The organism is Aeromonas sp. R7-2, from assembly GCF_040908105.1.
In the GTDB taxonomy this organism is placed as follows: domain Bacteria; phylum Pseudomonadota; class Gammaproteobacteria; order Enterobacterales; family Aeromonadaceae; genus Aeromonas; species Aeromonas caviae.
The window spans coordinates 1-55251 of sequence record NZ_JBFODC010000037.1 but is presented as its reverse complement, the minus strand read 5'-3'; the positions used below and the strand labels follow the sequence as shown (position 1 = coordinate 55251).

Here is a 55251-nt window from a genome sequence, read left to right as displayed (position 1 = left end):
TCAGTTGCAGGTAGCGCGCGAGGGCCTGCTGGTACGCATCGATGATGGCTGGGGGGAGATAGCCCCCCTGCCAGGATTTTCCACAGAGACCCTGGCCGACGCCCAGGCCGAGGCCCTCGACTGTCTGGCGCAGCTGGCGCGGGGACAGACCCCGACACCACAGCTGCCCTCGGTGCAGTTCGGGCTCGACTGCGCCCGTCGTAGCTGGCCCGAGCAGGGTGCCCCCCTGCCCGAGCCCTATCCGCTGATCCAGGGCTCCCCCCAGGAGCTGCTCAAGAACTGGAAGCAGTGGCTGCACGAGACCCCCCTCAAGGCCAAGCTGAAGGTAGCCCGCTACCCCATGCGCGACGAGCTGGCGCTGATCCGGCTGCTGCTCGATCGGCGCCCCAATCTCAAACTGGTCCTGGACGCCAACCAGGGCTGGACCCGCGAGGAGGCCTGGGCCTTCTGCGGCCACCTGGATCCGAATCGCATCGAATACCTCGAAGATCTGTGCGCCGACTTCGAGGACATCGCCTTCGTCGCCAGCCGCACCGGCATGCCGGTGGCGCTGGACGAACTGCTGGCCCAGGGCAAGCCCTGGGAGCCCATCCCGCAACTACGCGCCCTGGTGCTCAAGCCGACCCTGCTCGGCGCCCTGGCCAACAGCGAAGCCCTGGTGGCCCGCGCTCGCGAACTGAAGCTCAAGGTGATCGTCTCCTCCTGTTTCGAGTCCGGTCTCGGCCTCGGCCAGCTCGCCCGTCTCGCGGGGGAGTGGGCGCCGGATCAGGCCCCTGGCCTCGATACCCGCCGCTGGCTGGCCAGGGATCTGCTGGACAAGCAGGGGCAACCCGATCCGGGCAGGATGGACCCCCTGTTTCACCGTGACTGACCCATGGTGACCCGTCAGATCCCACGGCAGGAAACCTGCCCGGTACGACGCTGGGCGACACTGGCCCCTCATCGCATTGCCATCCACAGCGGGGAGCCTCTTAGCTACCAGCGCCTCGACCTGCGCCTCAACAGCCTGTGCAATCAGCTCGCCCGGGCCGGGCTGGAACGGGGAGATCATCTCGCCGCCGTGGTGCGCGGCGCCCTGGAGGATGTGTTGCTGGCCTGGGCCTGCGTGCGCAGCGGCATCGTCTTCTGCCCCCTCAATCCCGCCTTTCCGGCAACCAGACACAGCATACTGGCGAGCCAGCTCGAGGCCCGGGCATTCTGGTCGGCAGGCGAGATCCCGGCGGGCGACTGGCAAGCCCTCAGCCTCGACTTCACGGGCGAGCTGGCCGCAGATGGGGAGTCCCCGCTGGTACCCGACCAGCCGAACAACATGATCCTCACCTCGGGATCCAGCGGTACCCCCAAGGCGGTGGTCCACCGCCTCGCCAACCACCTGGCCTCGGCCCGGGGTTCCGCCACCCTGATCCCCCTGGACGAAGCCTGCGGCTGGCTGCTCTCCCTGCCACTGTTTCACGTCGGCGGTTACGCCATCCTGTTCCGGGTCTTCCTGGCGGGAGCCGCCCTGGTGCTGGACGATCGCACCCGGCCCCTCAAGGCGCGGCTCGAGGATCAGCCCATCACCCACCTCTCGCTGGTGCCGACCCAGCTCTGGCGCCTGCTGGCACAGGGGTTCGACCCATCCCGCACCCGGGTGCGAGAGCTGCTGCTCGGGGGCGCCGCCATCCCGGCGCCCCTGGTCAACCGGCTGACCGCCCTGGGGCTGGAGCCCAAGGTGAGCTATGGCCTCTCCGAGATGGGCAGCCAGGTCTGCACCGGGCAACCCTGCGCCGCCGGCGTGGTGGGTCGCCCGCTGCCGGGGCGGGAGGTCTGCATCCGCCAGGGGGAGATCTGCGTGCGCGGTGAGACCCTGTTTGCCGGCTACTTCAGGGAGGGCGAGCTGGTGCGCCCCCTCGATGAAGAGGGCTGGTTCCACACCCGGGACAAGGGCCGCCTCACTCCGGGGGGCGATCTGGTGGTGGAGGGGCGGCTCGACAACCTCTTCATCTCGGGAGGGGAGAACATCCAGCCCGAGACCATAGAACAGCGGCTGGTGGATCACCCCGCCGTGGCCCAGGCCCTGGTGGTGCCGGTGCCAAGCGACGAGTGGGGGCATAGGCCCGCCGCCTTCATCGACTGGCACGGCGAACCAGTCCCCCCTGCCGAGCTGGCCGCCTGGATCAGGCTGTCGTTACCTGGCTTTATGGTGCCGGACCAGTGGCATCCCTGGCCGGATCTCGGCGGCAATCTGAAACCCTCCCGCACCCTGCTCGCCCGCAGCTTGCGACAAGAGGAGTGACGCCTCCCCCATATGGGGCGGAGTCCTTGCTATCAACACGGCCCCCTTTGGGGCTGTTTTTATGTTGTTTGCTCCCGAATGCATCATTTCGCTGCGCCATCTGGCCAATTGATATTCCTTTGGAGCCCAATAACCTCTCTGGTCCCCACGCCTCTCCATCCACCAAAGGGATCATGATGAAGCACCTCTCTCCCCGGCTGCTGCTCCTGGCAGCCCCAGGCCTGCTCGCCACTTCGGCGCTGGCCAACTACTCCCCCTCCGACTGGCAACAGTATCAACTCAAAGGCGAATCCAGCCGTCAGCTGGGGGATCGTCTCACCGAAGTGACCTTTGAACTGAGCGCCCGCAGCGGCGACGCCCCTTATCAGCAGTTGAGGGTGTATCGCCGCTTCGACTGGCGCGATGCCAACCTGGCTGCGCTGGCAGAGCAGCAGTGCGGCGAGCCGAAGCTCAAGATCGAGCAGGGCTGGCAGATCCGCTACCTCAGCTGTGAAGAGGTGGTACCGGCCGGCAAGGCCGTCCCGGCCAGCAGCTATGACTATGGCTACGGCATGAAGCAGGGCCGCTGGGAGCCGCTGGCGGGCACCCCGACCGCGCCGCGTCAGGATCGTCTGCCGTTGGCTGAGCGGGTCATCCTGGGTCACAGCGAGCAGGAGCTGGATCGCTGTGAGCTCAACGCCGAAGGTCGCTGCGCCGAGCAGGCATGGCAGTACCAGCCGCAAAACTGGCAGCAATTGAAGGTGCTGGAAGAGACCCCCAATGAACGGGATGGTCGCCTCGAGCAGATCTTCTTCCGCCTGCAGCCCATCGCGGGCAGCCAGGCCGCCAAGCAGGTGAGCGAGCTGCACGTCTGGCGCCAGTACACCTGGTTGCTGGACGAGATCAAGGCCCAACAGGAGTGCGATGAACCCCAGACGCGTCAGGAAGGGGACAAGACCATCAGCTACCGGGTGTGCCGTCAAACCCTGCCCGCTGGCAGCGAAGTGCAGGTGGTCTTGAAGGACACCGGCTATCAATACCCGGTGGGGGGCAGCGAATGGCAGACCCTGCCGGAAACAACCGAGTGGCAGGAGAGCCGGGTGCTCAACCGCCCCATCGTGCTGGCCAGCAAGGAAGAGCAGCTCGACTGTCGCCGTGCCGACGGCCGCGCCTGCTCCGAGCCGGATCTGCCTGGCACCGAGCTGCTGGACGCCGACGCAGCCAAGATAGTGCAGGATGCCAGTGGCCAGCCCGCACCGGTCTGGCAGGAGAACTATGGTCACGATGACACCAAGCTGCTGGCCGTGTCCCGCGGCATCCAGAGCCTGCTGGCGGCCAATCAGCCGGCTCATCCGGCCATGAAGCTGCTGCTGGAATACGTGCGTGCCCACAACTACCACAACTACGGCAAGCACAAGGAAGACGGCCCGGCTGCTGCCGAGGCGCTGGCCGAGGCATTGACGGCACTCGGTGCCCATCCGCTGCTCTTCCCGGAGCAGGCCAGCGACGAAGTAGGCGCCGTCATGGGAGCCTGGAGCATCGCTCTGCACGGTCAGTTCAAGAGCCCGGCAGTGCAGAGCCGCTTTGGCACCCTGCTCGGCGAGTTCAACCAGATGCTGGCCTACAGCACCCGTCATGCCAGCGAGATCAATGGTCAGCACGCCTGGGCGACCGGTCTGTTCGATCTGCTCAACTTCCTCGACTTCGCCAGCGACTACAGCGACCCCTTCGCCAACGACTTCCGCCAGCAGGATGGCGAGCTGCGCAAGCAGCTGCACGCCCTCGGCATGAGCGAACTCGCGTTGTGGCAAGGAAGGGATGGTGCCGATCTGTTCCTGCTCAACAACGTGCTGGATGCCTACACCCGTCTCTACCGGGTCGCCCGCTATACCCGCCCGGACGAGCTCGACGGCTACCGCAAGCTGCTGGATGACTCCGTCATCGCACTGGTTCGCCACCACGACCTGATCCCCGGTGGCCAGCAGAGTCAGGACCTGCTGGAAGACATGTCGCTGACCCTCTCCACCTACTACCTGACCTACACGGACCGCACCAGCGAAGCCTGCATCAGCGGTGACTTCGCCGGGCTCTGCACCCCTGTCCGGGTGGAGGACGTGCTGCCGTTCGAGCATACCTGCTCGCCGACCCTGCGCCTGCGGGCCCAGGATCTGACCATGGCTCAGGCCGAGGGGATCTGCCGTGAACTGGGTGCCGAAGAGCAGCAGTTCCACCAGCAGATGGAGACCGGCTGGCAGCCGGTGGCGGATGATCACAACGAGGCGCTGGAACTGGTGGTCTTCAACTCCTCCGCCGACTGGAAACGCTACGGCAGTGCCCTGTTCGGCGGCGTCTCCACCGACAACGGCGGCATCTACCTCGAAGGGGATCCGGCGCGCCCCGGCAACCAGGCCCGCTTCTTCGCCTACGAGGCGGAGTGGAAGCGCCCAGCGTTCCAGGTGTGGAACCTGCGCCACGAGTACGTGCACTACCTGGACGGCCGCTTCAACCAGTACGGCAGCTTCGGCCACTACCCGCTCAACCGCACCACCTGGTGGTCGGAAGGGCTGGCGGAGTTCATCGCCCACGGCCAGTGCTTCGCCCGCGGTCTGGACAACGTCGCCGGCCGTCCGGCCAGCGATCGTCCGGCCCTGGCCGACATCCTGCATCTGGATTACGACAAGGGCGGCGAGATGGTCTACTCCTGGTCCTACACGGTACACCGCTTCCTGAACGAGACCGGTCGCGGCGCCAGCTGGCTGGCCATGGCCCAGGCCCTGCGCAACCCGGATCAGCAGCAGGCCATGAGTGCCTTCGAAGCCGAGCTGGACCAGCTGATTGCCAATGACAGCGAGGCCTACCAGCAGTGGCTCGGCCGCGAGCTGCTGCCCTGGTGGGAAGCCAACAAGGACTCCGACGAGTGCAAGGCCAACGACTCCTCCCACTGAGGACGAGACGACTATGACAAGGGGCGGCCATGGCCGCCCCTTGTTTATGGCGCCGTTTGATAAGCCCGGGATCCTGGCGCGCGCTGCGACAACCTCTGCCCGAGTGAGCCCCTGCGCCGCCATCAAACCTGACGCGCCACAACAACTTGTAATAGAATGGCCCCCTGTCTTCTCTTACTTCAGACCCGAACCGCACCGCGCATGAAGAAGTTTGCCAAGATCCTGCTCGCCTGCCTCTGCCTGTTGCTGGCCTCCATCGCCGCCCTGCTTGGCTACAGCGAGTGGACCGTCTCGGACGCCCGTCACTACACCTACGACGACGTCAACGCGGTGCCCTACAACCGGGTCGCCCTGGTGCTCGGCACCTCCAAATACCTGATTGGCGGCAGCCCGAACCACTACTTCAAATACCGGATCAAGGCCGCCGCCGAGCTCTACAACAACGGCAAGGTGGACTACATCCTGGTCTCCGGCGACAACGCCACCGTGCAGTACAACGAACCGCGCCAGATGCGGCGGGCCCTGATCCAGGCCGGCATTCCGGCCAGCGCCATCTACAGCGACTACGCAGGGTTTCGGACCCTGGATTCCATCGTGCGTGCCAAGGAGGTGTTCGGTCAGGCCCACTTCACCGTGGTCTCCCAGGCCTTTCACAACGAGCGCGCCATCTTCATCGCCCGCCATTTCGGCATCGAGGCGGTCGGCTTCAACGCCGTGGATCCCAGCGCCTATCAGGGCATCAAGACCCGGGTGCGCGAGGTGTTCGCCCGCCTGATGGGGCTGCTGGACCTCTACGTGCTGGACAAGGGGCCCAAGTTCCTCGGCGAGCCCATCGTCATCGGCGGCCCGGTCCCCTGCCAGGCGTTGAGCACCATAGGGGCGAGCCAGCCCTGCCTGCCCATTGCACCGCCCCCTCATCAGCCGAAGGCCAAGCAGGCAACGGCCGTGAGCGCGGCAACCGCCACCAGTGCAGCGGCTGCAACCAGCGGTGCACCAGCCACCAGCGCAGCCGTGCCGAGCGAAGCAACACCCGTGGATAATCCGGCTGCCAGCAGCGCGCCGACCCCTCAATAGCAGAGACCCGCCAACAGGCGGGTCTCTTTCATTGGGCTCGGTATTTCCGGCGATCAGGCCAGCGCTGCCACATAACGCCGTGCCACCTCATCCCAGTCGATCACGTTGTAAAACGCGGCTATGTAGTCGGGACGCTTGTTCTGGTACTTGAGGTAGTAGGCGTGCTCCCACACATCCAGCCCGAGTATCGGGGTGAGCCCCTCCATCAGGGGGCTGTCCTGGTTCGCGCTGCTCACCACCTGCAACTTGCCGCGCCCATCGACCACCAGCCAGGCCCAGCCGCTGCCAAAACGGCTCAGCGCCGCCTGGGTAAAGGCCTGCTTGAAGGCCTCCAGCCCACCCAGATCCCGCTCCATCGCCGCGGCCAGCTCGCCGTCCGGCTCGCCGCCGCCCTGTGGACTCATCACCTGCCAGAACAGGCTGTGGTTGGCGTGGCCGCCGCCATGATTGCGCACCGCCCCCTGCACCTGGGCCGGCAGGCTGTCGATACGGGCAAGCAATGCCTCCAGCGGCAGGGCAGCCAGCTCCGGCAGATCGGCCAGGGCGGCATTGAGGTTGGTGACATAGGTCTGATGGTGACGGCTGTGATGGATCTCCATGGTCTTTGCATCGATATGGGGTTCCAGCGCGTCATAAGCGTAAGGAAGGGCTGGCAGGGTATGGCTCATGTTCATTGTCTCTCCTGTTGGGCTCAATGCAGTTGATGGGCAGAGCCGGCCTGACACAGACATTGACCCAGGCTGCGCTGGATGCCGTCGTGATGACCGTGTTTGCCCAGAAAGGCGAGCAGCTCGGTACGGGTGCTGCGGGCGTGGCGAACAGCCGCCTCCCGCAGGGCAGCGGAACTGGTGGGGGACTGGCTGGTGGCCAGCAGGCAATCATGGATGTGACACAGCAGGTCGGCGGCCCGATCCGGCAGGGTCATGGCCACCAGCAGATCCGCCAGGTTGTGATGGGCCACCACCAGGGCCGCCACCGCTTCGTCGGCATCGTGCCAGTCGGCAAACTGCTGGCGGGCAAGCCACAGCGCCTGCTGATAGCAGTCGAGCGCCCTGGCGTACTCCCCCGCATCGAAATGACGGTTGCCACTCAGGGTCTGCGCCTTCCAGTGCGCCATGCTGCTGTCCGCTCCGGTGGTACCGACCCACCCCTTCACCCAGGTTCCCGTCATGACTCGACCACTCAAATGATAATAATTATTATTTAACTTATTTAATGGGCAGACACAAGGAATAGTTGGTGCCGCCTTTTTTGCCCATATGGGTAGGGTTTTTCTGCAATCCCCGGTTTAGTGATCCCATCCACAGATACATCTGAGTTCAGCCACCATGCTGCCGGTACTGGCATGAGGCCAGTGGCTGCCCCGGTGACGACCCCCGGTGACGACCAGAATGCAGCCGGTTTTTTCGCAAGGACGGTGAAGATGAAAAGATGGCTATTGATGCTGTTGTGCGCCCTGCCCATGCTGGGTCAGGGGGCCGGTTATACCCAGACCCGCTACCCCATAGTGCTGGTGCACGGTCTGTTCGGTTTCGACAAGCTGCTCGGGGTCGATTACTTCTACGGCATCCCCCAGGCCCTGACCCGGGATGGCGCCAAGGTTTACGTGGCCCAGGTCTCCGCCACCCAGAGCTCGGAGCTGCGCGGTGAACAGCTGCTCAAGCAGGTGCAGCAGGTGCTCGCCATCACGGGGGCGGAGAAGGTGAACCTCATCGGCCACTCTCACGGTGGCCCCACCATTCGCTACGTCGCTTCGGTCGCCCCCGAGCTGGTCGCTTCCGCCACCAGCGTGGGCGGGGTCAACCATGGCTCTGAGATTGCCGACCTGGTGCGGGCCAAGGTGACGCCGGGCTCGGCGGCCGAAGGTCTGGCGGTGGCCGCCGCCTCGGCCCTGTCCGGGGTCATCTCGCTGCTCTCCGGGGGCAGCCAGCTGCCGCAGGATCCCCTCGCCGCCCTCGACGCCCTCACCAGCACCGGCGCCCAGCGCTTCAACCAGCGCTATCCGGAAGGGCTGCCGAGCCAGCATTGCGGCGAAGGGCCCATGCAGGCCGCCAACGGGGTCTACTACTTTTCCTGGAGCGGACGCGGCACCATGACCAACATCCTAGATCCGGTGGATCCGGCGCTGGCGCTGACCGGCAGCTTCTTCAAGGAGCCCAGTGACGGCCTGGTCGGGGTGTGCAGCAGCCACCTCGGCAAGGTGATCGGTACCCACTACCGCATGAACCATCTGGACGAGGTGAACCAGTCGTTCGGCATTCGCCACCTGTTCGAGACCGACCCGGTCAACCTCTATCGCCAGCACGCCAACCGCCTGCAGAGGCTGGGACTATGAACAGGGCATGGCTGATGGCTGCTCCGCTGGCGGCGGCCCTGCTGCTGGGGGGCTGGCAGTATTGGCCCTCCGCTGACGCAACCGCCCCTTCGCCACAACATGCCGGGCCCGCTTCCCCTCTGGTCAGGCAGGCCGCACCGCCGTCGGATAAGTCCTCGCTGCAGGCCCGCCATGAAGCCTTTCTCGCGACCGAGGGCAGCCTGACGGTGCCGACGGATCCGGGCCTGGCCAGCTTGCAGAAGCTGTTCGACGAGCGCGAACAGTTGCGCAGGCAGCGCTTCACCCCGGTCGAGCAGGAGCAACTGTTTGCCGAGGACAGGCTGATGGAGCAGTGGACCCTGCGCCGCAAGGCGCTGGCGGAGGCCAGCGATGCCGACAAGTCGCTGCTGGCGAGCGAGTTGGAGCTCTGGCTGGCGGAGCAGCCCCAGTGGTTTCGGGAGGCGGAGGCCAACAGCCGCCTGCTCGGCGATCTGCAGGCTCTGGAGCAACTCCCCGCAGCCGGGCGTGACGCCGCACTGCGCGAACAGTTGGGACCGGAGGCGGCAGACCGGTTGCACCAGCTGGCAGAGAGCCAGCAGGGGTTCGCGCAGCAGCTGGCCGGCTATCTGGCCGAGATCAGGCCCCTGCCCGCCGAAGTCCGGGCCAGCCAGCAGCCGGAGATCCTGGCACGCTGGTTCGAGCCCGGACAGTGGCGACGGGTGGAGGCCCTCACCCGGCTCACCCTGGGCGAGCAGTAACCGGCATGAAAAAGGGGCCCGCAAGTGGGCCCCCATTCTTTGACGCTGCCGCCCTTACTGCGGCTTGTTGGCACCCGGCAGCGGCTGCCAGGTGAGGCGAGTCACCCGGTTGCCCTGCACCTCGCAGGTGAGGCAGAGATCCTGCCACCCCTTCTCCTGGCGCAGGGAGACCTCTCCCTTGATGCCCTCTGCACTCCTCTTGAGTTTGGCCGGCTCGAAGGTCACCTTGTCACCTCCGGCGAGCGCCATCAGCTTGCCATTGCAGAGCCACTGGGCGAGCTCGGCCCCCTTGAGCTTGACGCCCCCCTTGTCAGCCTTCTCCTCGGCGGTGCTCGGTGCAAACAACCCGCCCAGCTCGGCCGCCCGTCTGGCCAGCCAGGCTTCCCGCTGCTGCATGCTCATCTTGCTGACAAACTCCGCAGGCTGCCCCTTGTCGTCCAGCCATTGGGTCAGCTTGCCACTGTCATCGAAGGCGAACTGGGCGGCGGGCTCCTTCACCCCGAACAGCTTGCCGCCCTTGAAGTAGTAACGGCTCTCCCCTTCCTGTTTGCCCTGCTCGTTCAGGATGGGCACGGCGATGATGACGGGCGTGCCGTCGACCCAGGCCTTGATGTCAACGCCATCGTGGCTGAACAGGCGGGTATCGAGGGCGCTGTCGGCCCCCTTCTCCATCAGGGTGAACTGCTCGGCCAGGGAGGCGGCAAATGAAGGCAGGGAGCAGAGTCCCAGTCCCAAGCCGAGGCTCAGGGCGATCGCGGTTGTGCGCATAAGTGTCCTGTGGTGGGCCCGAAGGCCGGATTAACTCTCTACCAGCCAGACCCTCAGTCCCTCCCGGTGAGCCTCGCTCAAAGGGATGGACTGCCGGGTCCGGTAGTCAAAATGGATCAGGGTCGTCTCGGCGGTCACCGCCAGCTCGCCGCCCTGCCAGGCTTCCTGCCAGAGCGTGAAGGAGCTGGTACCGATACGCCGCACGCCGGTCTTGATCGACACCATCTGGCCATAGAACAGCTCCCGTTTGAATTGCACCGTGTAGCCCGCGATGATCAGATGCCAGTCATGCACATCCAGCTCGGGCGAGAAGAGGCGAAACAGGGGATCACGGGCCGATTCAAACCAGACCGCCGGCACCGTGTTGTTGATGTGGCCGAGGGCATCCGTCTCTTGAAAACGGGGTTGGATCTGCATTTCCAGCATGGATGTCGACTCCTTGTCGTAGGACCGCGCACAGGCTAGCGCGCCAACCCGTCCGACTCAAGCGTCCCTGCCTGGGGGTGAGAGCCACCGCCGGTTTCCGGCTCCTGCGCCACCTGCTCGGGCTTTAACCAGGCGCTGCGAAAATCGAACCAGCCGAGGGCCGTCATGCGCACGCCGTGCACGCCGACCCGGCTCTCCAGCTCCAGCCAGTGGTGAAACAGCGGTACAAACCAGCTCTGGCGCTGCACCTCGGCCAGCAGGGCGCGGGGGCCGGGCTCTTCACCATGGGCGCGCCACTGCGTCAATCCCTGCCACAGGGCCTGCTGGCCGCCCCACACCCGGCGCAGCAAGGGGGTACCCTGAAGCCAGGCGTAAGGGGCGAAGGCGTGTTCATGCTCCAGGTTGAGGGTGCCGAACCAGAGATCCACATCTTCATCCTCCCCGCTCACCCAGCGCCCGTAGCCCAGGGTACGCACCTCGAGCTGGACCCCCTGCTCTGCCAGCAGGCTGCTCATGGCGCTGGCGCACTCGTTGAACTCCAGATGCTGGTTGAAGCAGGCCAGTACCAGCCGAGCTGGCAGGTTGACCGGGCCGGGCTCGGGAAAAGGCAGACTCTCGCGCCAGTGGGGCAGGAGGCCCAATGCGCTGGTCCAGCCCCGCTGCAGCTCGGGGGCCACCCGGGCCATCAGGGCGATGGGGTTGAGCAGCCGGGTCAGCCACTGGCGCAGGGCCGGGTCCTGCAGGGGGACCGATCTGTCGTCCTGCAGCAGGAAGTAGCAACCGGATTCCAGTTCTGACTCCCCGCGCATGGAGCCAAGCTCCGGGGTGTCGCTGCCAAGCCTCACGTGGCTCTCCAGCCGTTCCGCCAGCTCCGGCAGCATCCAGATGTCGATCTCGTCGAGCAGGGCCCGCATCCCGAAGTAGTCGTCGAATGCTTCGAGGCACAGGTGCAGGGGATCGTTGGCACTCACCCGATAGGGGCCGGTGCCCACCGGCTGCAGGGCGAAATTCGCCTCCCCCTTGAGCTCCCGCGGCAGGATGGCCGCCACCGGCTCGGCCAGCAGGTGCGGCAGCAGAGGATCCGGGCTGTCGAGATGGATGTCCAGGGTGCGCGGCCAGCGGCTCTCCAACCGTGCCAGATGGGCGAACAGCGGGCGATCCCGCAAGGCCTGCAGGCTCTCCATCACATCCTCCACCACCAGTTCGCGGCCATGGTGAAAGCGCACCACGGGGCGCAGATAGAAGCGCCAGTGACAGGGGGCCAGACACTCCCAGTGGTGGGCGAGATCCCCCTCTATTTCCCCATTTTCCTCGTTTCGCCGGGTCAGACCGTTGAAGATCTGGCGGCTCAGGTGAATTTCGGAGCGACGCAAGGGCGCGGTGGGCAACAGACCCGGCAGGGGCCGGTAGTAGGGCACCCGCAGGATCTGGCGCCCCTCCTGGGTGGCCTGGCCGAGCTGCTCGATGAGCAGCGGGGTGAGCAGATCCAGGCGATCTTCGGCCAGCCGTACCGCCTGCGCCAGCTGGCCTTGGCTCAGCAGATCCCGCAATCGGCGCCGGGTCAGGCTCTCCTGGTTGTCCAGCAGGGTGAGGCGGGAGCGCCGCCCCCGCCCTGCCTCCGCCGTCCAGCACAGCCAGCCCTGCCCTTCCATCCGGCGCAGCAGCAGGCGGGCATTGCGGGGGGTGCAGCAGAGCAGGTCCGCCACCTCGGCGAGGCTGATTTCCCGCTCGTCGCAGCCAAGCTGCTGGGCGAGCCGTTGAAATTGCTGATAAAGGCGGCTAGTAGGCATAAAAGAGGAAATCCATTGGCTGAAAGTCATCAGTTTTTACTTCCGCATTTTAGCTCAATACTGCTGGCGAACGTGAGAACCACAGCACAGGAGCACCATCATGAGCCATGCCACCCCCCTCAAACCGAACCGGATCCAGCAAACCCTCCGTCGCTACTTCCTGAGGATCCTGCCCCGCCCTCTGACGCTGGTCGAAGATCCCATGGTGCAGCTCAACCGCCTGATGCAGTGGGATATGCACCAGATAGACGACAAGGAGTATCGCCGCCGTCTCTGAGGTTGCCGTCACCGACGCCATCCGGTCACCCCCATCCCCCGGCATTGCTTTGCCGGAATGGGTGGTTTACATCGGCGCCAGGACTGCTAGATTGGACGTCTATCCATCCATAATGGTGACATCCAACAAGGAGTGTGTGATGAAAGATGCGACCCTGGCCCTGCACCACGGCTTTGCCAACGACCCCACCACCAAGGCCGTTGCCGTGCCCATCTACCAGACGGTGGCCTACGAGTTCGAGAGCGCCCAGCACGGGGCGGACTTGTTCAATCTGGCGGTGCCGGGGAACATCTACACCCGCATAATGAACCCCACCAACGATGTGCTGGAGCAGCGGATGGCCGCCCTTGAAGGGGGGATCGCCGCCCTGGTGGTCTCGGCAGGTTCCGCCGCCATCACCTACGCCATCCAGGCGCTGACCGCCGCCGGTGACAACATCGTCTCCACCCCCCAACTCTATGGCGGCACCTACACCCTGTTCGCCCACATGCTGCCGAGCTTCGGGGTCGAGGTACGCTTCGCCAAGGATGACAGCGCCGAGGCCATCGCCGCCCTCATCGACGACAAGACCAAGGCGGTCTATTGCGAGAGCATCGGCAACCCGGCGGGCAACATCGTCGATATCGCCGCCCTGGCCAAGGCCGCCCACGCCCGCGGCGTGCCGCTCATCGTCGACAACACGGTCGCCACTCCGGTCTTGTGCAAACCCATCGAGCACGGCGCCGACATCGTGGTTCACAGCCTGACCAAATATGTCGGCGGCCACGGCAACTCCCTGGGGGGCGTCATCGTCGACTCGGGCAAGTTCCCCTGGGCGGATCACGCCGAGCGCTTCCCCCAGCTGACCCAACCCGAGCCTTCTTATCACGGGGTGGTCTACACCGAGGCCTTCGGCCCGGCGGCCTTCATCGGACGGGTGCGCACCGTGCCGCTGCGCAACACCGGGGCGGCGCTAGCGCCGATGAACGCCTTCCTGCTGCTGCAAGGGCTGGAAACCCTGAGCCTGCGCATGGAGCGCCACGTGGACAACGCTCTGCGGGTGGCCCACCACCTCAAGCACCACCCCAAGGTGGCCTGGGTCAGCTACGCCGGTCTGCCGGGTCACCCCCACTACCCGCTGGCGGAGAAGTACATGGCCGGTCGCCCCTCGGCCATCCTCTCCTTCGGTCTGAAGGAGGGCTACGAGGCGGGCGTGCGCTTCTACGATGCCCTCAAGATCTTCAAGCGGCTGGTCAACATCGGCGACGCCAAGTCCCTGGCCTGCCATCCCGCCTCCACCACCCATCGCCAGTTGAGCGAAGAGGAGCAGGCCAAGGCTGGAGTGAAACCTGAGATGATCCGGCTGTCGGTGGGGATCGAAGCCATCGAGGACATACTGGCGGATCTGGATCAGGCGCTGGAGGCCTGAGTCAATCGACGAAGGAGCGGGCACCACGCCCGCTCTTTTTCATCCATAAGTGAACCTGCTGCCGGGGCGCTGCGTATCACCGCCTTCCGTCACTGCGTCGAGGTTTCCATGATAGTCCTGCACCACCTGAACAAATCCCGCTCCCAGCGCATCATCTGGCTGCTTGAAGAGCTGGGCCTGCCCTACCAGATCAAGGCCTACCAGCGCGATGCCGCCACCTTCCTGGCGCCGCCCGAGCTCAAGGCCGTCCACCCCCTCGGCAAGTCGCCGGTCATCGAGTTTGACGGCCGGGTGCTGGCGGAATCCGGTGCCATCACCGAATACCTGATCGCCCGCCACGCTCCGGAACGGCTGGCACCGGCCACCGACAGCCCGGAGTATCCCGAATACCTGCAGTGGCTCCACTTCGCCGAGAGCTCCGGCATTCTGCCGCTGCTGCTCGACATGTTCGTGCGCAAGGATGGCAGCCCGATGCGCTTCCTGCCGGACTACGCCAAAGCCGAGTGCGCCAAGGTGCTGGGTTATCTCGATGAGGTGCTGGCAAACCGCCGTTACCTGGTGGCCGATCGCCTCACCGGCGCCGACATCCTGAACTCCTTCCTGGTGGATCTGCTGGCCCAGAGCGGCCAGCTGGCCCAGTTCCCGCACCTGCAGGCCTACTGGCAGCGACTCAACACCTATCCGGCTCGCCAGAAGGCGGCAGCGCTGGAGCGCGAGCTGGACCGCAGCGCCGGATAAACGGCGGTGCTCCGGCGACACCCTGCAAAACGCCCCGATGATCGGGGCGTTTTCTTTTCCGGTTGGCGGCCAGATGCTCAGAGTGCGAGAGACAGGATCCACGCCACTCTGATTGCGAGGCGCGAGTCCCCTGACTTAAAGCGCGTGGGAAAGGATCCTGGCTACCTTGTCGGGATCAATGTCCTGCTGCTCCCCGAGGGCGGTCAGCCCGAAACGCTTGAGGTTGGAGCAGATACCGGGGATGCAGCTCTCGTTCAGCCCGTAGTCGGCAAGCCGGGTACCCACCCCCATCTGCTGGAAGAACTGCTCGGTGCGGATGATGGCCTCCTCGATGCGCAGCGCCTTGTCCTCGCGGCTGGAGTGCCATACCCGCTCGGCGAACTGGGCCAGCTTCTCCTGCTTCTGGGCCGATTGCTCCCGCAGCAGGGAGGGCAGCACCACCGCCAGACTCTGGGCATGATCCAGCCCGTGCAGGGCGGTGAGCTGGTGACCGATGGCGTGGGTGGACCAGTCCTGGGGCACGCCGCGACCGATGAGGCCGTTGAGCGCCAGGCTGGCCGCCCACATCAGGTTGGCGCGCACCTGGTAGTTGGTGGGCTCCGCCAGCGCGCGCGGACCGTTGTCCACCAGCACCTGCAGCAGCCCTTCCGCCAGCCGGTCCTGCACCTCGCCCCCCACCGGGAAGGTGAGGTACTGCTCGAGGATGTGGACGAAGGCATCCACCACCCCGTTGCCCACCTGGCGCGGCGGAAGGCTGTAGGTGGTGGCGGGATCCAGCACCGCAAACACCGGTTGCACCAGCGGATTGTAGAAGGAGAGCTTGGCCTCCCCCCGGCTCACCACGGCGGCGGGGTTGCTCTCCGAACCGGTGGCCGGCAGGGTCAGCACACAGCCGAGCGGCAGCGCCCCCTTGATGGAGGCCTTGTCCCGCAGGATCTCCCAGGGGTCATCCCCCTCGAAGCAGGCCGCCGCCGCCACGAACTTGGTGCCATCCACCACGGAACCACCACCCACCGCCAGCAGGAAGTCGATGCGCTCGCGCTTGACCAGAGCCACCGCCTCCATCAGCTGATCGTACTGGGGGTTGGCGCCGATGCCGGGAAACTCCAGCCACTCCCGGCCCGCCAGCGCCTGGGTCAACTGCTCATAGACCCCGTTCTGCTTGATGCTGCCCCCCCCGTAGAGCACCAGCAGACGGCTGCCGGCCGGGATCAGCTCGGGCAGCCTGGCGATCTGGCCTTCACCAAAGCAGATGCGGGTGGGATTGGCATATTGGAAGTTGTACACGGCAGAGCCCTCGGTTGATTGCATGCCGGGGAATTGTGCGCCTGCCGTGCCATCAGGTCAAAAACGGGAGCCTGTCGTCAAAAATACGATGCCAGCCTGCCGATGCCGGGCGCTCCTGCCCGGCTTTGCTATGGTGATAGCGGGAAGACGAGTTCGTCGCCCCCTCAAGCCCCTCCCGGGGTCCCTTTCCCACTCACAGGGTCTCTATCATGAAACTGAAGCACGCCTGGATTGCGGGTGCCCTCACCCTCTGTGCCCCTCCCCCGCTCTATGCCGCCGAGGTCACCACCCATGTGGCCGTGGCCCCCGGACAAGCCAGCCTGGCCGAAGAACTGACGGCCAGGGCAACCGTCACCGCCATCGACCTGGCCACCCGCAAGGTCAGCCTGAAAAATGCCGAAGGGCAGACCCTGGATCTGATCGCCGGGGAGGAGGTGACCAACCTTCCCCAGCTCAAGGTGGGAGATGTCGTGGCCTTGAGATATCTGCAACTGCTGGACCTGACCCTGCTCAAGGGCACCGCCGGGGTGAGAAAACGGGTGGTGGAAGTAGAAGGGGGCAAGGCGGCCGCCGGGGAGAAACCCGCAGCCGGCGCCGGCATGCAGGTAACCATCTATGCCGATGTCATCGACGTGGACAAGGCGCACCAGACCATCCGGGTCAAGGGGGTTGACCATACCCTGACCCTCAAGGTGCAGGATCCGGCCCAGTTCGCCCTCATCGCCAAGGGGGACCAGATCAAGGCCGTGCAGACCACCGCCATCGCCATCGGGATCGCCCCCCAGAGTCCCTGAGCCCTGACCACGGCCTGCCAGCCCCGTGGCAAGGGGGCAACCCCTTGCCTTTAACGCCCAAGGATTGCCGTTTGAATCACATCATGCCTGGGAGGCGGATTTGCCGGTGAGGCGATCCATGGCCTCCTTGAGCATGGCATCGCGCTGCGCGGCCAGGTCCTTGCTCTGCGTTTCGCGCTCCTCGGCAGAGAGCGTCTTGTCATCCGCTATCCCCTTGAGCTGACGCTCGAGATCGTCAAATTTTTTGCGATCAAAGCCCAGGGCCTTGTCCACCATCTGCTGCACCCGCGCATCCTTGACGCCACCGGTCAGGACTGTGTTCTTGCCGTTCCTGGCCAGATGCTCGTAGGTCAGCGCCTGCTGCGCCTTGCCGGTCAGCACCTGACTGGAGAGGCTGACCTGCTGAGACCAGCCGCTCTGCTTGTCGTCGCTGTCGCTGAGGGTCGCCAGGGCACGGTTCTGGGACGCGCTCTGGGCGAGTTGATGACCATAGGGTTTGATATCCATGAAGGCTCCACGCTCACTGCCGGCCTCGCCGGCTCCGGGGACGGGTTCCCCGCCATGGGCCGGAGACAGCAAATTGCAGGCCAACTTGAGTACCCCCCTCTTCCGATGGTTCAGCACGGGGTCACAGCACGCCTCCTTCTGCACTCCATGACGAGTGCGACCAGATCCATCAAAAAAGGCGCCCGAAGGCGCCTCTTGTGGACAGAAGTCGGCTCGTCATGACATCAGCGACGGCTGATGTGGAGCGGACCGAAGGTCTGGGCCACCGGCATGATCTCGATGCTGTTGATGTTGACGTGGGCGGGCTGCTCGCTGATCCAGAGTACGGTATTGGCGATGTCTTCCGGCAGGATGGCCTGCACCCCCTGATAGACGGTGGCCGCCTTGGCGTCGTCGCCGTGGAAGCGCACGTTGGAGAACTCGGTGCCGCCACACAGGCCGGGCTCCACGTTGGTGACACGCACCGCCGTGCCCGCCAGATCCGCACGCAGGTTGAGGCTGAACTGCTTCACGAACGCCTTGGTCGCGCCGTAGACGTTGCCGCCCGGATAAGGGTAGGTCCCTGCGATGGAGCCGATGTTGATGACGTGGCCGCGGTTGCGCGCCACCATGCCCGGCAACAGCAACCGGGTGATCAGAGCCAGGCCGCTGATGTTGGTGGCAATCATCTGCTCCCAGTCTTCCAGATCCGCCTTGTGGGCAGGCTCCAGCCCCAGTGCCAGGCCGGCGTTGTTGACCAGCAGGTCCACCTGTTGCCATTCGGTCGGCAGCGCCTCGATGGCGGCGCGGGTGGCAGCCTTGTCCTGGACATCGAACACCAGGGGCAGGAACTGCTCGCCCAGCTCCTCGGTCAGGGCGGCCAGCCGTTCGCCGCGACGCCCGGTGCCGATCACCCGGTGGCCTGCGCTCACCAGCAGGCGGCTGATGGCCTCGCCAAAGCCGGACGAGGCGCCCGTTACCATTGCAATCATGTGAACCTCCATTGTTATTTGTCTTCTTGAAAAATCAGCACGTTATATGTCGCGTTTGCCCAGCTTTCGCCATGCGAACACCGCCAGATGCAGCAGGAAGAGACCCGAGCCCCCCAGCGCAAACAGCAGGCCGGTCAGGGCGTTGACCGAGGTATCGGCGCCGCACCACCACCAGACCAACCAGCCGACGACCCCGATGAGAAAGGTCTGGGCGGCACAGACCGGGCAGCGCCCGAGCTTGGCCCTGATGGCCGTAGCCAGGCAATCCTCGCAACTCATGATGGCTCCTGCCGCTCATCCCCCAGCGCCAGCACCAGGCGGTGGGCATGCTGGCCGGGCCCGTAATAATCGGGCAGCCGTACCCCGGGGCGAAACCCCAGCCCCTGATAGAGGGTCCTGGCTTCTGGGTTGGCGTCGGCGACCTCGAGGCGAATCGCCCCCCAGCCGGCCTCGCGCCCTTCCCGGATCACCTGCTCCAGCAGGCGGCGTGCCCACCCCTGACGGCGGACGGTCCAGCGGATGGCGAGGGTCTGGATGATGAGACGATCCCAGCCTTTGTGCTCCAGCACGCTCAAATAGCCCATCACCTGCGCCTTCTCGTCTTGCAGCAGCAGGGTGCGCCCCTTGGCCTGATTGAGCAGATAGTGCCAGCGGCTGCGGCCGAAGGCGACCTCGGGGGGAAAACAGTAGCGTTCCAGCTTCACGATGGCGCCCAAATCATCGGCTCGGGCGGCGCGCACGGTCAACACGGGGAGTCCTTGTTCGGTTATTTATCCTCAGCACCAGAAATGCGACTTGTATCACAAGTTACCAAGGCAGAATATTAGGCACTGTAACCTCTTGTTTCCCCTCGCGCCATTGTCGTGCTTGTCGGTGCATCGAAGCCCACTGGGGATCCTGCCGTTTCTGGCAGTCCTTTCTGTGGAGCCTGAAAAAATGAGTACCTATGTCATCGTCGAGGAGCCGGGCGACTGGCCCTGCCATGCCGACTATCTGCTGACCGCCCGCACCTACCTGCAACACGGTCTGCCCACCACAGGGGGGCGTCCGCGCATCATCAACCTCTGCCGCAGCCTGGAACACCTGGGGGCCGGTTATTACTGCTCCCTGCTGGCCCAGGCCCGCGGCCACCACTGCCTGCCGGGATTGCAGGCCATCAGCAGGCTGCAACCCCAGCAGCCTCCCGCCAAGCTGTGGCGCAAATTGCAGGGCTGGCTGGCCCAGCAGAGCGAAGACAGGATCCGGGTGCGCGCCATCTTCGGCCAGTGCGAACAGAGCGAGCTGGCGGGGCTCGCCCGCTATTACTACGGCCTGAGCCAGTTGCCGCTGCAGGAGCTGACCCTCAAGCGCGGTCGCCACGGCTGGTCGGTGCGCCAGCAGGAGAGCCTGTCACCGCTGGCGCTGAGCCCGAGCGAGAAGGCGCTGATGGTGCAGCACGCCCAGGCGCTGGTGGGCACGGGGGACGAGGAGCAGACGGCGCCACGCTACCAGCTCGCCATCCTGGTCGACCCCAACGACGGCCGCGCCAGCAGCGATGCCCTGGCGCTGGAGCGTTTCATCAAGGCGGCCGCTGCCCAGGGGATCCAGGCCGAGATCCTGCCTCCCTCGGCCATCGAGCGGTTGCCGGAGTTCGACACCCTCTGGCTGCGCGCCGAGACCGCGGTCGGTCACTACACCTTCGAGTTTGCCCGCCGTGCCGAGCAGCTCAAGATGCCGGTCATCGACAGCTCCCGTGCCATCCTCGCCTGCAGCAACAAGCTCTATCTCTACGAGCTGATGGTGCGCAGCGGCGTGCCCATGCCCCCCACCACCGTCGTGACCCGCCGCGGCCGCCAGCATGTGGACGAACTGGTGCAGCGCCTCGGTCTGCCGCTGATGGTGAAGATCCCCGACGGCGCCCAGGGGCGCGACCTCGCCATGGCCAGCGATGACATCCAGCTCGCCCGCCTGCTGGACGAGGGGCTGGCCCGCTCCGCCCTGCTGCTGGTCCAGAGCCGGATCCCTGCCGAGTTCGACTGGCGCATCGGCTTTCTCGACGGCTCGCCGCTGTTCGCCTGCCGCCGCTACCGACCCGAACCCGGCAACCGCATCCGTCGCCGCAAACACCCCCTCGACATGAGCCGCATCGAGGCGCTGCCCCTCAGTGAAGTGCCGGAGCGGGTGCTGCAAACCGCCCGCCGCGCCGTGCACCAGCTCGGCAACGGCCTGTTCGGGGTGGATCTGCGCCAGCAGGGTCAGGGCTGCGTGTTGCTGGAAATCATCGACAACCCCTGGATACGTGGCGATATTGAAGACAGGGAGGCAAAGGACCTCTACGAGCGCCTCGCCCGGGCCTTCCGCCAGCGGCTGGAGAACCGGGGGCAGAGCGCGACAGGATAACAAGCATCGCGAGCAGAGGTGGATATGATGACAATGCAGTGGTGGGACATCGCGCCCCTTGGCTGGGAGAACATCCTGGTCTGTCTGGTGTGTGGCACCCTGGTGGGGCTGGAGCGGCAGCTTCGCGGCAAGCCGGTGGGGATCCGCACCTCTTCCCTCATCGTGCTCGGCACCTACTGTTTTCTCGCCATCGGCGCCGCCGTCAGTCCTCAGGGCGCCGATCAGGCGCGGGTGCTGGGTCAGCTCATCACCGGGGTCGGCTTTCTCGGGGCCGGGGTCATGATGACCCGGGATGGTCAGGTGCTGGGGGTGACCTCCGCCGCCGCCATCTGGATGCTGGCCGCCCTCGGCGCCCTCATCGGCATGGACATGCTGCATCAGGCGCTGCTGCTCACCGTCGTCACCCTCTCCATCCTGGTGGGGGTGGACTACCTGGAAGCCAGCTTCAAGAGCCTGCGCCGCGGGGTGCACAATCGGCTGGAACACTGGCGCCACGGGGCCGAGCCCTCGGTCTCTTCCCGCCGGGACGATCTGGGCAGCGGCATCGAGAAGTAAGCCGCCACCATGAAAAAGGGCTCCACTATGGAGCCCTTTCTGTTGTCTGCCTCCCTCAGCGCACCAGCAGGAAGCGGCCGGTGAGGGGCGGCAAGTCCACCGTCACGCTGCTGCCACCGATGGCCAGGTTCTCGCCACTCTGCAGATCCACCAGGGCGCTGCCGCTGCGCAGCTTGCCGACCGGCACGGCGTAACTCTGGGGCGTGGTGGAGACGTTGAGCAGGTAGACTACTTGCTCGCCAGCCGTCTGCTTGATGTCGCCATAGATGCTCCCCTCGGCCACCAGCTTGACCCGCTCCCCCTGATAGAGGGCCGGGTGCCCGGCGCGCAAGGCCAGCAGATCGCTCAGCCACTGCTTGAGCTCGGCCTGCTCGCTGCTCGGCACGAAGCCGGTGACACCGGGAACCTTGCCATCGCTGCGGGCCACGTGATCATCGCAGAGCCCCTGGGCCGCACAGTCGCCCCCCACCTGACTGGCAAAGCCAGGCACCTCGTCGCCAAACTCCTCGCCATAGTAGAAGGTAATGGGACCGGAGCGGGCGGCCATGAAGCTGAAGGCCGCCTTGTGGCGTTGCCAGTAGTCCGCCCCATTGAAGTTGCCCCGCTCCAGCAGATCGCCGAAGCGCACCAGGTCGTGGTTGCCCAGCATCAGGTTGGGCATGGCGTGGTCCGGGTAGTTATCCACCTTGTTCCAGCTGGCGTCGAGCACGCTGGCCCCTTGCCCGCCCTTGCCGGACTCTTCCACCGCCAGCGCCTGTACCAGGCCGTAGCGCAGGGGGAAGTCGAACGCCGAAGAGAGCGCCGGGTTGTCGCTCGGGCCATAGGCCTGGGCGCGGATCTCGTCGGCGCCCTTCCACACTTCCCCCACCATGTAGCCGAGGGTGCCCCACTGCTGGCCGGCGGCCTTGCGCGCCGCGCTGGCCTGCGCCACCTCGCTGCGAATGGCGCGCCAGTCACCCAGCCCCAACTGATAAGCCTGATCGAGGCGCCAGCCGTCGATGCCGTACTGCTCGACCCAGTAACGGGCCACCTCCTTGAAGTAGGCCAGACTCTCGGGCTGGCCGTAATCCACCAGCTGACCCGGGTAGCCTGCGCCGCCGCTCTTGAGGGCTGGCAGCCGCCCCTCTGGTGAAGGCTTGCTCACCCCCACCTTGTTGACGTGGCCGAACACCCCGTCGAGGAAGACATAGAGCCCGCGCTGGTGCGCCCCGTCCACCAGTTTTTTAAGCTGGGCGTTGCTGCCGAAGTTGGGATCCACGTTGAAGAAGTCACAGGCGAAGTAGCCGGTGGCATCCAGCCGGTCGTCCCCGGCCTGGCCGGCGCAGGAGTCAAACACCGGGGTCAGCCAGATGGCGTTGACGTTGAGGCTCTTGATGTGGTCGAGGCTGTCGATGATCCCCTGCAGATCGCCGTTGTGCCGGGAGGGGCCGTAGCCGACGCCGTAGTTGGCGCTGCCGTCGCCGTCGACGAAGGACTCCACCATCACCTGGTAGGTGCGCAGGTTGCAGGCTGGCTGATCATTGCCGTAGCAGGCGCGGCTGGCCGAAGCGGGGGGAGGATTGACCACCGGAGGCCGGGGGTCACTGCTGCCACCGCCTCCCCCGCTGCCGCAAGCCGTCAGTAACAGGGCGGCCCCGATGAGGCCGCCACGACGCAACGTTCCTTGTTTCATTGTTATGTTCCCGCTGTGGTGGATGGGCGCCCAAAGCGCCGCACTGGGGTCATGATAACGACCTGACCGACGCGGGTCTGTGACTGAAAACGTTACCTGACTCAACGAGTTAGCATGTCAGAAGCGATGCATGTTGCGATCGGGGAAGGCGGCGCGCTCGTCGATGGGCAGGATCAGGTGGTAGACCTCGTGGGCCGCCAGGGTGAAGCCCGAGGGCCATGCCAGTTGATGGCGATGATCGATGAAGACACGGGCGAAGCGACGCTCGGTCTCCATGGCCGCAAACAGCGGCTGGCCGCGCCAGGGGGTGAGATCCAGCACGCCTGTGGTGCCGTCGGAGAGCACCACGAACAGAGACCAGCCCTGCATATATTCCACATCGATGAAGACCGGCATCCCTTCGGCTCCGATTGAGAAATCCGGCGCCATTATAGGCACGACCATTGTCTCGATGTGCCAGCAGGATCACAGTTTCCCCAGCGTTTTATGCTCTCTTCGAACCCTGCATCCCGTCACAAAAAAAATCATAAAACGTGCCAACTTCTCCATTTATACCCCATGCCCATGCAACCTTTGCCAGGCGCCACTGTCATACTCCTGCACCATAACAACAATGCGCCCGGGGACTGGGCGCAAACAGGTTTGCAGGAACAATATGACCACCATCAAACAATGGCTGGGACCGGTTTGGCCCATCGCCGTCTTTTCATTGATCGCGCTCATCTCCCTGACTGTCAGCCGCCTTGGCCTGGGGCTCTGGCAACTGGAACGGGTGGATGCCGTCTCTGGCTGGCAGGAGATGCTGCTGCAAGGCATTCGCGTCGACGTCGCCACCCTCTGCTGGGTCTGGGGCGTACCCGCCGTCTTGACCCAGTTGCTGGCCGGGCCCCACGCGCCGGGGCGGCTCTGGATGCAGCTTATCCGGATCTGGCTCACCCTGGGGCTCTGGCTGATGCTCTTTCTCGAGATCTCCACTCCCGCCTTCGTCACCGAATACGGGGTGCGCCCCAACCGCCTCTATGTGGAGTACCTCATCTATCCGAAGGAGGTGCTCTCCATGCTGTGGGCTGGCCGCAAGGGCGAGCTGCTGCTGGCCGTGATCTTCAGCGGCGCCGTGCTGGGCGGTGGCTGGTGGCTGAGCGGCCGCCTGGTGCGTGACCTAAGCTTCCCCCGCTGGTACTGGCGCCCCGCCTTCGCCCTGCTGATCCTCGCCGTCGGCTTCCTCGGCGCCCGCTCCAGTCTCGGCCATCGCGCCCTGAATCCGGCCATGGTGGCCTTTGCCGACGATCCCCTGGTCAACGCCCTCACCGTCAACTCCGCCTACTCCCTCTTCTTTGCCATCAAGCAGATGGGGGCCGAGGAGGACGCCAGCCAGTTTTACGGCAAGATGGCTGACCATCAGGTACTCGACATAGTCCGCGAGGAGAGCGGTCGCCCTCTCGGCGATTTCACCTCTGCCGATCTGCCGAGCCAGACCTTCAACACGGCCAGCTACCAGGGCAAGCCCAAAAACCTGGTGATCCTGCTGCAAGAGAGTCTGGGGGCCCAGTTCGTCGGCTCCCTCGGCGGCCTGCCGCTCACCCCGAACATCGATGCCTTGTCGAAAGAGGGTTGGGCGTTCGAGCAGCTCTACGCCACCGGTACCCGTTCGGTACGCGGCATCGAGGCGGTGCTCACCGGCTTCACGCCGACCCCGGCCCAGGCCGTGGTCAAGCTCGGCAAGAGCCAGACCAACTTCTTCACCATCGCCGACCTGCTCAAGCAGCGAGGCTATGACACCAGCTTCATCTATGGTGGCGAGAGCCACTTCGACAACATGCGCAGCTTCTTCCTCGGCAATGGCTTCACCACCATCGTCGAGCAGAAGGACTTCAAGAACCCGGTGTTCGAGGGATCCTGGGGCGCCTCGGATGAAGATCTGATGGCCAAGGCCAACGAGACCTTCGCGGCGCTGCACAAGGAGGGCAAACCCTTCTTCAGCCTGGTGTTCAGCTCCAGCAACCACGATCCCTTCGAATTCCCCGACAACCGCATCGCCCTGTACGAGCAGCCCAAGCAGACCCGCAACAACGCCGCCAAGTACGCGGACTACGCCGTCGGCGAGTTCTTCAAGAAGGCCAGGGCATCGGACTACTGGCAGGACACCCTGTTCCTGGTCATCGCCGATCACGACAGCCGGGTCGGGGGAGCCAGCCTGGTGCCCATCCCCCGCTTCCACATCCCGGGGGTCATCCTGGGGGACGGCATAGCACCGAGAAAGGACCCTCGCATCGTCAGCCAGATCGACATGGCCCCGACCCTGCTCTCCCTCATGGGCATCAGTGCCGACTACCCCATGCTGGGCAAGGATCTCACCCGCATGCCCGCCGACTGGCCTGGGCGCGCCATCATGCAGTACGACAAGAACTTCGCCCTGATGCGTGGCAGGGATGTGGTGATCCTGCAGCCCGAGCGGGCGCCGGAAGGCTTCATCTACGAGGATGCGACCGAAACGCTCACCCCGGCGCAGCAGCCGGACACCATGAAGGATGCCGCCCTGGGGCTGGTCCTGTGGGGCAGCCTGGCCTATCAGCAGGGGCTCTACCGGACGGCGCAGGACAGCCGGCTGGCTCTCAACTGAGGAATCGCCCACAAAAAAACCGCCCTCGGGCGGTTTTTTCTTGCGGCTAGCCCCGTCAGGGGTGGGGGAAGCAGGGAAGCGAGCGGCTGAACCTGTGCTCGAACACCAGGGAGGTCTCGAGGTGCACCACCTCTTCCCGGGAGGTGAAGTGATCGAAGACGAAATTGCGCAGGTGTTCGGTATCGGAGACGCACAGGTGCACCAGGAAATCATCCTTGCCGCCCATGTGGAACAGGCTGATCACCTCGGGCAGGGCCAGGATGGCGTCGCGAAACGCATCGATGATCTGGCGGCTGTGACGGGCCAGTTGCAAGGAGACCATGGCCTGGATGTGACCGCCCAGGGCCTGGTAATCCACCTCGCAGTGCGCCCCCTTGAGCACGCCATCCTGCTGCAGCTTGCGCACCCGCTCCAGACAGGTGGACGGCGCCACCCCGACCAGGGCCGCCAAATCCTTGTTGGTCATGCCCGCATCGCGAAACAGATGGGCCAGGATGTCCAAGTCCAGTTGATCCAGGTTTCTCATCTTTACTCCTTGCATCACTCGATTTTTTTAGACTCTGCCCGTAAACCGGGCCGAACACAACGCAGATTGACATCGCCTCCGGCCCCTCTATGCTGTGCCGCACCCGCGGGATGCCGATCCCGTTGACCCCGACCACCACGAGGAACCCCATGCTCAGTGCCCATCCCTTCTGGAGCCTGGACGTTCCACGGCTCGACGGCCAGCTCCTGCTCACCCCCTGCCCCGGCAGCCAGCAGGTCCCCATGGCCGACGCCCTTGCCCAGTTGCAGCTGGCCGGTGCCGGCGGAGTGCTGACCCTGATGACGGTGGAGGAGCTGGCCCTGTGCGGGCCCCTCTCTCTCGGGCAGCTGGTGCAGGCCAGAGGCATGAGCTGGTTCCATCTGCCCATTGCGGATGACGAGGCACCGGATGCCGCCTTCGAACAGGCCTGGCCCGGGGTGCAACCCCGACTGCTCGCCCTGCTGCGCGAGGGACGGCACCTTGCCATTCACTGCCACGGAGGAAGCGGGCGTACCGGGCTGGCGGCCGCCCTGCTGCTGATGACCCAGGGGCTGCCCCAGCAGGAGGCCATGACCCTCATCCGGGCCAGACGGCCACGGGCCTTCACCCTGGCCTGCCACCGTCACTGGCTCGATACCCGTGGGCGGCGGCTGGCCGGAGCGGACTGATGGGCTCTATCCCTTGGGCTGCTGGTAGGTAAAGACCTTGCCGATGTCTTCCACCTTGTAGCTGGTCAACTGGTAGACGTAATAGTTGAGCCAGTTGGAAAACAGCAGGTGACCGTGGCTTCGCCAGGTGGCGCGCGGGGTCTGGCTTGGGTCGTTGTTCGGGTAATAGTTGACCGGAATGACGGGGGTGAGCCCGGCCGCCAGATCCCGCCGGTATTCCCCATCCAGGGTCAGGGCGTCATATTCCGGATGGCCGGTGACGAACACCTGGCGACAATCCTTGGTGGCGGCCAGATAGACGCCCGCCTCTTCCGACTCGGCGAAGATCTGCAGATCGGTGTGGGCGCGGATGAGATCCCCGTCGAAGGCCGCATAGCGGGAGTGGGGCGCCACGAATTCGTCATCGAAGCCGCGCAGCAGCGCCTCGTGCTCGTCGAGGCGGTGGTGGCGATAGACCCCGGAGAGCTTCTCGCCGTGGGTCTGCTTCTCCATGCCGTACAAGGCTTTCAGCGCCGCCTGCACCGCCCAGCAGAGGAAGAGGGTAGAGGTGACATGCTGATGGGACCACTCGATGATCTCGACGATGCGGGGCCAATAGACCACCTCCTCGAACTCCACCAGCCCGAGCGGCGCCCCCGTGATGATCATGCCGTCGTAGTTGTTGCCTCTCACCTGCTCGAAGTCGTGATAGAAGTTCTCCAGGTGCGCCTGGGGCGTGTTTTTCGACTCCCGATCGTCGATGCGCAACAGATCCACGTCCACCTGCAAGGGCGAGTTGGAGAGCATCCGCATCAGCTGGATCTCGGTTTCTATCTTCTTGGGCATCAGATTGAGGATGAGCACCCGCAGCGGGCGGATGTTCTGGGTGACGGCCCGGGATTCCGTCATCACGAAGATGTTCTCCTGCCCCAGCACTTCGGCGGCGGGCAACTGGTCCGGGATCTTGATCGGCATGCTGACTCCCTGTACTGCATCGGTAAATATGTCTGGACATCTAGAAGCCTATAATAAAGCGCTCCCGCTGTCATCAGATACCTTTTGTATTCACCCCGCCCTTTGACTAGCATACGGCTCAGTGTGTCCCTCGTGCCCAACCCCATGACAGGAATCAAGATCTCCGTAGAACGGCTGCAAGTCGGCAATTATGTCTCCCTGCCTTTGGGATGGCGTGAGCACCCGTTTCTGTTCTCCAGCTTCAAGCTCAAGAGCGAGGAGGAGATCGAGCTCATTCGTCGCCTTGGCCTCAAGCTGGTGACCATCATTCCCGACAAGAGCGACACGCCGCCCAAGCCCCTCGGCCAGACCCAGCCCCAGGCGGATGAGGTTGAGGGAGAGGGTCTCGTCGCCCGCCAGGAGGAGATGCAGCAGGAGAAACTGCGGCGCATCGAGCAGTTGCAGCGCTATCGCCGCGACCTGCAGCAGTGCGAGAAACAGTTCCGCCAATCCCTGGCCCAGGTGCGCAACCTGATGGGCAAGATCCAGTCCCGCCCCCTCAACGCCATCAGCGAGGCCCAGGAGCTGATCAACGCCATGACGGAGCAGCTCCTCTCGGTGGACGAGATGGTGCTGCACCTGGTCTCAGACAGCGATGATGGTAACAGCCTGCAGTTTCACTCCCTCAACGTCAGCGTGCTCAGCATGCTGCTCGCCCGGGAGTGCAAGTTGCCGGCCGAGGCGATCCGCCAGGTCGGCATGGGGGCCCTGTTCCACGACATCGGCAAGCTGAGGATCCCGAGCCAGATCCTGCGCAAGACGGAGCCGCTGACCAAGCCGGAGCAGAACCTGATGGCCCAGCATCCCCGCTACGGCCTGGAACTGCTGGGGCTGGTCAGCGATTTTCCGGAAGCGGCCAAGCAGATAGTGCAGAACCACCACGAGTACCTGGACGGCACCGGCCCCCAGGGGCTCAAGGGCGATCAGCTCGATCCCCTCACCCAGATCGTCTCCCTCATCAACGAGTACGACAACCTCTGCCACCTGGAGGCCAAGGTGCCCTACGCGGCCCTCGGCAGCCTTTACAAGCAGCGCAAGTCCCAGTTCAACGCCGATCACCTCGGCATGCTGATCCGGCTGATGGGGGTCTACCCCCCGGGTAGCGTGGTGCAGCTTTCCAACGGCCAGGTGGGGCTGGTGATGTCGGTCAACGCCTCCCGCCTGCTCTACCCCGCCGTGCTGGTATACGACCCCCGCATTCCGCGCCAGGAGGCAGCCATCATCGACCTCGACGCGGCCGGGCTGACCATCGCCAAGGTGATCCAGCCCAAACGCCTGCCCCCGGCGGTGTTCGAATACCTCAACCCCCGCACCCGGATCAGCTACTACTTCGAACACGGCAAGCCCTGAGAGGGCTGGCCCCACCCAAGGAGTCCCCATGCGCATCGAGATCATCAGCACAGGCGACGAGATAGTGACCGGCCTGGTGGTGGACACCAATGCCGCCTGGCTCAGCGCCCTCTTGCTGGAGCAGGGCTGGCAGGTGCGCCGCCGCGCCACCGTGGGGGACAACCTCGCGGATCTGACAGCCGTGCTGCAGGAGAGCGCCAACCGCGCCGAGGTGGTACTGGTGTGCGGGGGGCTCGGCCCCACGGCGGACGACCTCACCGCCCAGGCCGCGGCCGAGGCGTTTGACCAGCCCCTGACCCTGTTCCCGGACTGGCTCGCCACCATGGCCGAACGCTATGCCAGTCGGGGCCGCACCATGGCCCGGAGCAACACCAAGCAGGCCTGGCTGCCCCGGGACTGCGAGATCCTCGACAACCCGGTGGGCACCGCCTGCGGCTTTGTGGTCTGCCACCCGGCCAGCCACGGCCAGAGCCGGCTCTTCTTCACCCCGGGCGTGCCGTTCGAGTTCAAGCAGATGGTGCGCGAACAGATCATGCCCCGCCTCAAGGTGCTGGCCGGGGAAGAGACGGACACCGAGCTGCGCCGTTTCTACACCTTCGGCGTCTCGGAGTCCGCCCTCAGCGACATGCTGGATGCGGCCCCCTGGCCTGCCGACATCGAGCTGGGCTACCGCTCCTCCATGCCTCTCATCGAGCTCAAGCTCATCGGCCACGGTGCCAGCACCGCCGACATGGATGCCGCCGAGGCGAGGCTGCTTGCGGCCATCGCCCCCTGGCTGGTGGGGCGTGGCAACGAGGCGCCTGCCAGCCAGATCCTGGCCCTGCTGGGGGAGCGGTCGCTGCACCTGCAGGAAGGGGAGAGCCGGGGCGCCCTGCTGGCCATGTGTCACGGGCACCCGGCCCTGACCGCCGGCTTCAGCCACACCCTGAGCGACGACCTCACTCAACTGGCAGTGCCCGCCGCCCCCCTGAGCCTCACCATAGGCCGTGCCGGGCCGGACGGCGTGCCGCTGCTGCTCTGCGCCGACGGGCAACTGCACGGCCAGACGCTCAGGGTCAGCCACCCGGATCCCGCGAGCGGTCGCCGGATCCTCGCGTTCGCCGCCCTCGACATGCTGCGCCGCCACCTGCTGGGGCTGCCGGTGCTCGCCGATTACCTCACCCTGACCCGAACGGCCAGATGCCAGGAGGGCGCCCGGGGCTAGAAGTGAGCCAAGCCTGCGCCGCCATGGACCCAGTACCCGGCGAGCGCCAGGGTCAGCAGGCAGAAGGCCCTCTCGTAGCCCCCGCCGCTCTTGAGGGGCAAGCCGGGCAGGCGAAAGCGCCGACGCCAGGGCCAGAGCAGGGGAATGCCCATGGGGGTGAGCCAGTCCCCCAGCAGATGGCTGAGATAGCCCACGATGAGAGCATCCTTCACCGCCCCCGACAGCAACCAGGGGGCTTCCACCTGGGCCAGCCCCCAGACCCCCATCCCCACCGCCAGCAGGCTGTGGGTGAAGCCGCGATGGCCGAACAGCCGGGAGAGCGGCCCCGAGATCCAGGGCAGTTGCCGCCCGAGCAGGGAACGGGGGTGATCGAGATCCGGCAGCAGGGCGCTCGCCAGGGCCATGGGGACGATGTGCCACAGGCTGGCATCGGCCAGGGCCGGAGTCAGCCCGACCTTGTGGGCAAGCAGGACGCAGGTGACGGAAAACAGCAGGTGGCCTTGGGCGGTCATGGGGCTCGTTCGGTTGGACAGAAAAAGGGGCTGATCGATGGCGACCAGGGTCCTCGCCCTGGGGCGGCGGCAGATTAAAATCCTTCTCTTCCTGCCTGGCAAGGTGATTTGCATCGCCTCTCTCAATGTGATGGACACTCTGGATAGCGAAAGCATAAAAAGTCAGCATATTGCGCTAAAAAACTGCAATGGAGCCCATGGCATGGCCGGCTCTGCCCCTCTCCCGTCAGCCGATATTTCCTCAACCCGGCTCACCCATTTGCATTCAGATCGTTGACCCGGAAGGAAAAATACCCGAATACTGCGCGTTGGATCCGCCCCGGCGGCATTGGATGCCGGCAAGGAGAGGCCCCGGCATGGGGCAAACCGGACAGGGACAACGAAGGAGGGCCCGGTGTTAAGCAAAGCGTGGTTTCAGCTGTCGGCCGACATGAGCTATGTCTGCCTGCGCATCACCCCGGGCCTCACCGAGCCCATCCAGGAAAGCGACGTCCTGGCCCTGCTGCGACTCTCCAACTGTCGGCGCTACGAACCCCTCGGCGAGGGGATCCGCGAAGCCGTCACCCTGCTCAACGCCCTCATCGCAGAGCCGGATGCCCCCGCGCATCCGCCAGTCCCCATTGCCCGGCGCCAGGATGCCAGGCTGCTCATCCAGGTGGACAAGGACCAGATGAGCGCCAGGGCGCAGATCACCGCGGACTGGGGTGGCCAGCCCCTGACCCTGGCCCAGTTGCAGGAGGCCCTGGCGGCCAGCACGGTCAAGCAGGGGGTGAGCGAGCGGCTGCTTGCCGCCGCCATCCAGGCAGCGGGTGAGGCGGCCCCTGGTGCCCAGCTCAATCCCGTCATCGCCCTCGGCAAGGCCGCCAGGCACGGCCTGGATACCCGTCTGGAGCGGCTGGTGGAGACCGCAGCCGAGCGGATCCTCAAACCCCAGGAGCGGGATCACGGCAAGGTGGACATGCGCGACCTCGGCACCCTGCTCACCGTCAAGGCGGGGGCGTTGCTGATGCGCAGGCACCCCGCCACCCAGGGCATCGACGGCTTCACCGTGACGGGCCAGACCCTCACCGCCCGCCACGGCAAGGAGAGCGCCATGACGCCGGGTGACGGCACCTGCCTCTCCCCCGAGGATCCGGACCTGCTGCTGGCGACACGCCCGGGACTCCCCTGTCAGGAGCGTGCCGGGATGCGGGTCGACGAGGTACTCAACGTCAAGCAGGTCGACATCCGCCACGGCCACGTCGAGTTCGAGGGATCCCTGCTGGTCACCGGGGACGTCATGCCCGGCATGCGCGTCAAGACCAGCGGGGACGTGGTGATCGGCGGCTTCGTCGAGGGCGGCTACATCGAATCCGGCGGCACCATCACGGTGCGCAACGGCATCATAGGGCGCAAGCTGGCGGACGACGAATACCTCTGCCACCTCAACGCCGGAGGGGAGATCCACGCCAGCTATGCCCAGTACGCCAGGCTGGAGGCCGATGGCGACATCCATATCCTGAGCCAGCTCAGTCACTGCTATTGCCGCAGCGGCCAGGATCTCAAGGTGGGGGACAGCGCCATGCGCAAGGGGCACCTCATCGGCGGCATCAACATCGCCAACCGGCTCATCATGGCACCGGTGCTCGGAGCCTCGGCGGCCAATCGGACCCGGTTGCAGATCCTCGGTGGCTATTTCAGCCAGAAGGAGCAGGAGCTGGCGCTGCGCCAGCGCAAACAGACCTGCGCCGAGCAGATAGACAAGCTGCAGGATCTCATCCTGCGGCTGCTGCAACTGCCTCGTGACAAGCGCAATCCCGAGACCCTGCAGAAGATCAAGGCGCTGCGCACCCGCCAGTTCGACGAGAGCAAGAGCCTGGACGAGCAGCTCGCCGAGGCGCAGCGGGAGCTGCAGGCGCTCATGGCCAACATGGACATCATCGCCACCCAGCGCCTCTTCCCCGGCGTCGAGGTGGAGATGGCCCACCACCACAACAGGGTCGACATCGAGCACGGCCCCATCCACTTCGCCATCCGGGAAGATCAGCTGCAACTGACCCCCTACCAGGGCCAGCGCTGAGGGGCAACGTGCCCCCGCGTCGGCAGGCGGCGTGATCCCGGCGGCGATTTTCGCTACACTCGGCCTCCCCATGGCCCCATCGGGCGGGCCGGCCAGACTCAGGTAGTGAGAAGATGTACAAGCTGATCGCATTGGATATGGATGGCACCCTGCTGACCCCAGAGGGCCGAATCTCCCCCCGCACCCAGGCCGCCATCGCGGCAGCCCGCGCCAGGGGCGTGACCGTGGTGCTAGCCTCCGGCCGCCCGCTGGAAGGCATGACCGCCGCCCTGACCGAGCTGGGCCTCACCGGCCAGGATGACTACGTCATCTGCTACAACGGCGCCCTGGTGCAGCAGGTGTCCGAGCAACGCATCATCCGCAGCCAGTTGCTGACCGGCAGCGACGCCCGTGCCATCGCCCACCTGGCCTGTGAGCTGGGGGTGAACATCCACGGCTTCTCCGTCCGCCAGGGGCTCATCAGCCCCAGGATCAGCCCCTACACCGAGCACGAATCCCGCCTCATCGGTCAACCCATCAACCTGGTGGACTTCGCCACCCTGCCCGACGACGAGCAGATCATGAAGGTGATGATGATTGACCCAGAGCCCCTGCTCTCCCGTGCCATCGCCCAGCTGCCCACCGAACTCCACGAGCGCTATACCGTGGTGCGCAGCGCACCCTATTTCCTCGAGTTCATGAACAAGTGCAGCAACAAGGGCACCGGCGTCGCCGCCCTGGCCGAGCACCTGGGGCTGGATGCCTCCCAGGTGATCGCGGTGGGAGATGCGGGCAACGATCACCACATGATCGCCTACGCCGGACTCGGGGTCGCCATGGGCAACGCCACCGACGAGATCAAGGCGCTGGCACAGCACACCACGGGGCGCAACGATGAAGACGGGGTCGCCCAGGTGATCGAACGTTTCATCCTGAACGCCTGAGTCGACAAGGGGCCCTGTGGGCCCCTTCTGCTATCCGGCCGCCCGGCCAGATGTTTAATATATCCACCATGAAATTTCTCACCGCACCAGGCATCCCCCCTCAAGTCCCTTTAAATGGGACTCGCAGCCGTATCTCGACATCAATGGTTAACATAACTGCATCATTTTGTTTGACATATTGAACGGCCTTGGCAGACTGGAGACAGGATCCAGGCTGTCGTTGCCAAGGCTGACCGACGATTCTGGCACGCTGGCGCGACCCTGATCCCACGACCATGCCTTGAGGCATGCCCTTGCGAGCCGAGGCGGCAAGGGCCTTCCCAAGGCGCAGGATGAGACCGCCAAGGATAGCCAAGGTGACCTATGCCCAACCCCAGTGCCCATAACAAACCCGTCGTGCTGATGACCATGGGGGCCCAGGCCCGCAGTGGCCACGCCTACCAGGTCATGACCCACAAATACATCAAGCCTCTGGTGGAGATCAGCGGCTGCGTGCCGCTGCTGGTGCCCACCTGCTGTGGCACCGAGGATCTGGAGCAGTATCTGGACCTCGCCGACGGGGTCTATCTGAGCGGTGCTGGCTCCAACATCGATCCTGCCCTCTATGGCCAGGAGAACCTCACCCCGGAGAAGCCCCAGGACAGGGACAGGGATCTGTTCGATATTCCCCTGGTGCGCGCCGCCCTCGACCGTGGCCTGCCGATCCTCGGGATCTGCCGCGGCATGCAGGAGATCAACGTGGCCCTGGGAGGCGACATTCACCAGAAGGTCTATTGCGAGCCGGGTTATGACGATCATCGGGAGGATGCGGATGACCCGGTGGACGAGCAGTATGGCGAGAGCCATCAGGTCGAGCTGGTGCCCGGTACCTGGCTGGCCGAGCTGATGGGGCAGCCGTCGATTCCGGTCAACTCCCTCCATGGGCAGGGGATCAAGACGCTGGCCAAGGGGCTGGCCCCCCTGGCCCATGCCGAAGACGGGCTGATCGAGGCGATCCACGCTCCCGCCCTCTCCCCCTTCCTACTGGCGGTGCAGTGGCACCCGGAGTGGAAGGCCAGCGAGAACCCCCACTCCATCAAGCTCTTCACCGCCTTTGGCGACGCCTGCCGCCGGTTCAGGCAGCAGGTCGGCTAGTCGCCGACCCCTTGCCCTTGAGCCTGGGCAGGGCCTCGTACATCGGGGGCTGCCCAGAGGCATCCGACGTGACGGGCCTGTGACCCCCCCACGCCATCAAGCTGCCCACTGCCTTCGGCGACGCCTCCTGCCCGTTCAGGCAGCAGACGGGCTAGTCGCCGAATCCCTTGCCCTTGAGCTTGGGCAGGGCCCCGCGATCAGGGCGCAGGGTTCGGCAGACATCCAGCCCCTTGAGGCCCCGCTGGATATGGTCCGGGGCCTGCCCGAGCACCATGCCGTTGCCGCGATAGAGACGGGCATCCTCCAGCTCGAACAGCTCGCCACCGATGAGCAGTTGCTCCCGGCCATTCACCACCTTGCCCCGTTTCAGGGGCAGGGTCATGTCCACCTGGATCTCGCCGGTGGCACACCCCTCGCGCCAGCGCGCCTCGTTGGAAAACGGGGAGATGGCGATCTCCCGCCAGGATCCGTCCCTGAACTCCATCCGGTAACGGTCTTGCACCAGATCGCATCCCGCCAGCATCACGGGGATCGCCAGCCAGATGACACCCTTCATTCCCTTCACGCCCTTGCTCCCTTGTTGTTATTGCCAGATATAGATCACGGAATCTGTCCCTCATCCCCAGCTCAGAGCAGCAGGGTGGCCAGATCCTGCAGCTGCCCCAGCTCCACATCCGGCAGCAACTGCAACGACTGCCAGGGCAGTCGGCGTTCGTTGAGCCAGGCGGCGCGAAAGCCGTGCAACCTGGCCCCCAGCACGTCGGTCTCGGGGTGATCCCCCACGTGGAGGATCCGGCCGGGGGCGAGCCCGAGGGCCCGCTGCACCTGCACGAACATGTCGGGCGCCGGTTTCATTCTGGCTCCCGCTCCCGCCTTGCAGACCAGGGTGAAGTAGCCAGCCAGACCCGCCTGCTCCAGATCCAGGTTGCCGTTGGTGATCACCGCCAGCGGGTAGCGCGCCGCCAGACGAGCCAGCAGGGCGTGAGTCGCCTCGCTCACCTCTATCTTCGAGCGCTCGGCCATGAAGCCGGTGAACACCGCCCGGGCCTGCTGCTCCGCCAGCCCGGGCTCCATGCCCCCCTGCACCAGGGCCTCGCGAATGCCCCGCTGGCGCGCTAGGCTGACGTCGTGGCTAAGCGCCGGGTGGTCCAGCAGCAACTGGCGCTTGAGCGCGAGCCAGCGCGGCTTGTCCAGCATGGCGGTAGCCAGGTATTCGCTGCGCAGGTGGTCCAGCATCCACTGTTCCGCCCGCGCGATGGCGGGGCCGTTGTCATAGAGGGTGTCGTCCAGATCGAACGAGATGGCGGCCACCGGCTGCCAGCGACGGTAAAACTGCATGGCTGTTCCTCTTTACTCCTCATCCTCTGGCGTTGCGAGCTCCCGCCTGACCGGGGCGACGTGGAGATTGTCATCCCCGCAGATCGCACACCACATCACTCATCCTCCGGCGTTTCCGGATCCCGCTTCGCCCGCGGGTGGGCACTGTCATATACCTTGGCCAGATGCTGGAAGTCGAGGTGGGTATAGATCTGGGTGGTGGAGAGATCCGCATGCCCCAGCAGCTCCTGCACCGCCCGCAGGTCGCCGGAGGATTCCAGCATGTGGGTGGCGAAGCTGTGGCGCAGCTTGTGGGGGTGCACGTGGGCATTGAGAGCCTGCTTGTTGCCCCAGCCGTCGAGCCGCTCCTGTACCGAGCGGGCCGAGAGCCGCTGCCTGCGCTTGGAGACGAACAATGCCTCCCCCTCGTCACCGGCCAGCAAGGGGCGTACCTTGAGCCACTTGTGCAACCACTCCACCGCCATCCGCCCGATGGGCAGCACCCGCTCCCGCGAGCCCTTGCCGATCACCCTGAGCTGGCGCTCGTCGAGCTTCACGTCCGCGAGGTTGAGCCCCACCAGCTCGGCAAGGCGCAGGCCGGAGGAGTACATCAGCTCCATGATGGCGCGATCCCGCACCGCCAGCGGATCCTGCTCGTCGGTGATGTTGAGCAGCTGGTATATCTCGTCCACGTCCAGGTTCTTGGGCAGGGGCCGCCCCTGCTTGGGGGTGACGATACCCCGCGCCGGGTTGGCGGTGAGCCGCCCCTGGCGCACCTGCCAGTCGCAGAAACTGCGCAGGGCCGACACCTTGGTGGCAAGGGAACGGGGCGCCAGCCCCCCCTTGTGCATCCGGGTCACCAGACTGCGCACCTGGCTCGCCTCGAGCCGGGCCCAGTCGTCGAGCCCGAGCTTCACCAGCTCGGCGGTCATGGCTTCCAGATGAGCCTGATAGTTGCTGCGGGTGTGGGGGCTGAGCTGGCGCTCGACCCGCAGGTATTCGATAAAGGCGTCCAGCTCCCCCGCCAGTGCGACCGGCAGGGGGTCGGCGGCAGGGGGCGTCCTGGCAGGGGATCGGGTCGTTGCCTTAGCCACGGGCCAGCTCGGGCAGACGCAGCTGCAGCAGACGCCCCAGCTGACCCAGCAGCAGGGTATCGTTGTGGGGGGTGAAGTGGCTGGGATCCGAGCTCGCGAAGGCCAGCACGCCGAGCTCCCCGAGCCGCATCAGGGCCACCGAGTTGACCAGCACATCATTGCCAAACAGCGCCTGCTTCTCGCTCTGGTTGAGGCGGCCGAAATAGTAGTCCGTGCCGGGCAGGCGCTGCCCCAGCAGTTGTTCGAGCTGTTTGCCCTGCGCCAGGAAACGCTGCTCGGGGCCGCTCAGCTGGAAATGCCTGGGATTGAGCCAGAGCCGCAGGCCGGTGAGTCGCAGCCGCTGGACGAAGGCCTTGCCCATCACGGCGCTCAGCTCGAACAGGGTCTGGCAGCCGTAGATCTCCCCATAGAGATCCGCATAGACCCGGAAGATCCGCTCGTTCTCGCTGGCGACCCCCATCAGTTCGGTGATCTCCTGCTCCAGCTGCTCGATGCGCTCCCGCTGACGGTCCAGCTGGCGCTCCACCAGGGAGATGGTGCCCTTTTGCCCATGGGGAATGCGGATCTTGTCCAGCATGGCCCCGTGACGCAGGAAAAACTCGGGATAACGGGCCAGGTACTCCAGCACTGTGGCTTCATCCACCAGTGATTCCTGCCGTTTGAGTTCGCTCATAACTTGGTTGATCCATCCGAAAAAGGGGCCAAGGGCCCCGATATGATCCGTTGATGGAGCGGGATCACCCGCTCCTTGTCTACAACTCTATCTGGCCGTCAAAGACGTGCTCGGCCGGCCCCGTCATGTAGACGGGCTGACCCGGTCCCTTCCAGGCGATGGTCAGCTTGCCACCCGGCAGGGTGACGGTGACCCGCTCCTTGAGCTTGCCCTGGCTGATGCCTATCACCACGGCCGCACAGGCCCCGGTCCCGCAGGCCAGGGTCTCCCCCACCCCGCGCTCGAAGACCCGCAGCTTGATCTCGCTGGCGTTGACCATCTCCATGAAGCCGACGTTGACCCGCTCGGGGAAGCGCTCGTGGCGCTCCATGATGGGTCCCAGGGTCTCCACCGGCGCATCGGCCACCGAGGGCACCTCGATGACGCAGTGAGGGTTGCCCATGGAGACGGCACCGCACATCACGGTGTGATCCTGGGCCCGCAGCAGATACGTCTTCTCCGCCTTCTGGGCACGGAACGGGATCTTGCCCGGCTCGAACTGGGGCACCCCCATGTTGACCGTGACCTGGTTCTCCCCTTCCAGCTGCAGGGTGATGCGGCCCCGGGCGGTGCTGACCGCGATGCGATCCCGGTTGACCAGCCCCTTGAGACGCACGAAACGGGCGAAGCAACGGGCCCCGTTGCCGCACTGTTCCACCTCGCTGCCGTCGGCATTGAAGATGCGGTAGTGGAAGTCGAGCTCGGGGTCATAGGGCGGCTCCACCAGCAACAGCTGGTCGAAGCCGATACCGAAGTGACGATCCGCCAGCTTCTTGATGATGTCGTTGCTGAAGAACACCTTCTGGGTGACGCCATCCACCACCATGAAGTCGTTACCGAGGCCGTGCATTTTGGAAAACTCAATCAACATCGCGCGTTCCTGTCTCACCGTTAATCACGCTCTCACATGGAGGAACGCTGAAAATCCATCCATCACGGCAGCAGGTGCTCGCCACGCCAGAGATCCGCCAACTGCTCCCGCTCACGGATGAGGTGCGCCTGGTCACCGTCCACCAGCACCTCGGCCGCACGGGGTCGGGTGTTGTAGTTGGAGGACATGGTAAAGCCGTAGGCACCAGCGGAACGCACCGCCAGCAGGGAGCCCTCGGCAATCGCCAGGGTACGCTCCTTGCCGAGGAAGTCGCCGGTCTCGCACACCGGGCCCACCACGTCATAGAGTGCCTTCTCGTGGGTCGCCCGGCTGTCCACCTCGATGATGTTCATCCAGGCGCCGTAGAGGGAGGGGCGCAGCAGATCGTTCATGCCGGCGTCGATCAGGGCGAAGTTGCGAGTCTCGCCGGGTTTGAGGAACTCGACCCGGGTCAACAGCACACCGGCGTTGGCGACGATGGCGCGGCCCGGTTCGAACAAGAGGGTCAGATCCCGGCCCGCCAGCTTCTGCTTGAGCGCCTCGGCATACTCGGTGGGGTGCGGCGGCTGCTCGGCGCCGTAGTTGACCCCCAGACCGCCGCCCACGTCCAGGTGATGGATGTGGATGCCTTCCGCCGCCAGCTCGTCGATGAGCTTGAGCAGCTTGTCCGCCGCCTCCATAAAGGGATTCAATTCAGTGAGTTGCGAGCCGATGTGGCAATCCACCCCCTTGATCTCGATGTGGGCCATGGCCGCTGCCTTGCGGTAGATGGCGGGCGCCTGTTCGATGGGGATGCCGAACTTGTTCTGCTTGAGGCCGGTGGAGATATAGGGGTGCGTGCCTGCGTCGATGTCCGGGTTGACCCGCACCGAGACCCGCGCCTTCTTGCCCATGCTGCCTGCGACCCGGTTCAGGCGCTCCAGCTCGGCTTCGGACTCCAGGTTGAAGCAGAGGATCTCTTTTTCCAGCGCAAGGCGCATCTCGGCTTCGCTCTTGGCGACGCCGGAGAAGACCACCTTGGCCGGATCACCGCCCGCCGCCAGCACCCGGGACAGCTCGCCGCCGGAGACGATGTCAAAGCCCGAACCGAGGCGTGCCAGCAGATTGAGCAGGGCCAGGTTGGAGTTGGCCTTGACCGCATAGCAGATCAGGTGGGGAATGTCGCCAGCCGCCTGGTCGAAGGCATGCCAGTGGCGTTCCAGGGTGGCGCGGGAGTAGACATAGAGCGGAGTGCCGTACTGGTCGGCAAGCTGTTGCAGGGGAAGCTGTTCGGCCTGAAGCTGACCGTCTGCGTCGTAGTTAAAGTGATCCAAGGGGGCGGTTCCTTCCTAGATTATTGCGGCGCGGCCTCTGAGGCCGGTGTAGCGGTCGCAGGCGAGGCGGCTTGCGGTGTACTCTCTGTCTTGGGCTGTGTCTGCTCTGCAGGTGCGGGCTGTTCGGCCGGCGGCATGTAGAGCGGCCCCGTCAGGCCACAGGCGGCCAACCCGAGCGACAGCGACGCGGCAAACAGGCACTTGGTGAACTGGGTAATCATAATGGTTCGCTGCGAAAAAATTTTTGGCCCTCTATAATCGCACTCACATTGTTAAAAGCAACAGGATAAACCGATGAAGGATCACGAGTATCACGCCCTGACCGACGCCTTTTTCCAGTATGTGGAAGACACCATCGACGAGGGGTATCCGGATATCGACTGCGAACGCGCAGGCGGGGTGCTGACCTTGAGCTTCGAGAACAAGACCAAGGTCATCATCAACAAGCAGGAGCCCCTGCACCAGATCTGGGTCGCTACCCGGGAGAACGGCTTCCACTTCGAGCTGCGCGGTGACAGCTGGATCGACAACCGCTTCGGCGACGAGCTCAAGGCCCTGCTGACCCGGGCCTGCACCACCCAGGCCGGCGAGCCCGTGGTCTTCTCATGACGGATCTGCATCCCGAAGGTGCCCGCCATGCGGTGATCTGGCTGCACGGGCTGGGGGACTCCGGCGCCGGCCTCGCCCCCCTGGTGGAGGCGCTGGCCCTGCCCGCCGACCTGCCCGTCCGCCATCTGCTGCCGGATGCTCCCGAGCGTCCCATCACCATCAACATGGGCTACCGGATGCGCGGCTGGTACGACATCAAGAGCTTCGAGGATCCGGCGGATCGCGCCGTGGAGTCCCATGTCAGGGAGTCAGCGGCCCGTATCGCCTCGCTGATTGAACAGTTGGTGGCCGAGGGTTTCGCCCCCGAGCGCATCGTGCTGGCCGGCTTCTCCCAGGGGGGCGTCATCGCCTCCTTCACCGCCCTGCGCCATCCGGTACCACTGGCAGGCCTGCTCTGCATGTCCACCTACCTGGCGGTACCCGATGCCCTGCCCGGCGAGATGAGTGAGGCCGCACGCGCCCTGCCCATCTGCTACATGCACGGCATCTATGACGACGTGGTGAACCTCTCCATGGGCTGGGACGCCAAGAACCGGCTGGAAGCGGCGGGACTCAGCCCCGAGTGGCACGAATACCCCATGCGCCACGAGATCTGCCGCCCCCAGCTGGGCGACATTCGCAGCTGGTTGCTGGTCTGCCTCGGCGCCTGATTGTCGGATAACGGGTAAGACAACGGCCTGCATCAGCAGGCCGTTTGCTTTCATCCCTGACGGCGATGCTCGACGGCATCCCCCACTGGCCGCGGCCCCCTCCACACCAGATTCCCGCACCACGGATACGACAACGGCCTGCATCATGCAGGCCGTTTGCCATCTTGCCGGTGCTGTAATCAGCACATCACCCTACTTCCCGCGCCGCTCCTGGCGTGTCCCGCTGCGGGCTCTGGCTGCGGTAGGGGATCACATCCAGTTTGTCACCCACCTGCACGATTTCGTAGTACTGGGGAAGGTTGAAGTTGCTGAACTGACCCGCATTGCTGAATCGCTCGTGACCCGAGGTGTAGAACCGGTTCACCCCCTGTACCAGTTCGTCCTTGTTGCCGGCGAAGTGCTGGTAGATCTCCACCCGGTTCGCCTCGTCCAGGATATAGATGTTGGTGCCTGCATCCCGGGTATCGAAGAAGAACTGCACCAGCCCTTCGCTGGCGTAGGCGTCGACGATGCCGGGCAGGTGCTGGCTGTGAGTCTTGTCGAGGCGCAGCGGCAGGTGATCCAGCTTGTTGTGGGAGATGTGGCGGTAGAAATCGATGGCGTTTTCCAGCTTCTTGACCGACACCCCGCGCCGCTCGAAGAAGATGCCGTACTTCTCCTTGCCGAGCGCCAGCGTCTTGACCAGCTGCTGCTTGTCCCGGGCCAGACGCAACTCGATGCATTCAGCCACAAGCTGCTGGAAGCGGGTGCGCACCAGGGAGCGGAAGTGCTGGCTGTAGCAGAACACCTCGATCATCTCGGGGGCCGCGGCGTCCTGGTGCATCTTGCCGAGGATGGTGGTGAGGGCGTCCACCACGGCTTCCTCTCCCTCGAAGTGCAGGGTGCGGATCTCACTCCAGGAGTTGCGATAGACGAGATCCACGGATCCCACCAGACACTCCTGGTTGCGACCGAACGAGAAGACGTCCGCGGCGTTGGCATCGAACTCGATCACCTGCCCCACCCAGTGGCTGGACGGGTCCGTCTCCAGGTTCAGGAAGATGGAGAGCTGGCGGATCTCGCACGGCCGGCTCAGGGCCAGGTTGGTCGCGCGGGGATACTTGACCGGGAAGGTCCCGGAGAGATCGCGACAGAACTGATGCAGGTTGTCTATGTGCAGATCCGAGCCCTGGTTGAACAGGTGTACCCGGGACTGGGGCGTCAGCAGGCCGTTGAAATAGGCCCAGGCCACCAGCTTGCTGATGTAGCCGTTATATTCGAGCGGCGCCCGGCCAATGATGTCGGCGGGTTCGAGGGAATGCTTGTAGAGATACCAGCCAGCGCGATTCAGGCGGCCGTGGGGTACCTGTACCAGGCTGAGATCCGGCTCGCCGAGATCCGGCGCAATCTTGAGGTTGATGCGCTGCACCTTGCCCGGCAGGCTCTCGAATGCGGCATAGAGCTTGCGCGACAGGATGCCGATGTCTTCCGGGTTGATGGACTCGCTGATGTTGTTGCGTCGGGCGAACTGGATGAGATTGCGGTAGCTCTGCATCAGAGCCTCCAGCAACTCGGCGTAGGCCACCTTGACGTCCTCGACCTTCCACTCCTGGCGGTGATCAAGGTGGTAAAGGCGCTCCGGACTCCAGCCCCAGTAGGCTACCAGCTGGGCCATCTGCTCCCGGCGCCAGTCCGGGGAGTGATCTTCCTTGGGATGGCTCAGCCCGTCGCACACCTTCAGATAGAAGCAGCGACGCACCAGATCGAGGCGCTGCATGTCGCCGATGGACTTGAGGTAGTTGGTCACCTTGTCCAGCATCAGACAGTAGTTGTCGAGGCGGTAGTGCATCCCCTCGTTGTGCTGGAACCAGTCGCGACTGGTCACCGACAGCAGCCGGGTGTTGGGATACTCGTGGGAGTAGGCCTCCATCAGCACCGACTTGAGCACCGCCTTGTAGGGGGAGTCGATCCCCTTGTAGAGCTGCCACAGGGCGGAGCCGAAATACTCCTCGGCAGGAATGCGATCAAAGCCCCCCAGATCGAGCCAGTCATCCTGGCTCAACTTGCCGTGGGCAAACAGGCCGTTGACGTAGTCGTCGTAGTGATCGTCATATTCGGCAGGCACCAGATACCAGAGCAGCCGCTTGCCGGCGATGTGCATGGCGCTGCGGTAGAACTCGTCGAGCAGCAGCAGGTGCTGGGCGCTGCCGCAGCTCTCCCCCTGCATCTGGGCATCGTTGCGCTGACGGAACTTGTCTTCGGGGATCAGGAAGAAGTTGAGATCGACCCCCCGCTGCTCGGCCCACATGGAGAGGTGCTGGCACTTCTGTTCCAGCAGGGCGAGGCGCTCGCTCGACAGACCGGCCACGTGACAGACCCAGATGTCGAGATCCGAGTGGCAGCACTGACCGATGGAGGAGGTGCTCCCCATGGAGTAGAGGCCCTGGATGGACTTGTCGTGGGTACTGAGACCGCCCTGGCAGTTGGCGTTCTGGCAGAGATCCTGGATGAAGGCCTGCTGGGCCTCGTTGGCGACAAAACTCCAGATACCATGAGGCACATCCCCTGCCACATAACCGGGCAACAGGGGGTGATTGAAGTGCAGCATGACAGGCAGCAAGTGGAAAACCTGCTGCCCGTAGCGACTCATGAGATCCAGCGCTCGTTGCGTCTTGAGACGATTGAGTTCGTCGTAGCGCGCCACCAGCGTGTCGAGTTTAACCAGCAATGCCCTACCTATGGGGAAGAGAAATGACGCACCAAAACGGGGAGACGTCAAAAAAGTGTGATCATGTTAACAATGCAAACAGCAGTGGTAAACAAGCCCGCACACAATCACCGGATTATTTCTGACCCCGTTCGTAACGGTATCATCGGAAAGCAATAAAAATGACTTTTTTCAATGAGTTAAAATCAATTATTGGCTGAATGAAAATAATTTTCAGCCCCCGTTTTTGAGCTTGGCCCCGCTTTTGCGGGCTGCGCCATGAAAGCCCCTGCAAAGGGTGGTAAGATCGTTTTCCTCTCAAAAGATGAAACAACTGATTGATATGGCAGCCCGAACCCTGAAAATTGCCACTCGAAAGAGCCCACTGGCCCTGTGGCAGGCCAATTTTGTGAAAGATCGGCTGGAGGTACTCCATCCGGATCTGCAGGTCGAACTGGTGCCCATGAGCACCCAGGGTGACAAGATCCTCGACACCCCCCTCGCCAAGGTCGGCGGTAAGGGGTTGTTCGTCAAGGAGCTGGAGACTGCCATGCTGGAAGGGCGTGCCGACATCGCTGTTCACTCCATGAAAGACGTACCTGTGGAGTTCCCCGACGGACTCGGCCTGCACACCATCTGTGAGCGCGAAGACCCGCGCGATGCCTTTGTTTCCAACCATTTCAACCAGATAGACGAGCTGCCTCAAGGGGCCGTGGTCGGCACCTCCAGCCTGCGCCGTCAGTGCCAGCTGCGCGCAGCCCGCCCTGATCTCGTGATCCGCGACCTGCGGGGCAACGTCAACACCCGCCTCGCCAAGCTGGATGCCGGTGAATATGACGCCATCATCCTGGCCGCCGCCGGCCTGAAACGACTGGAGATGGCCCATCGCATCGCCGCCTTCATCGAGCCCGAGCAGAGCCTGCCCGCCAACGGCCAGGGGGCGGTCGGCATCGAATGCCGCCTCGACGATCACGAGCTGCACGCCCTGCTGGCGCCGCTCGAACACCCCGAGACCCGCATCCGGGTGCTGACCGAGCGCGCCATGAACCGCGCCCTGCAAGGGGGCTGTCAGGTGCCCATCGGGGCCTATGCCCTGGTACAGGGAGAAGAGGTATGGCTGCGTGGCCTGGTGGGCAGCCCGGACGGTGCCCGCGTCATTCGCGACGAGATCCGCGGCCCCCTGGCAGAGGGCGAGGCACTGGGCCACACCCTGGCCCAGCGCCTGCTGGCCGCCGGCGCCGACGTCATCCTGGCCGAGGTCTACCGGGCATGAGTGCAGTACGGACCGGTTCGCGGTCATCTGCCCGGAGCGCCCCCTGATGGTCCCCCTGGTGGTGCGCCCAGCCGCCCAGGCCAACCAGCTGGTGCAGATGCTGCGCCAGCGGGGTCATGCACCGCTCTGCTGTCCGTTGCTGGAAACCCGGCCGGGATGCGACCTCCCTCACCTGGGTGACATGCTGCGTGAGGCGGACCTCGTTATCGCCGTCAGCATGCATGCCATTCATTTTGCACATCATTTTCTGTTGCAAACTGGTCAGACCTGGCCACATATTGATTACTTTGCAGTCGGTCAGGCGAGTGCGGATGCCTTCGCCGAGGCGGGCATCCAGGCCCTGTGCCCGGCCGATCCCCGCAGTGAAGGGCTGCTGGCCCTGCCGGCGCTGCAAGGGGTGAGTGGCCGCCGGGTGCTGATCCTGCGCGGCAACGACGGGCGGGATCTCATCGCCCGGACGCTGGCCTCACGGGGCGCACTGGTGCACTATTGTGCCACCTACGAGCGCCACTACCCCGATCTTGACGGGGACGCATTGACCCGCCACTGGCAGGCAGCCGGGCTCGACAGCTTGCTCATTACCAGTGGCGAACTGTTGCAGCGGTTGCTGGCCCTGGTGCCCGGCCCGCAGCACCCCTGGCTTTATGACCGCCTGCTGGTGGTGCCCAGTCCCCGGGTGGCCGAGATGGCAGAAGGGGCTGGTTTTACCCGTATCGTGATTGCCCAAGGTGCATCCAACCAGGCTCTGGTGGCCGCCCTGGAACTGAGGAAGATGGAATGACTGAACAGCAAGAAGTCCAGCCGAGTGCCGCGGCCACCGTGGCCGACAACAACAAGCCCGCGCCCGGAACGACAGGGAGCAAGAAGGGCAGCTCTGGCACCGTGCTTGGCGGCATCGCCATCCTGCTGGCCCTGGGGCTGGCCGGTGGTCTCTATGTGCACGGACACCAGAACGCCGTTGCCCAGCAGGCCGAACTGGTAGCCCTCAAGCAGCAACTGGCCGACGCCATGACCAGAATTGATCAGGGCAGCAGCAAGGATGCCGAACAGATCGGTGCCCTCGGCAAGAGCCAGCAGCAGTTGCAGGAGGCGCTGGACGCCTTGCAGACCAAGGTGCTGGATCTGGACGACAAGCGCCCCAATGACTGGATGCTGGCGGAATCCGAATACCTGGTGCGCATGGCGGGCCGCAAGCTGTGGCTCGAACACGACATCGTCTCCGCCATCACATTGCTCGGCAACGCCGACGAGCGCATCAAGGCGCTCAACGACCCCAGCCTGATGCCCATCCGCAAGGCGCTGGCGGAAGACATCGCCAAGCTCAAGGGGATGCCGCGAGTCGATCGCGAAGGGTTGACCCTGAAGCTGGCCGCCCTCTCGGACCAGATCGAGCTGCTGCCCCTCTCCACCGTCAGCATGCCGGAAGCCAAGAGCGAGCCCGACCAGACCGTCAGCACCAACCCGGACGAGTGGCAGAGCAACCTGAAGAAGAACTGGGTCAAGTTCACCGAAAACTTCATCACCATCCGTCGTCGCGATGGCGCCGTGGAAGCCCTGCTCTCCCCGCAGCAGGAGATCTTCCTGCGGGAGAACCTCAAGACCAAGCTGCTGCAGGCCCAGCTCGCCGTCTATCGCGAACAGCAGTCCCTCTATGTCGACAGCCTGGAGAAGGCCCAGCGCTGGCTGACCCAGTATTTCGATGCCGACAACAGCGCCACCCAGTACATGCAGTCCGAGCTCGACAAGCTCAAAGGCGAGCAGATCCAGTTTGACTACCCGGATCAGTTCAAGACCCAGACCATGCTGGAACAGGTGCTGACCGAACGCCTGCAACGCATCCTGGCCGGCAACTGAGGAGGAGACCATGATTCGTCTGATCGTCATAGTCGCCGTGATGGTGGCGGGCCTCATCTTCGGTCCCGAAGCCTCCGGCAACAAGGGTTATGTGCTCATCTCGCTGGGCAACTACACGGTGGAATCCTCGGTCACCAGCGCGGTGATCCTGGCGGTGCTGTTCTACGGCGCCCTGCTCATCGTGGAATGGGTGCTGGCCCGCCTGTTCGGCCTGCGCCGCAAGACCCAGGGCTGGTTCGGCTCCCGCCGCCGCCGCAAGGCCAACCTGCAAACCGTCAATGCCACCCTGGCCATGGCAGAGGGGCACTACAATCAGGCCGAGAAGCTCCTCATCAAGGGCGCCGACAACAGCGACACCCCGCTACTCAACTACCTGAGCGCCGCCCGGGTGGCCCAGGCCCGGGGCGATGACGTGCGCCGGGATCACTACCTGCAGAAAGCTCAGGAAGAGAACCCCAAGGCAGAGCTGGCACTGACCCTGATCCAGACCCAGTTGCAGATTGAGCAGGGCCAGTACGACAGCGCCCTCGGTCGCCTCGAGTCCATCTATGCCCTCAACCCGCGCCACCCCATGGTGCTGGATCAGCTGCGTCAGGTGTATCTGGCCCGTGAAGACTGGGCGGCCCTCATCGATCTCGCCCCTGCCCTGCGCAAGGTGGGCAAGCTGACCGCTCAGCAGGAAGAGACCCTGCTGCACCAGGCGTGGTGCGGTCGTCTGGAGGCCGCCAGCGGCTCCCTCGACACCCTGCGCACGGTCTGGCAGGGTCTGCCCCGCAAACAGCGCCAGGATCCCGTGCTGCTGGCCAGTTACGGGGATCGCCTGCGCCGATTGGGGGCCGATGCCGAAGCCGCCGATCTCTGGCTGGAGGCCCTGCGCAAGGATCCCTCCCCCGAGCTGTTCGCCCGCCTGCCCAAGCTCAAACTGGACGACTACCAGCCCATGCTGACCCTGCTCAGAAAGATCCAGGATCAGCCGGGCGCCGAAGCGGCGCTGGCCCGGGTCTGCCTGCTGGCCGGTCAGCTGGACGAAGCCCAGCGGCTGCTGGAGCAGGAAGTGGCGAAGGCGCCTGATGCCGCCCTCTACCACGCCCTCGGCCAGGTGATGGACAAGCGCCGCCTGACCAACAAGGCCAACGAGTACTACCGCCAGGCATTGCAGCTGGCCGACGTCTGATCGGCGCATCTGCCTGAATATGGTTTGCATCTTCTCCTCCGAATAGATGGAGATCTCGATGGGACAGGGCGTAAACGAACACAACACAATTACTCTGATTTTTAAACTGGCCCTGGTCGAGCAGATTGAAGAAGGCAAGCTCACCTATAAACAGACGCAGACGCGTTATGACACTCAGGGCCGCTCTACCTGAGCTAGGTGACGGACACCTGCTCACGCAAAATAGTGGCAACTAAGAGATGAATGCCGAGTCGATGGTGATCGAGAAAACACTGAAGCAACAACGTGACCACGGAGAGCTTATTCATCATTCGGACCACCAGGTGCAGTATTGTTCGGGGTTGTATCAGTCATTGCATGAACAACACGGGGTCAAATGCTTGATGACAGATACTCATAACTGTCACCAAAATGCACTGAGATCTTGAAAAGAGAGTCACTGCTGCAAAGCCTGCAGAGGCTGGCGCAGGCGGGGAAAAGTGCGAAAGGCAGTGGATACTTATAACCTGGAGCAACCGCATCAGGCATTGAAATACAGAACCCCTGATGTGACGCATCGGGGGTTCTGAGTGCTAAAAGCTAGCTGAAAATGTGTAGACCTATCTCAGGACTAGACACCATATTCCAGATCGGACGGAGGGGATCAGTGCCCCGCCAGTTTCATCTGCTCGACCAGTACGGAGCCGGTCTTGAGGCTGGAACGCTCATCCTCATCACTGCCCACCGCCACGATATGGCTGAACATGTCGGCTAGATTGCCTGCAATGGTGATCTCCTCCACAGGATAGAGGATCTCGCCATTTTCAACCCAGAAACCGGCTGCGCCGCGGGAGTAATCACCATTGACGATGTTGACCCCCTGCCCCATCAGCTCGGTCACCAGCAGCCCGGTACCCATCTCTTTGAGCATGCCCTGGAAGTCCTGGCCGGTATTGGAAACCTGCCAGTTATGGATACCCCCGGCATGGCCCGTGGTGGTCAGGCCCAGTTTGCGGGCGGAGTAGGAGGTGAGCAGCCAGCTCATCAGCTCGCCGTTGCGGATGATGTCCATGTCGCGGGTGCGAACCCCTTCCCCGTCGAACGGGGTGCTGGCAAGTCCTCCCGGCAAGTGGGGGAACTCCTGGATGGTGAGCCACTCGGGCAGGATCTGCTTGCCCAGTTTGTCCAGCAGGAAGCTCGACTTGCGATAGAGGTTCCCCCCACTGATGGCCATCACCAGATGGCCCCACAGACCGGCAGCGGTATCGGGGTGGAACAGCACAGGGGCATGGCGGGTGCTGATCTTGCGAGCCCCCAGGCGGGAAACAGTGCGCTCCACCGCCTCGTCAGCGATGCGCTGGGGACTCCACAGCCCGTTCAGGGAGCGGCTGGAGGAGTAACCGTAGTCGCGCTGCATGTCGCCATCCTGCTCGCCGATCAGTACGCAGCTCAGGGAGTTGCGCGATGCAGCATAGCCTTTTACGAAGCCGTGGCTGTTGCCATAGACCTTGACGCCCAGGTGGCTGGAGAAACTGGCTCCGTCAGAGTGCTTGATGCGGGCATCCCGCCCCAGGGCCAGCCGCTCGCACTCGATGGCCAGCGCGATGCCACGCTGGGGATCCAGCTCGATTTGGTGGCACAGTTGCAGGTCCGGGGCATCCCAGGCCAGCAGATCCGCATCCGCAAGACCGGCGCAGTCATCGGGAGAGGTGTGGCGGGCGATCTCCATGGCCGCTTCCACGGCGGCGCGAATGGCCGGCTTGGTCAGATCCGTGGTGGAGGAGGACCCCTTGCAACCGTCGCGATAGACGGCGATGCCGAGTGCGCCATCCTTGTTGAATTCGATGCTTTCCAGCTCGCAGCCCCGGGTGTTCACCGAGAGGCCGGTCTGTTTGCTGATGGAGACTTCGGCAAGCCCGGCGCCCAGCCCTTTCGCTATCTCAAGGGCCTCGGCGACCACGGCCTCGAGATGGGATTGATCCTGGCGGATTTGATCTTGCTGGTCCATAACTCACATCTGTATGAAGGGAAGGAAAGGGGCTAAGCATATCAGACCCCTGCGCCCAGCGGGAGAAGCTGGTAACATATCCGCCAAACGTGAATGACAGGAATACAGAGACCGATGAGTCAATATCAAGACGACAACGAGTGGGAAGACTGGGGCCCCAGCAAGAGCCAGCTCAAGCGTGATGCCGAGGCATTGCAGAAGATGGGGGAAGAGATCGTCTCCCTGAGTCACAGCGAGCTGGAGAAGATCCCCCTGGATGAAGAGCTTGCCGAAGCGGTCGAGCTGGGCCGCAAGCTCAAGCCGAAGAAGGATGAGTCCTTCCGCCGCCATCTCCAGTTCATCGGCCGTCTGATGCGTAGCCGCGATGTCGCCCCCATCGAAGAGGCCCTCTCCATCATCAAGATGCGTCACTCCACCGTGAACGCCCGCCTGCACCGCCTCGAACAGTGGCGTGAGCGGCTGATCACCGAAGGCGACAGCGCCCTCAACGAGCTGATGTCCCAGTTCCACGAGCTGGATCGCCAGAAGCTGCGTCAGCTGATCCGCACCGCCAACAAGGAGCGGGAGCTGAACAAGCCGCCGGTAGCCTATCGCGAGATGTACCAGTACCTGCGCGGTGAAATTGAAGATCTGTTGTAAGTGATGACTCACGTCCACCTCATGGCGGCGTGCAGTACACAATCAAACGGGGCCGAAATGGCCCCGTTTTTTCATGCGATGTCCGCTCAGCTGCCCGCCATGCACTGGGTGTGAGTAGCGGGTTGCAGATAGGGGACCAGCAGGGGGGCCATCCCCTTGAGCACCTGTACAGGCAGCGCCGACGTGAAGCGGAACTTGTCGGACTGGCTGCCGGGTACATAGGCCGTCAGCGTGCCGAAGTGATCATCCCCGATGTAGAAGACGAACGTCGCAGTTCGGTTGCGAGCCAGTGAACTGGTCACATTGCCGTAGCGACCGACCGTCTCGATCCGGTTGTCCCCGGTCCCCGTCTTGCCCCCCAGGGCCAGGACAGTACCATCCTGCAAGGCGAAGGCCCCGGCGATGCGCCGCGCCGTCCCCCCTTCCACCACCTTGGAGAGTGCATTGCGCAAGGCGTTGGCCACCTCGGCAGGCATCACCCGTTCCCCCTGGGTGTTCGCCGGCTCAAAGACGGTGGCGAAGGGGGTCCCCTTGGCAAAGGAGAGGTGCTCGATGCGCAGGGTCGGCGCACGAATGCCGCCGTTCTGGATGATCCCCATCAGCTCGGCCAACGCAGCAGGACGATCGCCCGAGCTGCCCAGTGCGGTCGCCAGGGACGGAACCAGGTGATCGAACGGGTAGCCCAGGCGAGCCCAGCGCTGATGGATGTCGAGGAAGGCCTCAACCTCCAGCATGGTGCGGATCCGGCTATCCCGGGCACTGCGATGACGGGTCTTGAACAGCCAGCTGTAGACCTCCTGACGCTCGTCACGGCTGGCGGTTACCGCATCGGTAAAGGTGGCCTTGTCAAACTCCTTGAGATAGGCAAGCAACCACAGCTCAAGTGGATGCACCCGTGCGATATAACCTTGATCCGGCAGAGAATATTTGCCAGGGCCGTAATTGGTATAGAGCTGCTCTATGCGCTTCTCGGTCAATTTCTCCCGCGGCAGGCGCTTGGCCAGGAAAGCGGCAAAATCGGCCTGGGAGGCTTCCGGCATCAGATAGCGATGCACGGCGGCGAGACGCACCGCGCTGGGTTTGAGACCATCGAGGAAGGTATCGAGCTGCTCTTCTGCACTCTTGCCACGATATTTGCGCCAGAACCTCAGCAGATAGGTCTGGCCCTCCTTGTCGGCAAACTTGGCCAGATACTCGGTACGGCGAGGATCCCTGTCATCTTTCAGCAACTGGGCACGATTTCCCTCCTTGTAGAGGCTGTAGCGGACGATGTCCCGCATCAAGCGCACGAAGGGCAGGTTGATGGATTCCCGCAGCGCATCGCGAATGGGCGGGATGCGACCGTTGTCTTCCTTGCGGAAGTTGTTGAAGGTGTGCATGCCACCGCCGGTAAAGAAGCCTTCATAGGGACTCGCGGAATACTTGCGGTCCAGTGCGGCCTCCAGCATCACCGGCAGGCTTCTGTCCTTGGCACTCATCAGATAGGCGATGGCCCAGCGGCTGATGTTGTCCTGATCGGACACTTCGATCTTTCGCAGGCTCTCCATCGGCATATTGCCGTAGCTGTCATGCAACTCGGTGACAATCTCGAGATAGGTCGTCAGTACCCGCAACTTGGCGGTGGATCCCAGTTCAAGCTTGCTGCCCTCATTGATGTCGAACGGCTGGTCCGTGTTGTCGGTCTGCACCCTCACCTTGACCCCTTCCGGCGTCTTCTCGAACAGGGTAAAGCTGTACTTCACATCACCCGTCTTCTCCGGCGAGAGCAGGCGCTCACCAAACAGGCCCACCTGGGCTGCGAATGCAGGGTCTGCCAGTTGCTGCAGATACCGTGACACCTCGTTCTGCAGCGGCATATTGAGGGTGGTGTTGGCCGTCAGATCCATGCGGTCCAGATCATAAAGCTGCACCCCGAGCTGACGACTGAGACGAGTGCGAGCCACCTGCAGCCCCTTGTTGTTGTTGACTCGAGTGATGGCAGGTGCCTGCAGGAAATCGCGGAAGACCAGCTTGGCCTTGAGAGCCGACTCCATCAGGGGGGGCGTGATCATTCCCTCCTGCACGAAGAGTCGCAGATAGCTGTCTGTCAGGGTAGACAGTGCTTCTCTACCCTGCGCCAGGTAATAGGAAGGACGGCGGTGGGCGATCATCAGGGAGACAACCTGGCGCAAGGCAAGGCCCTGCTCGGCCAGGGTAGAATCCTGGTTGCGAGCGGGATCCAGCAGTCGATTCACCTCATCGACATTGGCGCCAAACCAGACCCAGAGGCCATCACCGAGACCGTGCACCTCGCCATAACCGGGCGCAGCAGAGAGCGGGACCGAGTTGAGGTAGGCCCAGGCAACCAGCTTGCGGGCCTCCAGGGTCTCGGGCCCCAGACGATAGGCACGAACGCTGGCCGAGACCATCTGGCGGATTTTCTCGGTCGGCGAAACGGTCAGACCATCAGGAGAATGACGATATTTCTCCACCTGGGTCGCCAGGGTGCTGCCGCCAGCGGATTGATCTTGCATATCCAGCGCCTTGCCCACCTGGGACAGCGCCGCCTTGGCAAAGCGCGGCCAGTCTACGGCAGGGTTGGCCAACGGTTCCTTGTTGCTCAGGAGTTCACGGTTCTCGATAAACAGCAGAGACTGGATGACCAGGGGTGGTATGGCATTGAAATCCGGATAGTAATGAGTCGGATACTTGTACTGGTAGAAAGGCTCGGCACGGCAGTCATAGAGTGTCAATCCTGCCTGAACCTTCTCGGTATAAGGCACGAAGAAACCGTGGCTGGAGTAGTTGTAGAGCGCATCGGAAAAACGGACCTGTTCGCTCACCTGGTAGCCACGCTGAACGAGACGTTCCTGGATCATGGGCATCAGCACATAACCGAGTCGCTTGTCGAACGGGCCGTCGTCGGGGAAGGCAATTTGCTTGCTGGGGCCGGGTTCGATCTGATAGGTCAGGGTGGCCGCATAGCGGGAGATCTCCTGTGACTGCAGTCGGGAGGTCTTCATTTCATAACCCACCAGGGCGATCGCGGCAGCTAGGCAAAGCAAGAAGATAAAACAGAACAACCAGCGCCACCAGGGTCGGCGTTTACGCTGTTGTTGCCCGTCCGTATTAGGTACGGATGAATCCTGAGATGCCACTTTATTTGAATCCGTCTGTTTTGATGCGCCCATATCAGCCCCACCATGGTTGCGCAATTTATTGTCTTTCAATCAAGCTTAGTCGTTTCAAGTCAAGGGCTTGAAATCTATTGACCGCTTTGCAGCGATGTTAACAGGGCGATTGTGAAAATGGGAGCCGATTGTTGCAACGCGGCAAGAGATCCGAGCTGCGGCATGAAAATGAAACACCGGCCAGAGGCCGGTGTTGACGAGAACGGGGCGGTATTATTTGCTGGTGCTCATACTCTTCAGCTTGGTACTCAGCTCCTTGCGCTCCTTGGAAAGCTCGGCATTTTTGATGATATGGTCATCTACGCGCTCTTCATAATCGGTACGCATGTTGGCGATGATGGCCTGAACCTCGTCAATGCTCATGCCGGGCTTGATATAGTCACTCAGGTTGTCGAGCAACAGTACCCGCTTCTGGTTGTCACGGATCTTTTTCTCGTTGTCCGCGATTTCACGCTTGAGCTTGTTCTGACGACGGGACATACGCACATATTCCAGCACATCGTTGAAGGTTGACTTGTTTACTTGTTCCATATCGGTACCACTGAGTGAAGGTGAATGAAAACAGGCGGAGAGTCCCATACCAGAAAAAAAACCGAAACCATGGCACGGGCAAACCCGGAATGCCCCTTACTCTACCGAGTTATGATTCAGATACAACCCCAATCGCAGCGCGGGCGGCGGGTTTAGACAGAACGGCTCCGACTGGGTTATTACGCTAAAAATGATGAAAACGGAGAGAGCCAACATGTGGGTTCAATGCGGACAGAGCAGCCGCAACTTTTTCCGGTACAGGCAACAAGTGAACGACGAACAGCACCATAGTGCCCGTTTGCCCTCCAGTGAGTGCTGAATTTCAGGCAATAAAAAACCCCGCTCGAGTGAGCGGGGTTTCTTGTATTGAGTGCCTGGCAGTGTCCTACTCTCGCATGGCGAATGCCACACTACCATCGGCGCTACAGCGTTTCACTTCTGAGTTCGGCATGGGGTCAGGTGGTT

The 55251-nt window shown here is 64.0% G+C and carries 53 protein-coding genes, 1 rRNA gene and 1 pseudogene (1 of these 55 only partly in view); 28 read left to right on the top strand and 27 right to left on the bottom strand.

The window, feature by feature from the left end; genetic code table 11:
• From menC to AB5Y47_RS18445, 4 genes are all read left to right on the top strand, one after another.
• Positions 1 to 871 carry the 3' portion of an o-succinylbenzoate synthase gene (gene menC / locus AB5Y47_RS18460; protein ID WP_043154014.1) on the top strand. The gene continues 59 nt to the left of window position 1, outside the view, so the window shows 871 of its 930 coding nt (coding positions 60-930); the start codon falls outside the window, past its left edge; it ends in the stop codon at positions 869 to 871.
• Between the two features lie 3 nt (positions 872 to 874).
• Positions 875 to 2275 (top strand): o-succinylbenzoate--CoA ligase, encoded by a 1401-nt coding sequence (gene menE / locus AB5Y47_RS18455; RefSeq protein ID WP_043154016.1) that lies wholly within the window; start codon positions 875 to 877, stop codon positions 2273 to 2275.
• A gap of 176 nt (positions 2276 to 2451) precedes the next feature.
• A complete protein-coding gene (locus AB5Y47_RS18450) occupies positions 2452 to 5199 on the top strand; it encodes a collagenase (protein ID WP_043154018.1) in 2748 nt (915 codons plus the stop codon).
• A gap of 156 nt (positions 5200 to 5355) precedes the next feature.
• A complete protein-coding gene (locus tag AB5Y47_RS18445; protein WP_043154021.1) occupies positions 5356 to 6273 on the top strand; it encodes a vancomycin high temperature exclusion protein in 918 nt (305 codons plus the stop codon).
• Positions 6274 to 6326: 53 nt separating this feature from the next.
• On the opposite strand, the gene AB5Y47_RS18440 is transcribed toward AB5Y47_RS18445, so the two are convergent.
• Both AB5Y47_RS18440 and AB5Y47_RS18435 read right to left on the bottom strand, forming a co-directional pair.
• Positions 6327 to 6941, bottom strand: coding sequence for a superoxide dismutase (locus AB5Y47_RS18440; protein ID WP_069785467.1), 615 nt, complete (start codon positions 6939 to 6941; stop codon positions 6327 to 6329).
• A gap of 23 nt (positions 6942 to 6964) precedes the next feature.
• A complete protein-coding gene (locus AB5Y47_RS18435) occupies positions 6965 to 7390 on the bottom strand; it encodes a hypothetical protein (RefSeq protein WP_223919362.1) in 426 nt (141 codons plus the stop codon).
• A 306-nt stretch (positions 7391 to 7696) separates the two neighbouring features.
• On the opposite strand from AB5Y47_RS18435, the gene AB5Y47_RS18430 reads away from it, so the two are divergent.
• Both AB5Y47_RS18430 and AB5Y47_RS18425 read left to right on the top strand, forming a co-directional pair.
• Complete coding sequence (locus AB5Y47_RS18430) at positions 7697 to 8608, top strand: triacylglycerol lipase (RefSeq protein WP_039039783.1); 912 nt, start codon at positions 7697 to 7699, stop codon at positions 8606 to 8608.
• Entirely contained in the window at positions 8605 to 9345 is a 741-nt protein-coding gene (locus AB5Y47_RS18425; protein WP_263308779.1) for a lipase secretion chaperone, read from the top strand. Before AB5Y47_RS18430 ends, AB5Y47_RS18425 begins: the two co-directional genes overlap by 4 nt.
• 54 nt (positions 9346 to 9399) lie before the next feature.
• Here AB5Y47_RS18425 and AB5Y47_RS18420 read toward each other — a convergent pair whose 3' ends face one another.
• The 3 genes from AB5Y47_RS18420 to sgrR are packed head-to-tail and all read right to left on the bottom strand — an operon-like array spanning position 9400 to position 12329.
• The gene (locus AB5Y47_RS18420; RefSeq protein ID WP_124244411.1) at positions 9400 to 10113 is read right to left on the bottom strand and encodes a hypothetical protein; all 714 of its coding nucleotides are present in this window, start codon (positions 10111 to 10113) and stop codon (positions 9400 to 9402) included.
• A gap of 30 nt (positions 10114 to 10143) precedes the next feature.
• Positions 10144 to 10539 (bottom strand): thioesterase family protein, encoded by a 396-nt coding sequence (locus tag AB5Y47_RS18415; protein WP_010672731.1) that lies wholly within the window; start codon positions 10537 to 10539, stop codon positions 10144 to 10146.
• Positions 10540 to 10574: 35 nt separating this feature from the next.
• The gene (gene sgrR / locus AB5Y47_RS18410; protein ID WP_368220485.1) at positions 10575 to 12329 is read right to left on the bottom strand and encodes an HTH-type transcriptional regulator SgrR; all 1755 of its coding nucleotides are present in this window, start codon (positions 12327 to 12329) and stop codon (positions 10575 to 10577) included.
• Between the two features lie 100 nt (positions 12330 to 12429).
• Here sgrR and AB5Y47_RS18405 point away from each other — a divergent pair, with 100 nt between their 5' ends.
• From AB5Y47_RS18405 to AB5Y47_RS18395, 3 genes are all read left to right on the top strand, one after another.
• Entirely contained in the window at positions 12430 to 12606 is a 177-nt protein-coding gene (locus tag AB5Y47_RS18405; RefSeq protein WP_129146620.1) for a hypothetical protein, read from the top strand.
• 139 nt (positions 12607 to 12745) lie between these two features.
• Entirely contained in the window at positions 12746 to 14014 is a 1269-nt protein-coding gene (locus tag AB5Y47_RS18400; protein ID WP_010672728.1) for an O-acetylhomoserine aminocarboxypropyltransferase/cysteine synthase family protein, read from the top strand.
• A gap of 108 nt (positions 14015 to 14122) precedes the next feature.
• A complete protein-coding gene (locus AB5Y47_RS18395; protein ID WP_164884733.1) occupies positions 14123 to 14752 on the top strand; it encodes a glutathione S-transferase family protein in 630 nt (209 codons plus the stop codon).
• Between the two features lie 135 nt (positions 14753 to 14887).
• Here the strand turns inward: AB5Y47_RS18395 and AB5Y47_RS18390 are convergent, their stop codons facing one another.
• Positions 14888 to 16063, bottom strand: coding sequence for an iron-containing alcohol dehydrogenase (locus tag AB5Y47_RS18390; RefSeq protein WP_261999001.1), 1176 nt, complete (start codon positions 16061 to 16063; stop codon positions 14888 to 14890).
• 185 nt (positions 16064 to 16248) lie between these two features.
• On the opposite strand from AB5Y47_RS18390, the gene AB5Y47_RS18385 reads away from it, so the two are divergent.
• Positions 16249 to 16833, top strand: a complete 585-nt coding sequence (locus AB5Y47_RS18385) for a hypothetical protein (protein ID WP_202044544.1) — start codon at positions 16249 to 16251, stop codon at positions 16831 to 16833.
• An 81-nt stretch (positions 16834 to 16914) separates the two neighbouring features.
• Here AB5Y47_RS18385 and AB5Y47_RS18380 read toward each other — a convergent pair whose 3' ends face one another.
• From AB5Y47_RS18380 to AB5Y47_RS18365, 4 genes are all read right to left on the bottom strand, one after another.
• Positions 16915 to 17340 carry a hypothetical protein gene (locus AB5Y47_RS18380; protein ID WP_029313593.1) on the bottom strand — a complete coding sequence of 142 codons (426 nt, stop codon included), beginning with the start codon at positions 17338 to 17340 and terminating at the stop codon, positions 16915 to 16917.
• Positions 17341 to 17564: 224 nt separating this feature from the next.
• A complete protein-coding gene (locus AB5Y47_RS18375) occupies positions 17565 to 18311 on the bottom strand; it encodes an SDR family oxidoreductase (RefSeq protein WP_124244416.1) in 747 nt (248 codons plus the stop codon).
• A gap of 42 nt (positions 18312 to 18353) precedes the next feature.
• Positions 18354 to 18590 (bottom strand): DUF3624 domain-containing protein, encoded by a 237-nt coding sequence (locus AB5Y47_RS18370; protein ID WP_041212265.1) that lies wholly within the window; start codon positions 18588 to 18590, stop codon positions 18354 to 18356.
• Entirely contained in the window at positions 18587 to 19060 is a 474-nt protein-coding gene (locus AB5Y47_RS18365; protein WP_124244417.1) for a GNAT family N-acetyltransferase, read from the bottom strand. The genes AB5Y47_RS18370 and AB5Y47_RS18365 overlap by 4 nt, the downstream gene beginning before the upstream one ends.
• Positions 19061 to 19247: 187 nt before the next feature.
• On the opposite strand from AB5Y47_RS18365, the gene AB5Y47_RS18360 reads away from it, so the two are divergent.
• Positions 19248 to 20690 carry a RimK family protein gene (locus AB5Y47_RS18360; protein WP_041212263.1) on the top strand — a complete coding sequence of 481 codons (1443 nt, stop codon included), beginning with the start codon at positions 19248 to 19250 and terminating at the stop codon, positions 20688 to 20690.
• 24 nt (positions 20691 to 20714) lie between these two features.
• Positions 20715 to 21245: an MgtC/SapB family protein gene (locus tag AB5Y47_RS18355; protein WP_039039793.1), complete on the top strand. Its 531-nt coding sequence runs from the start codon at positions 20715 to 20717 to the stop codon at positions 21243 to 21245.
• 55 nt (positions 21246 to 21300) lie between these two features.
• Here the strand turns inward: AB5Y47_RS18355 and AB5Y47_RS18350 are convergent, their stop codons facing one another.
• Together AB5Y47_RS18350 and AB5Y47_RS18345 are read right to left on the bottom strand one after the other, a co-directional pair.
• A complete protein-coding gene (locus tag AB5Y47_RS18350) occupies positions 21301 to 22917 on the bottom strand; it encodes an alpha-amylase family glycosyl hydrolase (protein ID WP_368220483.1) in 1617 nt (538 codons plus the stop codon).
• A gap of 117 nt (positions 22918 to 23034) precedes the next feature.
• On the bottom strand, positions 23035 to 23313 hold the full coding sequence (locus tag AB5Y47_RS18345) for a DUF2442 domain-containing protein (RefSeq protein ID WP_043154040.1): 279 nt from the start codon (positions 23311 to 23313) through the stop codon (positions 23035 to 23037).
• 259 nt (positions 23314 to 23572) lie between these two features.
• Here AB5Y47_RS18345 and AB5Y47_RS18340 point away from each other — a divergent pair, with 259 nt between their 5' ends.
• Positions 23573 to 25537, top strand: coding sequence for an LTA synthase family protein (locus AB5Y47_RS18340; protein ID WP_279990207.1), 1965 nt, complete (start codon positions 23573 to 23575; stop codon positions 25535 to 25537).
• A 55-nt stretch (positions 25538 to 25592) separates the two neighbouring features.
• Here AB5Y47_RS18340 and AB5Y47_RS18335 read toward each other — a convergent pair whose 3' ends face one another.
• Positions 25593 to 26063, bottom strand: coding sequence for an Lrp/AsnC family transcriptional regulator (locus AB5Y47_RS18335; RefSeq protein WP_010672715.1), 471 nt, complete (start codon positions 26061 to 26063; stop codon positions 25593 to 25595).
• A 149-nt stretch (positions 26064 to 26212) separates the two neighbouring features.
• Between AB5Y47_RS18335 and AB5Y47_RS18330 the strand changes: the two genes are divergently transcribed.
• The gene (locus AB5Y47_RS18330) at positions 26213 to 26731 is read left to right on the top strand and encodes a tyrosine-protein phosphatase (protein ID WP_010672714.1); all 519 of its coding nucleotides are present in this window, start codon (positions 26213 to 26215) and stop codon (positions 26729 to 26731) included.
• A 6-nt stretch (positions 26732 to 26737) separates the two neighbouring features.
• Here AB5Y47_RS18330 and metA read toward each other — a convergent pair whose 3' ends face one another.
• Entirely contained in the window at positions 26738 to 27685 is a 948-nt protein-coding gene (gene metA / locus AB5Y47_RS18325) for a homoserine O-succinyltransferase (protein WP_010672713.1), read from the bottom strand.
• 144 nt (positions 27686 to 27829) lie between these two features.
• Between metA and AB5Y47_RS18320 the strand changes: the two genes are divergently transcribed.
• The gene (locus tag AB5Y47_RS18320; RefSeq protein WP_029313584.1) at positions 27830 to 29074 is read left to right on the top strand and encodes an HD-GYP domain-containing protein; all 1245 of its coding nucleotides are present in this window, start codon (positions 27830 to 27832) and stop codon (positions 29072 to 29074) included.
• 28 nt (positions 29075 to 29102) lie between these two features.
• Positions 29103 to 30278: a molybdopterin-binding protein gene (locus AB5Y47_RS18315; protein ID WP_319907336.1), complete on the top strand. Its 1176-nt coding sequence runs from the start codon at positions 29103 to 29105 to the stop codon at positions 30276 to 30278.
• Here AB5Y47_RS18315 and AB5Y47_RS18310 read toward each other — a convergent pair.
• Complete coding sequence (locus AB5Y47_RS18310) at positions 30275 to 30790, bottom strand: metal-dependent hydrolase (RefSeq protein WP_041214350.1); 516 nt, start codon at positions 30788 to 30790, stop codon at positions 30275 to 30277. The genes AB5Y47_RS18315 and AB5Y47_RS18310 overlap by 4 nt on opposite strands.
• A 394-nt stretch (positions 30791 to 31184) precedes the next feature.
• Here AB5Y47_RS18310 and AB5Y47_RS18305 point away from each other — a divergent pair, with 394 nt between their 5' ends.
• From AB5Y47_RS18305 to AB5Y47_RS18295, 3 genes are all read left to right on the top strand, one after another.
• Positions 31185 to 32849 (top strand): DUF342 domain-containing protein, encoded by a 1665-nt coding sequence (locus tag AB5Y47_RS18305; protein WP_045523040.1) that lies wholly within the window; start codon positions 31185 to 31187, stop codon positions 32847 to 32849.
• 113 nt (positions 32850 to 32962) lie between these two features.
• Complete coding sequence (yidA, locus tag AB5Y47_RS18300) at positions 32963 to 33772, top strand: sugar-phosphatase (RefSeq protein ID WP_103243824.1); 810 nt, start codon at positions 32963 to 32965, stop codon at positions 33770 to 33772.
• A 363-nt stretch (positions 33773 to 34135) separates the two neighbouring features.
• Entirely contained in the window at positions 34136 to 34906 is a 771-nt protein-coding gene (locus AB5Y47_RS18295) for a gamma-glutamyl-gamma-aminobutyrate hydrolase family protein (protein ID WP_039039802.1), read from the top strand.
• A gap of 151 nt (positions 34907 to 35057) precedes the next feature.
• Here the strand turns inward: AB5Y47_RS18295 and AB5Y47_RS18290 are convergent, their stop codons facing one another.
• From AB5Y47_RS18290 to AB5Y47_RS18260, 7 genes are all read right to left on the bottom strand, one after another.
• Positions 35058 to 35462: a hypothetical protein gene (locus tag AB5Y47_RS18290; protein WP_043154050.1), complete on the bottom strand. Its 405-nt coding sequence runs from the start codon at positions 35460 to 35462 to the stop codon at positions 35058 to 35060.
• Between the two features lie 71 nt (positions 35463 to 35533).
• The gene (locus AB5Y47_RS18285; RefSeq protein ID WP_368220481.1) at positions 35534 to 36244 is read right to left on the bottom strand and encodes an HAD-IA family hydrolase; all 711 of its coding nucleotides are present in this window, start codon (positions 36242 to 36244) and stop codon (positions 35534 to 35536) included.
• Positions 36245 to 36339: 95 nt separating this feature from the next.
• Complete coding sequence (xerC, locus tag AB5Y47_RS18280) at positions 36340 to 37317, bottom strand: tyrosine recombinase XerC (protein WP_368220480.1); 978 nt, start codon at positions 37315 to 37317, stop codon at positions 36340 to 36342.
• Entirely contained in the window at positions 37310 to 37990 is a 681-nt protein-coding gene (locus tag AB5Y47_RS18275) for a DUF484 family protein (protein WP_041212252.1), read from the bottom strand. The genes xerC and AB5Y47_RS18275 overlap by 8 nt, the downstream gene beginning before the upstream one ends.
• A 79-nt stretch (positions 37991 to 38069) precedes the next feature.
• On the bottom strand, positions 38070 to 38900 hold the full coding sequence (gene dapF, locus AB5Y47_RS18270; RefSeq protein ID WP_029313578.1) for a diaminopimelate epimerase: 831 nt from the start codon (positions 38898 to 38900) through the stop codon (positions 38070 to 38072).
• Between the two features lie 62 nt (positions 38901 to 38962).
• Entirely contained in the window at positions 38963 to 40213 is a 1251-nt protein-coding gene (gene lysA / locus AB5Y47_RS18265; protein ID WP_039039806.1) for a diaminopimelate decarboxylase, read from the bottom strand.
• Positions 40214 to 40233: 20 nt separating this feature from the next.
• Complete coding sequence (locus AB5Y47_RS18260; protein ID WP_010672699.1) at positions 40234 to 40434, bottom strand: lipoprotein; 201 nt, start codon at positions 40432 to 40434, stop codon at positions 40234 to 40236.
• Positions 40435 to 40507: 73 nt separating this feature from the next.
• Here AB5Y47_RS18260 and cyaY point away from each other — a divergent pair, with 73 nt between their 5' ends.
• Positions 40508 to 40822: an iron donor protein CyaY gene (cyaY, locus tag AB5Y47_RS18255; RefSeq protein WP_010672698.1), complete on the top strand. Its 315-nt coding sequence runs from the start codon at positions 40508 to 40510 to the stop codon at positions 40820 to 40822.
• Positions 40819 to 41472: an alpha/beta hydrolase gene (locus AB5Y47_RS18250; protein WP_368220477.1), complete on the top strand. Its 654-nt coding sequence runs from the start codon at positions 40819 to 40821 to the stop codon at positions 41470 to 41472. The genes cyaY and AB5Y47_RS18250 overlap by 4 nt, the downstream gene beginning before the upstream one ends.
• 187 nt (positions 41473 to 41659) lie before the next feature.
• On the opposite strand, the gene AB5Y47_RS18245 is transcribed toward AB5Y47_RS18250, so the two are convergent.
• Positions 41660 to 44179, bottom strand: coding sequence for a class I adenylate cyclase (locus tag AB5Y47_RS18245; protein ID WP_042879398.1), 2520 nt, complete (start codon positions 44177 to 44179; stop codon positions 41660 to 41662).
• 322 nt (positions 44180 to 44501) lie between these two features.
• Between AB5Y47_RS18245 and hemC the strand changes: the two genes are divergently transcribed.
• From hemC to AB5Y47_RS18215, 6 genes and pseudogenes are all read left to right on the top strand, one after another.
• Positions 44502 to 45431, top strand: coding sequence for a hydroxymethylbilane synthase (gene hemC / locus AB5Y47_RS18240; RefSeq protein ID WP_268451487.1), 930 nt, complete (start codon positions 44502 to 44504; stop codon positions 45429 to 45431).
• A 46-nt stretch (positions 45432 to 45477) separates the two neighbouring features.
• Complete coding sequence (locus AB5Y47_RS18235) at positions 45478 to 46212, top strand: uroporphyrinogen-III synthase (RefSeq protein ID WP_368220475.1); 735 nt, start codon at positions 45478 to 45480, stop codon at positions 46210 to 46212.
• Positions 46209 to 47285, top strand: coding sequence for a uroporphyrinogen-III C-methyltransferase (locus AB5Y47_RS18230; protein WP_039039811.1), 1077 nt, complete (start codon positions 46209 to 46211; stop codon positions 47283 to 47285). The genes AB5Y47_RS18235 and AB5Y47_RS18230 overlap by 4 nt, the downstream gene beginning before the upstream one ends.
• Before the next feature lie 10 nt (positions 47286 to 47295).
• The gene (locus AB5Y47_RS18225; RefSeq protein WP_010672692.1) at positions 47296 to 48459 is read left to right on the top strand and encodes a heme biosynthesis HemY N-terminal domain-containing protein; all 1164 of its coding nucleotides are present in this window, start codon (positions 47296 to 47298) and stop codon (positions 48457 to 48459) included.
• A 58-nt stretch (positions 48460 to 48517) separates the two neighbouring features.
• On the top strand, positions 48518 to 48652 hold the full coding sequence (locus AB5Y47_RS18220) for a hypothetical protein (RefSeq protein WP_010672691.1): 135 nt from the start codon (positions 48518 to 48520) through the stop codon (positions 48650 to 48652).
• Positions 48634 to 49028: pseudogene (locus AB5Y47_RS18215) on the top strand (DDE-type integrase/transposase/recombinase); the annotation flags it as partial. The gene AB5Y47_RS18220 and the pseudogene AB5Y47_RS18215, both read left to right, overlap by 19 nt.
• A 74-nt stretch (positions 49029 to 49102) precedes the next feature.
• On the opposite strand, the gene pmbA reads toward AB5Y47_RS18215, so the two are convergent.
• Complete coding sequence (gene pmbA / locus AB5Y47_RS18210; protein ID WP_043154058.1) at positions 49103 to 50446, bottom strand: metalloprotease PmbA; 1344 nt, start codon at positions 50444 to 50446, stop codon at positions 49103 to 49105.
• A 114-nt stretch (positions 50447 to 50560) separates the two neighbouring features.
• Between pmbA and yjgA the strand changes: the two genes are divergently transcribed.
• Positions 50561 to 51085, top strand: a complete 525-nt coding sequence (yjgA, locus tag AB5Y47_RS18205; protein WP_010672689.1) for a ribosome biogenesis factor YjgA — start codon at positions 50561 to 50563, stop codon at positions 51083 to 51085.
• A gap of 86 nt (positions 51086 to 51171) precedes the next feature.
• Here yjgA and AB5Y47_RS18200 read toward each other — a convergent pair whose 3' ends face one another.
• From AB5Y47_RS18200 to rrf, 3 genes are all read right to left on the bottom strand, one after another.
• The gene (locus AB5Y47_RS18200; protein ID WP_368220473.1) at positions 51172 to 54255 is read right to left on the bottom strand and encodes a transglycosylase domain-containing protein; all 3084 of its coding nucleotides are present in this window, start codon (positions 54253 to 54255) and stop codon (positions 51172 to 51174) included.
• A 213-nt stretch (positions 54256 to 54468) separates the two neighbouring features.
• The gene (gene tmaR, locus AB5Y47_RS18195; RefSeq protein ID WP_010672687.1) at positions 54469 to 54786 is read right to left on the bottom strand and encodes a PTS system regulator TmaR; all 318 of its coding nucleotides are present in this window, start codon (positions 54784 to 54786) and stop codon (positions 54469 to 54471) included.
• 372 nt (positions 54787 to 55158) lie between these two features.
• Positions 55159 to 55251 (bottom strand): 5S ribosomal RNA (gene rrf / locus AB5Y47_RS18190); the annotation flags it as partial.

Coding starts and splice junctions, on each gene's coding strand:
- menE (WP_043154016.1), top strand. CDS start 875: ATGGTGACCCGTCAGATCCCACGGCAGGAAACCTGCCCGGTACGACGC.
- AB5Y47_RS18450 (WP_043154018.1), top strand. CDS start 2,452: ATGAAGCACCTCTCTCCCCGGCTGCTGCTCCTGGCAGCCCCAGGCCTG.
- AB5Y47_RS18445 (WP_043154021.1), top strand. CDS start 5,356: ATGGCCCCCTGTCTTCTCTTACTTCAGACCCGAACCGCACCGCGCATG.
- AB5Y47_RS18440 (WP_069785467.1), bottom strand. CDS start 6,941: ATGAGCCATACCCTGCCAGCCCTTCCTTACGCTTATGACGCGCTGGAA.
- AB5Y47_RS18435 (WP_223919362.1), bottom strand. CDS start 7,390: ATGGCGCACTGGAAGGCGCAGACCCTGAGTGGCAACCGTCATTTCGAT.
- AB5Y47_RS18430 (WP_039039783.1), top strand. CDS start 7,697: ATGAAAAGATGGCTATTGATGCTGTTGTGCGCCCTGCCCATGCTGGGT.
- AB5Y47_RS18425 (WP_263308779.1), top strand. CDS start 8,605: ATGAACAGGGCATGGCTGATGGCTGCTCCGCTGGCGGCGGCCCTGCTG.
- AB5Y47_RS18420 (WP_124244411.1), bottom strand. CDS start 10,113: ATGCGCACAACCGCGATCGCCCTGAGCCTCGGCTTGGGACTGGGACTC.
- AB5Y47_RS18415 (WP_010672731.1), bottom strand. CDS start 10,539: ATGCTGGAAATGCAGATCCAACCCCGTTTTCAAGAGACGGATGCCCTC.
- sgrR (WP_368220485.1), bottom strand. CDS start 12,329: ATGCCTACTAGCCGCCTTTATCAGCAATTTCAACGGCTCGCCCAGCAG.
- AB5Y47_RS18405 (WP_129146620.1), top strand. CDS start 12,430: ATGAGCCATGCCACCCCCCTCAAACCGAACCGGATCCAGCAAACCCTC.
- AB5Y47_RS18400 (WP_010672728.1), top strand. CDS start 12,746: ATGAAAGATGCGACCCTGGCCCTGCACCACGGCTTTGCCAACGACCCC.
- AB5Y47_RS18395 (WP_164884733.1), top strand. CDS start 14,123: ATGATAGTCCTGCACCACCTGAACAAATCCCGCTCCCAGCGCATCATC.
- AB5Y47_RS18390 (WP_261999001.1), bottom strand. CDS start 16,063: ATGCAATCAACCGAGGGCTCTGCCGTGTACAACTTCCAATATGCCAAT.
- AB5Y47_RS18385 (WP_202044544.1), top strand. CDS start 16,249: ATGAAACTGAAGCACGCCTGGATTGCGGGTGCCCTCACCCTCTGTGCC.
- AB5Y47_RS18380 (WP_029313593.1), bottom strand. CDS start 17,340: ATGGATATCAAACCCTATGGTCATCAACTCGCCCAGAGCGCGTCCCAG.
- AB5Y47_RS18375 (WP_124244416.1), bottom strand. CDS start 18,311: ATGATTGCAATGGTAACGGGCGCCTCGTCCGGCTTTGGCGAGGCCATC.
- AB5Y47_RS18370 (WP_041212265.1), bottom strand. CDS start 18,590: ATGAGTTGCGAGGATTGCCTGGCTACGGCCATCAGGGCCAAGCTCGGG.
- AB5Y47_RS18360 (WP_041212263.1), top strand. CDS start 19,248: ATGAGTACCTATGTCATCGTCGAGGAGCCGGGCGACTGGCCCTGCCAT.
- AB5Y47_RS18355 (WP_039039793.1), top strand. CDS start 20,715: ATGATGACAATGCAGTGGTGGGACATCGCGCCCCTTGGCTGGGAGAAC.
- AB5Y47_RS18350 (WP_368220483.1), bottom strand. CDS start 22,917: ATGAAACAAGGAACGTTGCGTCGTGGCGGCCTCATCGGGGCCGCCCTG.
- AB5Y47_RS18345 (WP_043154040.1), bottom strand. CDS start 23,313: ATGCCGGTCTTCATCGATGTGGAATATATGCAGGGCTGGTCTCTGTTC.
- AB5Y47_RS18340 (WP_279990207.1), top strand. CDS start 23,573: ATGACCACCATCAAACAATGGCTGGGACCGGTTTGGCCCATCGCCGTC.
- AB5Y47_RS18335 (WP_010672715.1), bottom strand. CDS start 26,063: ATGAGAAACCTGGATCAACTGGACTTGGACATCCTGGCCCATCTGTTT.
- AB5Y47_RS18330 (WP_010672714.1), top strand. CDS start 26,213: ATGCTCAGTGCCCATCCCTTCTGGAGCCTGGACGTTCCACGGCTCGAC.
- metA (WP_010672713.1), bottom strand. CDS start 27,685: ATGCCGATCAAGATCCCGGACCAGTTGCCCGCCGCCGAAGTGCTGGGG.
- AB5Y47_RS18320 (WP_029313584.1), top strand. CDS start 27,830: ATGACAGGAATCAAGATCTCCGTAGAACGGCTGCAAGTCGGCAATTAT.
- AB5Y47_RS18315 (WP_319907336.1), top strand. CDS start 29,103: ATGCGCATCGAGATCATCAGCACAGGCGACGAGATAGTGACCGGCCTG.
- AB5Y47_RS18310 (WP_041214350.1), bottom strand. CDS start 30,790: ATGACCGCCCAAGGCCACCTGCTGTTTTCCGTCACCTGCGTCCTGCTT.
- yidA (WP_103243824.1), top strand. CDS start 32,963: ATGTACAAGCTGATCGCATTGGATATGGATGGCACCCTGCTGACCCCA.
- AB5Y47_RS18295 (WP_039039802.1), top strand. CDS start 34,136: ATGCCCAACCCCAGTGCCCATAACAAACCCGTCGTGCTGATGACCATG.
- AB5Y47_RS18290 (WP_043154050.1), bottom strand. CDS start 35,462: ATGAAGGGTGTCATCTGGCTGGCGATCCCCGTGATGCTGGCGGGATGC.
- AB5Y47_RS18285 (WP_368220481.1), bottom strand. CDS start 36,244: ATGCAGTTTTACCGTCGCTGGCAGCCGGTGGCCGCCATCTCGTTCGAT.
- AB5Y47_RS18275 (WP_041212252.1), bottom strand. CDS start 37,990: ATGAGCGAACTCAAACGGCAGGAATCACTGGTGGATGAAGCCACAGTG.
- dapF (WP_029313578.1), bottom strand. CDS start 38,900: ATGTTGATTGAGTTTTCCAAAATGCACGGCCTCGGTAACGACTTCATG.
- AB5Y47_RS18260 (WP_010672699.1), bottom strand. CDS start 40,434: ATGATTACCCAGTTCACCAAGTGCCTGTTTGCCGCGTCGCTGTCGCTC.
- cyaY (WP_010672698.1), top strand. CDS start 40,508: ATGAAGGATCACGAGTATCACGCCCTGACCGACGCCTTTTTCCAGTAT.
- AB5Y47_RS18250 (WP_368220477.1), top strand. CDS start 40,819: ATGACGGATCTGCATCCCGAAGGTGCCCGCCATGCGGTGATCTGGCTG.
- hemC (WP_268451487.1), top strand. CDS start 44,502: ATGGCAGCCCGAACCCTGAAAATTGCCACTCGAAAGAGCCCACTGGCC.
- AB5Y47_RS18235 (WP_368220475.1), top strand. CDS start 45,478: ATGGTCCCCCTGGTGGTGCGCCCAGCCGCCCAGGCCAACCAGCTGGTG.
- AB5Y47_RS18230 (WP_039039811.1), top strand. CDS start 46,209: ATGACTGAACAGCAAGAAGTCCAGCCGAGTGCCGCGGCCACCGTGGCC.
- AB5Y47_RS18225 (WP_010672692.1), top strand. CDS start 47,296: ATGATTCGTCTGATCGTCATAGTCGCCGTGATGGTGGCGGGCCTCATC.
- AB5Y47_RS18220 (WP_010672691.1), top strand. CDS start 48,518: ATGGGACAGGGCGTAAACGAACACAACACAATTACTCTGATTTTTAAA.
- pmbA (WP_043154058.1), bottom strand. CDS start 50,446: ATGGACCAGCAAGATCAAATCCGCCAGGATCAATCCCATCTCGAGGCC.
- yjgA (WP_010672689.1), top strand. CDS start 50,561: ATGAGTCAATATCAAGACGACAACGAGTGGGAAGACTGGGGCCCCAGC.
- AB5Y47_RS18200 (WP_368220473.1), bottom strand. CDS start 54,255: ATGGGCGCATCAAAACAGACGGATTCAAATAAAGTGGCATCTCAGGAT.
- tmaR (WP_010672687.1), bottom strand. CDS start 54,786: ATGGAACAAGTAAACAAGTCAACCTTCAACGATGTGCTGGAATATGTG.